Genomic DNA, 57,671 nt, shown 5'->3' with positions numbered 1-57,671 from the left:
ACATCGCAATGACTTACTAAGATTAACCAATAACTAGCTAAAATTAATTGGCATTTAATTCACTAACTTTCTTCGCTGCTAATTTTGCTTCTGATTTCGCTTTCATCCTAAGGGCGATATTAACGAGTGCAATTAATACAGGCACTTCGATTAATGGTCCAATAACACCGGCAAACGCTTGGTCAGAATGGATCCCAAACACAGCGATAGAGACTGCAATGGCGAGTTCAAAGTTGTTACCGGTTGCAGTGAAAGCAATCGAGGCGTTTTTGTCATAAGGTATCCCCATTCTGTCGCCAATAAAGAAACTGATAAAGAACATCAAAATGAAGTAAATACCCAGAGGTAAAGCGACTCTTAGCACATCCATTGGCAGCTCAAGGATCATGTCTCCTTTTAAACTGAACATCAATACAATGGTACCCAATAACGCAATTAAGGTAATTGGCGATATCTTTGGAATAAACACTTCGTTGTACCATTGCTCACCGTTACGGGCGACCAGTATTTTACGGCTTAAAAAGCCAGCTAGAAAAGGAATACCTAGATAAATCAGTACGCTTTGAGCTATGTCTGCCATTGAGATATCAACCACAAAACCTTCATAGCCAAATATTGGTGGTAATACCGTAATAAATAACCATGCCATTACGCTATAAGTTAAGATTTGAAACACGCTATTGATTGCAACAAGTGCTGCGCCTAACTCTTTATTGCCACCGCCAATATCATTCCAAACCAATACCATGGCGATACAACGTGCTATTCCAATTAAAATAATTCCGACCATATAGCCAGGGTAATCACTTAGAAAAGTTATCGCTAAGATAAACATTAAGATTGGTCCGACAATCCAATTCATGATTAATGACAAGGTAATGGCTTGTTTATCTTTAGTGACTTTACCTAGCAAGCGATAATCAACTTTAGCCAGCGGTGGATACATCATTAAAATAAGGCCAATTGCCAGCGGTATATTTGTACTTCCCACACTCATCGAGTTGGTGATTTGTTCAACCTGTGGAAATAGGGCACCAATAGACACACCAACTGCCATGGCAACGAATATCCATAGGGTTAAGTAGCGATCAAGAAAACTCATTTTCTTGGTGGCAGAGTCAGTAATCATTTCACTCATGGTTTTTTCTCTTTGTTTGTATATTCGAATAAGCTGTTTCGTTTATCGTCGAAAGACGATTTAATAGCTTGAAATCTTCTATAAAATTAAAAGATTTTTCGAATACCTTGTTTATCTAGTTAGTTAAAATAATCGATCAAATTGCTGTTGATAATTATTAAGTGCTTGTCGGTTGATGCGATAACAAATTTTAGGTGGATTAGGTTCGGCATTTATAAAACCTGCTTGTTTTAAAATACGAATATGTTCTGACACTGTGGATTGCGCCAAACCCACTTCAGCTACTAAATCGCTACTTAAACAACCGCCGAGTTCATCCAAGTTAAACAGTATTTTAAGAATCCTTATACGGGCAGGGTGGGCCATCGCTTTAGCTTGAGCGGCAAATGACTTCTCATTATTTAATTGCTGCTCTGTGACTTTAAAAGCGGCAGCTGATCTTTGGCTGCAATCTTGTGTCATAGCGTACATTCCTATTAATTTAGATGAGCTAGAAACTAACCATCGATCCAACGCATATCGGTAAAGAACTTGTTTTGGTTTAGACTTGATTCTACATCTGTTTTATTCAACATTTTTAAGCTTAAATAATTTACTCACTAATAGTATGAGTGGCTTACTTGAACTTAGTCATTAGTTGATCTTTATAGTTAATCGTCGATTAACGATAAATGTATACCCATCAATTAATGTTTGCAATGATTAATTACAAACTAGGGAATATTCATTCAATTAAAAGATCAAAAGATAACTTGGCTCGCAAATTTACATTAATTAACTAGTAATAATGCAGTGACGATGATAATCTAAATGGTAATTGTTCTCGTTTAGATTAAGACCGTTATGAAAAAGATTCTCTTGATTGATCAACAGCTCACAAATAGCTTGCACCTATGCCAACAAATGGAATCGATGGGATATGAAATTCACATCGTCGATAATGGCTTTAATGCGCTGGTGGAATTAGAGAGACACGAATTTGAAGTTATTCTTTTAGATTACAATGTCCCGAAGATGGATTCATTTTGGTTACTCATGGCTAAGCACTGTCAGACTCCAGTCATCGTGTTGGCTAACAACAATGTAGATCAAGAACGCATTAATGCATTTGAACAAGGTGCAGATGATTACATATCTGCACCTTTCAACGTCAAAGAGTTGTTATTGAGAGTCAATGTACTTCGACGTCGCAGTGAAAAGGTTGTTCATCAATCAGATTTTGATGATATTTTATTTGAAGACGTAAACAATACAGTCATGCTCAATACTCAGCATTTAAAATTGACTCAAACTGAATACCGTTTGTTTAAGTACTTGTTCCAACGTAAAGGCGAGGTGGTTACTAAAGCAGAGTTGCAAATGCGAGTATTGCACAAAGAATTAGGTGAGTTTGATCGTAACCTTGATATGCACATCAGCAATACACGCCGGAAGATGGCTAAAAAGTCTTTACCTCGCGAGTTAATCAACACTGTGCGAGGTAAAGGTTATTGTTTTAGTCCTATTTTGATTTAAAGCTTTTATTACAATGCTGTAAGTCGCAGTATTTAAGTTTTTGCCGACAGCCAAACTTACTATGAAAACTACGGACAAAGTTTAAAATCATTTCGTTGTAAAGAATCTCATAATGCCGAATACCTGCATATTCGGCATTTCTGTATTTGAATCCACTACATTCATTATTTTTAGATAGCTTATACTGTGATGCTTTGTTTGTATTACTGCCATATTATGACTAAAACCTGACATAATTTGAGCAGATGTTTAGCAGTTGTTCACCATTTGATTTTATTGAGTAACGGCATTTGATAAGATGCTGGCATAAAAATCGATAATAACCTTACATAAGGAAGTCCTATGCGTATTAGCGCGAATTTTGATGGTGGCAACATTGAGACTATCAATCTAGACAAGCACGATGACATTCAATTGGCTATCAGACCTGATGAAGGCGGTGAGTTCTATCAATGGTTCAACTTCCGTATGGAAGGTGAAATCGGTCAAACTTATAATTTAAACATCATGAATGCTGGTACAGCGTCTTATCCTAAAGGTTGGGAAGACTATCAAGCTGTAGCGAGCTACGATCGCCAACACTGGTTTCGTCTACCAACTAGCTACCAAGATGGTAAGTTAACGATTCAAGTTGATTTAGACTGTGAAGCGATACAAATTGCATACTTTGCGCCATACAGCTATGAGCGCCATTTAGATTTAATTAGCTCAGTGCAATTACACCCATCTGTAAGCCTTGAAAATTTAGGTTTAACACTTGATGGCCGTGACATGAGCTTGCTTAAAATCGGTGATAACGACCCAGCTAAAAAGAACATTTGGATTACTGCAAGACAGCATCCCGGTGAGACAATGGCAGAGTGGTTAATTGAAGGTTTATTAAACCAGCTGTTAGACAGTGATTGCCCAACAGCGAAACTGTTATTGGATAAAGCTAACTTTTACATTGTGCCAAACATGAATCCTGATGGCAGTGTAAGAGGCCATTTACGTACTAATGCGGTTGGTACTAACTTAAACCGTGAGTGGCAGTCGCCGAGTCTAGAGCGAAGCCCTGAAGTGTATTACGTTACCAACAAGATGAAAGAGACTGGTGTAGATTTATTCTATGATGTCCACGGTGATGAAGGCTTACCTTACGTGTTTGTTGCAGGTTGTGAAGGCGCACCGAATTACACTCCGCATATGGCTAAGTTACAAGAGCAGTTCCTAGCTGCATTAGGCATGGCAAGTGCCGATTTCCAAACTAAATACGGATATGACAAAGATGAGCCTGGACAAGCGAACTTAACGGTTGGTTCTAACTGGGTAGGTAATACATTTAAATGTCTTGCAAACACGTTAGAAATGCCATTTAAAGATAATGACAATTTACCAGATCCTGTTGTAGGTTGGTCTCCAGCACGTTGTGAATACCTAGGTGAAGCATCGCTAGTAGCTATGCTTGCTGTTGTTGATAATTTAACAGAGTAATCCAGTTATGGCGTTAATTGAATGTCCTTCATGTCAAAAGCGTATTTCTAGTAAAGCGAAAGAATGCTCTCATTGCCGTTCTAAAACTGACGGTGATAACGAATCTGTTCGTATTATTAGTCATATTCAGCAATCAAATAAGTTAATGACCCACAGTTTTGTGTTTTTAACTTTATTTATTGCAGGTGTGGTGATTTGGTTTTGGGGCGGTGAAACTGCAACTGGTATTCAGTCTTATATAGCAACAGGCTGTTTTGTTTTTGGTTTTGTTGGCTATAGTGTTACTCGTGCCAGAATTGTATTACATAAACGGAAAAGCGTATGAATGATATCAATAAAGTCATCGATGACATGCCTGAAGAAGTTTATCATCGTCTTCGTTCAGCCGCTGAAACAGGAAAGTGGGACGACGGTACAGTGTTATCGGATGAGCAAAAAGAATCCACTTTGCAGGTCGTTATGCTCTATCAAGCTCGTAAATTATCCCAGACTGATCATTTTACGATTGGCGCTGGTGGTAAAATTAATGAGTTATCTAAGTCTGAACTCAAAAAAGAATTTCGCGGTGAATCAATTGCAGAGTTTAAAGAGTCGGATATTTAGTACATAATTCACAGCTTGCAATGAATATTTTGCTAAACAAAAATAAAAGCCGCATTGATAAATGCGGCTTTTTTATAACATATTTACAATAGTTTAAATCTATTTGTACAGGTTACTCGGTAAGTTCGCCTAATAAGTTTCTCTTCATTGCCGACTTTACTTCACTTGCTGTTAAATCTTTTGATAGTAAATAGTGAAGCTTAGCTAATGCCGCTTCGATGGTCATGTCAGAGCCGCTAATCACTCCAGCTTGTTCCAGAGCATTACCTGTCGCATAACCGCCCATATTGACCTTACCTTGGAAACATTGCGTTAGGTTCACAATGACAATTCCACGTTCATCAGCTTGTTTTAGCGTATCTAACAGCGCCTTATCTTGTGGTGCATTTCCGACGCCAAAAGTAAGAAGGATTAATGCTTTAACAGGTTGCATTAAAATATTGGCAAAAATTTCGGTAGATATTCCCGGATAAAGTGTAATCACTCCCACAGGTTGCGGGCTGATATTTATCACTTCAAGAGGCATCAATGGTGCTTCATTGGGTTCAGTGACTTTACCGGCTCGTAGATTTATCTTTATACCTGCTTCCAGTAACAGCGGGAAGTTAGGTGATGCAAATGCATCAAAACCGTCAGCATGGGCTTTGGTTGAACGGTTACCGCGGAACAGTTTGTTATTAAAAAATAAGCAGACTTCAGCAACAGGGTAATTAGCTGCGATATACAGTGAGTTCAGTAAGTTTGTTTGGCCATCTGAGCGAAGTTGAGCTAACGGTATTTGCGAACCTGTCACAATCACTGGCTTTGATAGGCCTTGTAGCATAAATGATAATGCAGAGGCGGTATACGCCATGGTGTCGGTGCCATGCAAGATGACAAAGCCATCATACTTTTCGTAATTATCTTTAATGTCATTAGCAATCAATTGCCAGTCTGTCGGAGCCATATTAGATGAGTCAATTAACGGCGAGTACTCATTAATAACAAAGCTTGGCATCTCTTCATGATAAAACTCAGGCATAGATTTTACGCAGTCAGTTAAAAAGCCTGCCACGGGTGCAAAGCCGTGGTCAGTTTTGCGCATACCTATGGTACCGCCAGTGTAGGCGACATATATAGAACGTTTTGTCATTGAAGTCGGTTCTCAGAACTGGAAATTATTAGATCTGCAAATTATACGTCTTAGATTAACTAAAACCCAATAAAAATGCCCGCAATGCGGGCATTTTTGAATATTATTCAATTTGAGCAGTTTAGCCTAACAAACCTTAAGGTTTGTGCTGGTCAAATTTAAGCTTATTATTTAGTTAATTCTTTCAACTAATCGCTGTCCATAATTGTTGTAACTGCATTACTAGTAATTGCAGTGTTCGCAATATAAGTACATGCCATTAGGATCATCAAACATGGTGAACTCTTCAATGACAGATGACCATTCGCTGAATAGCTGTTCAAGCATCGGTGATTGAGTTGAAGCTGCTGGCAGGTATGGCGATGCTGTGGCTAACATTTTCTGAACAAATACTTCTTCTGTTGAGAGTTCTCGTTCAATTATTTTGGTATCAAATTTTTCGATTTCAGCAAGTGCAGCCGCTTTTGCTACAGCGCTATCAATATCACCTAGTTCGTCTACTAAACCCAGTTCAACAGCGCGAGTACCTGACCAGACACGGCCTTGAGCGATACGGTCAACTTGTTCTAAGCTCATGTTACGTTCTTCAGCAACCAATGAGATAAATTCATGATAGCCATGTTCGATGTGACGTTGTACAACGGCTGATACGTTTGGATCTAAAGCGCGTGTTGCTGAAATACCAGCCCATTCTGAGGTCGAAACACCATCAGAATTAATGCCCCAATTTGAAAGAACTTTCTCAAAGGTGGCAAACATACCAAAAATACCAATTGAACCGGTTAATGTCGTTGGCGTAGCGTAAATATAATCAGCACTGGCTGAAATCCAATAACCCCCCGATGCTGCAAGGCTACCCATACTCACTACAACAGGCTTGCCTGCATCTTTTAATGCTATGACTTCTTGGCGGATTTTCTCTGAAGCAAACGCGCTGCCACCAGGGCTGTCGACTCGTAAAACCACGGCTTTGACTTTGTCATCAAAGCGGGCTTTTTTAAGTAATGCCGAAGTGCTTTCGCCACCAATTTGACCAGCTTGTTGCTTGCCATTAAGAATATTGCCTTTAGCCACAATTATGCCAACAGAATCTTGCTCAATTAGACTAGGTATTGGTTTTACAGCTGCATAATAATCTGAGAATGAAATCTGTTTAAATGATTCGCCATCTTTGTTTGTACCGACTTTGTCTACCATGGCTAAACGGAATGCTTCATCAGATACCAGTTCATCAACCCATTTCATATTTAAGGCTAATTGCGCAGAGTCACCTGATACATTATCAAGTTCGGTTAAGTAGCGCTGCGGGTTTAATACTATGTCGTTTTCGTTAATGTCACGGTTTGATGCCACGATAGATTCATAGTTTTGCCAAATATCATTCAGTAATGCACTGCTTGCTTCTTTAGCTGGGGCAGACATGTCATCACGAATGAAAGGTTCTACTGCAGACTTGAAGGTACCAACACGGAACACGTGAGTGCTGACATTTAATTTGTCTAGCGCAGATTTATAAAATAAACGGTAACTACTTAAGCCTTCCAAAGAAACAGCACCTTTATTATTGAGATAAATGCTATTGGCGTAACTGGCAAGGAAGTATTGGTTTTGCTCATAAGAGTTACCAAATGCCACAACTGTTTTACCAGATTCTTTAAAGTTATTAAGTGCCTCACCTATGGCTGTCATTTTACTGATCCCGCCAGCACGTAAATTACTCATTTGAAGGACTATTGTATTGATGCGTGGGTCTTGGGTGGCACTGTCTATGACATAAATGATGTCAGAAAGCAGAACTTCGCCTTCAGGATCATTACCCTTTCCTTGTTTGAATAGGGCCTCTATAGGATCAACATGACGTTTTTGATCAACAATGCTGCCAGCAAGGTTTAACACTAAAGCTGATTGATCTTCAACAACGATTTCATCATCTGCGCTCAGTGCTACAACAATAATGGCAATGAAACCGAAGAAAATTAAATTAAGGATGATTTTGCGAATACCGTTAATGGTTTTCCAAATCAGGGTGAAGATTCGTTTTATAATTGATGGTTTGGCGGACATTAGCCACTCCTATAACATTCTAATAGTGTAATGCTAACTGATTATGAGCGGCTTTGGTAAATTGAATTGTAACGGTTTTTAACAATAGCCTTGTTAAAGCATTGAGCTTATTAATTACACGTTGTATGCTAGTTTAAATCACTTGTTTAAAAAGGATGTTTGAATGTCGTTCCCACATTTATTAGAACCCTTAGATTTAGGCTTCACTCAGTTAAAGAACAGAGTGCTGATGGGCTCAATGCACACAGGTCTAGAAGAAGAAAAGGGCGGATTTGAGAAACTGGCCGCATTTTATAAAGAACGAGCAGCGGGTGGCTGTGGTTTGATTGTCACTGGTGGTATTGCACCGAATTTTCGTGGCCGCTTAGCGCCACATGCTTGTCAGTTAAGTTTTCCGTGGCAAGTGCGTAAACATCGCATTGTAACTGATGCTGTTCATGAAGCAGACGGCAAAATCTGTATGCAAATATTGCATGCAGGTCGTTATGGTTATCATCCTTTCACTCAAGCTCCGAGTAAAATTAAGTCACCAATCACTCCCTTTACGCCATCTAAAATGTCTGCAAGACAGGTAAGAGGGACGATAGACGATTACGCCACCAGCGCCAAACTAGCTAAAAAAGCAGGATATGACGGTGTTGAAGTCATGGGCTCTGAAGGTTATTTGATTAACCAATTTATTAGTTCACGTACTAATACACGTACCGATGAGTGGGGTGGTGGCTTTATTCAGCGCGCTCGCTTTCCACTTGAAATAATTAAAGCGATACGTGAAAAAGTTGGTAATGATTTTATTATTATTTTCCGTCTTTCAATGCTGGATTTAGTTGATAACGGTTCGACTTGGGATGAAGTCGTCAAACTGGCTAAATGGCTTGAAAAAGCGGGTGTTAGCATCATCAACACGGGCATTGGCTGGCATGAAGCGCGCGTTCCAACGATTTCTACTAGCGTTCCTCGTGGAGCATTTTCTTGGGTTACTGAAAAACTGAAATCTGAGGTATCTGTACCTTTGATTGCTACAAACCGTATCAATACGCCTGAAATCGGTGAATCTATTATTGCTTCTGGTCAAGCAGATATGGTGTCAATGGCGCGTCCATTCCTTGCTGATGCAGAGTTTGTAAACAAAGCGGCGGCTGGAACCAGTGAGTTAATTAACACTTGTATTGGCTGTAACCAAGCTTGTTTAGATCATACATTCTCGTTAAAGCGTGCTACATGTTTAGTTAACCCTCGTGCTTGTTATGAGACCGAAATTAATTTCACCCCAACACTAAATAAAAAACGTTTAGCTGTTATGGGCGCTGGCCCTGCAGGTATGGCGTTTTCTGTTTATGCGGCATCCCGCGGTCATGAAGTAGTTGTTTTTGAAGCTAAACCAGAAGTTGGCGGTCAGTTTAATTTAGCCCGTAAAATTCCTGGTAAAGAAGAGTTTGATGAAACAATCCGCTATTTCACTAATCAAATGAAACTGAATAATGTTGAATTACGCCTTAACACACGTTTAGATGCGGAAGTGTTTACTCAAGAAAAATTTGATGAAGTGATTATTGCATCAGGTGTAGTACCTCGTGCACTAGATTTACCTGGTTTTGATAATCCAAGAGTGGTTGATTATCAGCAGGTACTAAAAGGCGAAGTGTATATTGGTGAAAAGGTCGCCTTAATTGGTGCTGGCGGGATTGGTTTTGATATAGCCCATTTCTTGTGCGAACAAGAGTCAACCACATTACAGCCTGATAAATGGCTTAAACAATGGGGTATTGATAAGGACTACGAACATGCAGGTGGGTTAATGGATGTTCAGCAACATAAGCCATTACGTGAAGTGCACTTACTGCAACGTAAAACCACTAAAATGGGTAAAGGTTTAGGGAAAACTACAGGTTGGATCCATCGTAGTGTATTGAAACAACACCAAGTTAAAATGAAAACCGGTGTGAGCTACGAAAAGTTTGATGAACAAGGTTTACATATTAAAGTCGGTGAACAGTCTGAAATTCTCGCTGTTGATAATGTCGTCTTGTGTGCAGGCCAAGAATCAAACCGCACATTAGTTGATGATATGAAAGCCACTGGGCTTCCAGTTCACTTAATTGGTGGGGTTGACGTTGCTGCTGAACTTGATGCAAAACGTGCAATTCGCCAGGGTGCTGAGCTGGCCATGACGATTTAACCCTGTATTAAATCACTTAGTTGTCGATAAAAACCTAGCCTTTTGCTAGGTTTTTTGTTTTGTTAGTTCATCAGTTATATTAGTTATCGAGCATCTTAGTGGAAGCGATATATGAACCAGCAAACAATACAAAACCTGTTCGATGGCTCAATAAAAAACACACATCAGGATCAAAACTTAAATTTCAGTGTCAGCAGTCCAAGCGTAAGCCAATTTAATGAGCTACGAAAAGATGCTGGATGGGGTGAAGTGGACGTTACCTTAGCGCAGTTTAGTCTGGTTAATTCTTTATTTCATATCGGTATTTACCGTGATGGAGTGTTGTTAGCCTATGGAAGAGTGATTGGTGATGGGGCGTTATTTTTTTATATTCAAGATGTGGTGGTGATTCAAGCGGAACAGGGCAAGGGTTTCGGTGACTTTATTATGCAAGGTATTGAATCTTACCTCTCAAATACAGTAAATAAAGGCGCAACGGTCGGGTTATTATCTGTAAAAGGTAAAGAGTCGTTCTATCAAGGTTATGGTTATACAACTAGAGATGGCATTAATTTAGGCCTTGGTATGTGCAAATTTTATTGATACTTTTTGTATTAAATTTTTACTTACTCGTTTTTATGATTGATTTAACTTATTTTTATAGGATATAGAAATGTCTAACGTTGTGATTACAGGTGCCAATAGGGGCATTGGTTTAGCATTAGCAAGTTTGTTTAAACAACAAGGATGCAAGGTATTTGGGTTATGTCGCCACACTTCTGACGAACTAGAAGCATTAGATATTAATGTGATTACTCAAATTGATGTCGCTACCGATGAAGGTATCCATAACATGGATACTTCGTTAGCAGGCGTTGCTATCGATGTGTTGATATGTAACGCGGGTATTTTAAGGGATGAGCAATTATCTCACCTTAATATAGATACCATCAGACAACAGTTTGAAGTCAATGCTGTTGCGCCGTTAAGGGTCGTTGCTAGTTTACAGAATCAACTTAATGCGGGTGGTAAGATTGCTATGATCACCTCGCGTATGGGATCAATTGAAGATAATACTTCTGGTGGTCGCTATGGATACCGGATGTCGAAAGCGGCGTTAAATGCTGCGTCTATGTCGTTAAGTCATGACTTAGCCGATAAGAATATTGCTGTGGGAATTTATCATCCAGGTTACGTGCAAACGGATATGGTGAACCATGGTGGTGATATTTCAGCCATAGAATCTGCAGGCCGAATTGTGGGTCTCATTAATGATTTAGATATGGACTCGTCAGGTGTATTTAAGCATTCAAACGGTCAAACTTTACCTTGGTAGGGTAATGTTGTCTGAATTATCAAAGAGGGCGTTTGCTCTCTTTTTATTAATTTTCATTTTTGGTATTTATCAACAGTAAATTCTTGCAAGTGTCTTAGGGCCTGTTGATCTTTCAAGGTTGTTTTTGCAGCGAATTGTTGGCCATTTATACAAGGTAGAGACTTTGCGGTGTAGTTATTCTACATAAAAAGTCGATAACGCAGTAAAAGTGGCCAACAAACGCTGCCCAAAGGGTTCGACTAAAAGCGTTTAACTCTTTGTTGGATGAGTCTATATGAATGAAGAGGTGCTTAGATGACTAGGCATCAATCCATCCGCCTCAATTAAAACGCTTTTATTTAGAACAAAACTTAACCAGCAAAGATCAACAGGCCCTAGTTCTCACTTTCAAAAATCCAGTTTTATTTTGTCCATTAAGTGACTGTTTTATGTACTACTTAGGTTTGAATTTAAGTTTGATTACAGACTCTTTGTTTATTCTTTAGGGCTAAAAATTATATTAAACAGATTTTCGGTGATTGTTTGTGCAATAATTTTTATTTAATTTGCACAGCAACTTGCCAAATACTGACAAGGTAGGAAGTGATGACGATGAAAAGTGACTCTGCGGAGAAAACTCCGGGATTACTAGGTAGAGCGTTGGATAGCATCGAAAGAGTGGGAAATAAACTCCCAGATCCGGCTATGTTATTTTTAATTTTAATGTTTGCAGTTTGGGTTATCTCAGCATTACTTTCGGGCGTTAACTTTGAAGCAATCGATCCAAGAACCAATAACCCTATTGAAGTCAATAATTTATTAAGTGCAGATGCGTTAACGCACTTTTTGACTTCGATGGTAACGACTTTCACTGCATTTGCTCCTTTAGGTGTTGTTTTAGTTGCGATGTTAGGTGTGGGGATTGCTGAGCAGTCAGGCTTTATTAATACTGCGCTGAAGCAAATGCTGAAAGTAACTCCTGCAAAGTTTTTAACACCAGCAGTTGTGCTTGTAGGTATTATTTCACATACCGCAACTGATGCAGGCTACGTAGTGGTTATACCGTTAGCCGGCGTTATTTTCTTTACAGTAGGTCGTCATCCTTTAGCAGGTATTGCAGCGGCGTTTGCCGGCGTTTCTGGCGGTTTTTGTGCTAACTTTATTCCTTCTGGAATCGATCCTTTACTGCAGAGTTTTACCCAAGCGGCAGCGCAAATTGTTGACCCAGAGATCCAAGTAAACCCTTTAAATAACTGGTTCTTTGCAGCATCTTCATGTATTCCAATTACGCTAGTTATTTGGTATTTAACGGATAAAATTCTAGAGCCTAGACTGAATAAGTCTCATAAAGTTAACCGTGATGAAGTTGACTTACCGGCGATGGATGAAGCTAGCGATAAAGAAATGAAAGCTTTCAGAATCGCTTCGGCTGTGATGTTAGCTGCAATAGTGGGTTTCTTTTCATTAACGATCCCTGAAACGTCTACGCTGCGTGATGCAAACGGTTCGCTAACTAGCTTTAGTGCCCCATTAATGCAATCAATTGTGCCGTTAATTTTCATCTTCTTTATGTTACCTGGTTTAGTGTATGGCTACATGACAGGTAGTTTTAAAACGTCTTCAGATGTTGTGCAGGCGATGTCGAAGTCAATGAGTGGCATGTCTCACTATATTGTGATGGCATTTTTCTGTGCTCAGTTTGTAGCGGCTTTTTCTGCCTCAAACTTAGGAGCTTTGATTGCTGTGGAAGGTGCTGGGGGGCTTAAAGCATTAAACTTACCAGCTGAAGTGACCGTTGTAGGGATGATTATCTTAGTTGGTTTTGTAAATCTGTTTGTTGGTTCTTCATCTGCGAAATGGGCGCTAATTGGCCCTGTGTTAGTACCAATGTTAATGCAGTTAAATATCAGCCCAGACTTATCGCAAGCGGCTTATCGTATTGGTGATTCAAGCTCAAATATCATTACGCCACTTATGCCTTATTTCCCTCTGGTTGTTGTTTACTGTCAGCGTTATGTAAAGGGAATTGGGATAGGAACCTTGATTTCGATGATGTTGCCATTTAGCTTGGCGCTATTATCTATTTGGAGTGCTTGGCTATTAATTTATTGGTCAATTGGTTTTCCTTTAGGTTTAGGTGCGAGTTACACCTACGGATAATGGATCAAATCATCACAGATAAAAGCAGCGTATTCACGCTGCTTTTTTGTTTGCATTACGATAACTAATAAAGACAGTCATTAGGACAATCAAATAATATCAACTGGTTGAATTTATCTATTAACGACTATAATTGACATTAATTAAACTTATAAAGAGTGTTTTACATATAATTTATATGCCACAAATCAATATTGAATCAAGTTATGGTGTCATCATTATTCAAGACATGAACGCTGTTCATGTTGACGAGGTTTATGCCAAAATTTATGGATATGAATCACCAGAATCGCTGTTGAGTCATATCGATTCGTTTCTTGATTTACTTCCCGTTGATATACATAAGTTAGCAACTCAAAATTATCATAATATTGTCGCTGGTAAGATGTATCCACGAGGTCATACATTTACCAATATTGATAGAAACGGTCGAGAATTTACTGTGTTTTCTGTTGACCATTTAATTCAATGGCATGGAAAACCCGCTTTGCAAGTCACAGTGATAGACTTATCGGTTTTAATCGAGGCGAATAAACGGATAAGAGAGCAAGACTTAATGTTTAAAAGGTTAATCACCGATTCGGGCCAAGGAATTATGGTACACCGAAACTTTAAACCTTTAATGATTAATGATGCATGTGTGAAACTATTGAGAGCAAATTCCAAAGAACAAGTCATGAGTATTGATTCGGTTCTAATATTAATCCCGCAGCAATATCAAGATCTAGCTAAACAACATTATCAAGAAATTATTTCCGGAAATACCGTTGGAAGTACCAGTGTGGTAGAAAATAATTGTTTTGATGGTTCCAGTCGTTTTTTCAATGTTTACGATAACTTAATCGAATGGGATGGTGAGCCTGCTGTTCAAGTTGTGATAGAAGATGTGACTGATAAAGTGCAGCTCGAGAGAGAACTGGCATATAAAGCGACTCATGATGAATTAACGGATATTTTTAATCGAAGTGCTATTTATGATTGGTTGAATGAGTATTTGGGTGACTCTGTTGATTTAACTTGTCTGTTGTTAGACATTGATGATTTTAAACTGGTTAATGATACCTACGGCCATCATAGTGGTGACAAAGTCATAAAAGCGTTAGCTGTTATAATCAAAGGTGTTTTTGAAGATAATCAAGGTGCCGTTGGCCGATGGGGAGGCGAGGAGTTTATTGGTTTTATTCCTAGACTGGATATTACTCATGTGTCTGAACTAGCTGAAACCATTAGAACTAGGTTTGAGCAATTAGAGTTCAAAGTAGATGAGAGTGTGTTTGCTGTGACTGTCAGTATTGGGATCAGTGAAGCAAAACAGTGTCATACGATGAAACGAGTAGAAAAACTCATTAAAACTGCTGATAAATGTTTGTATCTGGCGAAAAGCAATGGCAAAAACACTGTTAATATTTCAGATTTAGGGGCTATTTAAACAAGCTTATCTTAAAATAGGTTATCTACAACTGAGATGTTATTTGAATAATATTATTGCTTAATAACAATAGGTTGTAGTGTTAATCTATTTAAATCTTATAGATGATATTTTCTACTTGTTATTCCCTTATCCTTATCCTTATCCTTGGCATTCACACTAGACTTGTCAAAATCACAATGTGAATGCCTGATACTACTCCTTAAATACCAAAAGCTCAGCTGCTATGTAGCCTTCATCAAGACATAAAGTTAAATGATAGCGTTTACCTGTTTAGCTGTACTAGCATCAACATTGATAGCGTTACCAGCTTTTAAATTGTTTACTCTTTTAATTTCATTAAATATTAATGGTGACAAAAGAATACATAAAGCAACGTTCGATAAAGGAACAGATAGCCAGATTCCGTTAACTCCTAATATTGATGGCAACATTAATAGGAAAGGAATTTGGATCAGCATGTTGCCTAAGGAAATAGTCAAAGAGCGACCACCTTGGTTTACCGCCATGAAGTACATGGTAGCGATAAATATGAGCCCATCTAATACCAGTGCAAATAAATGCAGGCGCATACCCACTAACGTTTCTGCCATTAATACTTTATCTTCACTGCTAAAAAAGCCGATTACAAATTCAGGAAATATATTAATAATGGTCAGCGTAGATAACGCCAATATAACAATAACCTTTACAGCCAGTTTTACAGTGGCTTTGATGTTGCCTATCTGTTTAGCGCCATAGTAATAACTTACAGGTGGTTGCATACCGCCAGCAATACCTTCAGCAAGTAAAAAGAAAGTCGTTGCTACATAACCAACAATAGCAAATGCAGCGACATGTACTGCAGAGCCGAACTTCATGAACAGATAATTATGCAGTGCAATGATAAAACTGAAATACAAGAACATGAATAAGCTAGAACTACCTAAAACAATAATGTGCTTCATTTGCTTTGGGCTTAATAAACGGAGTTCAAATTTAATTCGTGTATTGGCATGTGATGAGAGAAAATAACTAAACCCAAGCACAACCACGGTTGCTTGTGATAAAAGCGTTGCAATAGCAGCGCCTTTTAATCCTAACGGGTATACAGCTATCAGTAGATAATCCAAAACAATGTTTAGTGTTGCACCAATAATCAGTAATTTGGTTGCAATACTAGGGTTTTCATCATTACGCACTAGCAAAGGGAATGCTGTAGCGGCGGCGGTAAAAAATGCCCCGTAGGCAAACACCTCGATATAGTTCATCGCCATATCAAAGTTCGCCCCATTTGCAGACTGCAGTAGCAGTAATGATTCACCTAAATAATGTATAAACACAGCAGCAAGGACACTAAGGATAACAATCAATGCGACTGCGTTATTTAATACACGTTGACCATCTTTAGGTTTGTTTTCGCCGCGACTGATGGATAGCAAACTACCACCACCCATGCCGAGCATCATCCCCACACCAGCAATACAGCAGATAACAGGCCAAGCCATATTAATGCCTGCTAAACCTTCAAAACCAATATAATGACCGACGAAAATACCGTCGATGATTTGATAAAGACCGCTGACTAACATGGCTGCGATTGATGGAATGGCATATTTCCAAAAATGCTGGCTGACGGTTAAGGTCGATAGCTTAGGTTTAACGTTAGACATGATCCACACTCAAAATTATTCTACATACTAATGTTGCGTATTATTGCTATTTATAAGATAGAATAAAGTTGGAATCTATCCGATATTCGGATAGGTAATTTCTTTGAATCTTATGGAGTTAAAATGAATTGGTCAATAGAGCAATTACAAGCCTTTGTTGCAGCTGTTAATACGGGCTCGTTTTCTGCGGCGGCGCGGACTTTAGGTAAAGCCCAGTCACGTGTGAGTACCGCGGTTGCCAATTTAGAAATTGATTTAGGATTCAAGTTGTTTGATAGAGCAGGTCGCACGCCTATTTTAACAGAGCAAGGCCAGCAGATGTTTATTGAAGCAAACGCTGTGCTAGCACAGTGTGAGCGATTAAATTCAAGAGCGATGACGGTACAGACTGAAGATGAGTTAGCCCTAACCATTGCAATTGATGAGGCTGTGCCAATTTCTATTTTTGAAGAGTTTTATATTAAAACTGCAATGACATTTCCTTTGTTAAAGTTGACCATTCTTAATGGATCAAGAGATGATATTGCTCAGTGGGTAGACGATGGTAAAGCTGATCTCGGTGTATTATTTAGAGGAGAGCAATTATGCGAACGGTTAGAGTTTTTTAGTATCGACAGTTTTCATCATTCATTGATCGTGTCAGTAGATCATCCATTAGCTGAAATCCCAGTGCCTAATATCGCAGAGTTGAATCAGTATAGACAGTTAGTCATTTGTGACTTACAAACAGCTAGCAAGGCCATATCGGCAAACTGCTGGCACGTTGATAGCTATTATCATATAACCTCTTTAGTTGTTAGAGGCTTAGGCTGGGCGCTTGTGCCTGAGCATATTGCTGATTCGTCTTGGTATTCAGGTGAGATAAAAGAGTTGAGTTGTTACCACATACCTGATTCGATATTGATTGAAATGGGATTAGTTAAACGTCGAGATAAAGGTGCAGGTAATATCATGAACTGGATGTTTGGCGAAGTCGATAAGATGTTTATTGAAGCTAAAAAAGCAAAACGTGCTCGTTAGTACTGCTGGATCATTAAGCAGGTCTATAGTTATAATTTATGAACAAAAAATTATGGATAAAGGTTTATTATAGCTGGGTTTGAATGATATTGCTTTGGAGTAATACTGATACCAAACTAACTATATTAAGCTAATTTTATCAATCTACTCTATCAATCTAGAATGACCACTGACTTGTTGTGTTGAACATAAAGGTTGCTTGGTTCATCAGTGGTTAAATCAAGATCTAAGTTAGAATCTGGCACACAACAACAAGGTAAACATTCATTGTCTTTCAGTTCAACCAAAGGCTTAGTGAGATAACGCACACTGCCTTTGTTAACTGTTGTTTTGCAGGCACCACAAAAGCCATTTCTGCATTCAGAGAATACATTCACTTTTTTTATTTCTAGTACTTCAAGCAGAGTGTGTTGCTGCTGATTGAACAGCAACACAGGCTCGCCATTTAAACTAACAATGGGTGCTTTTTTAAAGTTGGGCTTATAGGTCAAAGTCAGAAAACTCATCACTGTCTACAGCCGAGTCAATCTGACCGACTAAATAAGATGAAACTTCAACTTCCTGCGGTGCAACTTGTACAGCATCACTTTCTAGCCAGTTTTTCATCCATGGAAGCGGGTTAGATTGCTCTGGGTATGGTTGTGGCAGGTTTACGGCTTTCATACGTTGGTTAGTAATGTATTCAACATACTGACATAAAATTTGCTCATTAAGGCCAATCATTGAACCATCTTTAAACAGGTATTGTGCCCATTCTTTTTCTTGCTCTGCCGCTTTGTAAAAGATGTCATAAGCTTGGTCATGACATTCTTTAGCGATTTCACCCATTTCTGGGTCATCTTTGCCGCCTTGCATAATATTAACAATGTGCTGAGTACTATTAAGGTGTAACGCTTCATCACGGGCAATTAAGCGGATAATTTTAGCGTTACCTTCCATCAACTTACGTTCTGCAAAAGCAAACGAACAAGCAAAGCTCACATAGAAACGAATCGCTTCTAATGCATTAACTGACATCATACAAAGGTAAAGTGATTTTTTAAGAATACGCGAACTAACCGCGATTTCTTTACCATTGATATTATGAGTGCCTTCACCGTGTAAGTTGAATATTTGAGTCAACTCAATAAGGTCATCATAATATTGTGCAATATCACCGGCGCGCTTCAGAATTTCTTCATTTACCACGATATCGTCAAATACCACAGATGGGTCGTTAACAATATTACGGATAATATGAGTGTAAGAACGCGAGTGAATGGTCTCTGAAAACGACCAGGTTTCAATCCATGTTTCTAATTCTGGCAGTGATACTAATGGCAGTAGGGCAACGTTAGGCGAACGACCTTGAATAGAATCCAATAATGTTTGGTATTTAAGGTTTGAGATGAAAATGTGTTTCTCATGCTCAGGTAAGCTTTGGTAATCAATTTTATCTTTACTTACATCTACTTCTTCTGGGCGCCAGAAAAAAGATAATTGCTTTTCAATTAACTTTTCAAAAACTTCATATTTTTGTTGATCGTAACGCGCAACATTAACCGATTGGCCCATGAACATTGGTTCATTCACTGCGTTATTCGGTGTTTGACAAAAAGTAGAGTAAGCCATTTATATATCCTAAAAAAGCGGGGAAACTCCCCGCAATTGTATGCAAATTATTGATTAAATCTTACAAGCGCCGCCAGCACAATCATCATCTTCTTTTTCGACTACAGTGATGTCGTCTAAGTTGTCTGATGCACCATCACGAGTGTTGTGATAGTAAAGGGTCTTAACCCCTAATTTGTAGGCTGTTAGCAAATCTTTAAGCAAAGTTTGCATCGGAACTTTCTGACCGTCAAAACGTGTCGGATCGTAGTTAGTGTTTGCCGAAATCGCTTGGTCAATAAACTTTTGCATAATGCCGACTAACTCTAAGTAACCATTGTTGTTTGGCATATTCCAAAGCAGTTCATATTGATGTTTTAGTTCATCAAAGTCTGGTACTACTTGCTTTAACTGACCGTCTTTACTCGCTTTAACACTAATCAACCCACGTGGAGGTTCAATACCGTTGGTCGCATTAGAAATCTGTGAAGACGTTTCAGAAGGCATTAACGCTGACAAAGTTGAGTTACGTAGGCCATGTTGCTGGATATCGCTGCGTAAACCTTCCCAATCCATATGAAGCGGTTCACTACAAATTTTATCAAGGTCACGTTTGTAAGTATCAATTGGCAAGATACCTTCAGCGTATGTTGTCTCGTTAAATAACGGACAAGCACCTTGTTCTTTCGCTAAATTCATAGAAGCTTTTAATAAGTAAAACTGAATTGCTTCAAATGTTTTATGGGTCAAGTTATTGCCTGAGCCATCAGAATATTTCATTCCATTTTTTGCTAGGTAATTTGCAAAGTTAATTACACCGATACCTAGAGTTCGACGATTCATTGAACCAAGCTGAGCCGAAATAATCGGGTAGTCTTGGTAATCTAATAAGTTATCAAGTGCACGAACTGCTAAATCAGCTAGCGGTTCTAATTCTGATAAGTCATTGATAGCACCAAGATTTAGTGCTGAAAGAGTACAAAGGGCGATTTCACCATTTGGATCTTCAATGTTTTTCATTGGCTTAGTTGGCAAAGCAATTTCTAAACAAAGGTTAGATTGCTTAATTGGCGCGACTTTAGGGTCGAATGGGCTGTGGGTATTACAGTGATCGACGTTTTGAATATAAATACGACCAGTTGACGCACGTTCTTGCATCATCAGTGAAAATAGTTCAACGGCTTTTATCTCTTTACGACGAATGCTAGTGTCAGCTTCATACTGTAAATACAGACGTTCGAATTCAGTTTGATCAGCAAAGAACGCATCGTATAAACCTGGTACGTCAGATGGGCTGAATAAGCTGATGTTTTGAGATTTAATTAAACGCTGATACATCAGTTTGTTTAATTGAACGCCGTAATCGAGATGACGAACACGGTTGTCGTCAACACCACGGTTATTCTTAAGGACAAGTAGCGATTCAACTTCTAAATGCCAAATAGGGTAGAACAAGGTTGCTGCGCCGCCACGAACGCCGCCTTGTGAGCATGACTTAACCGCAGTTTGGAAATACTTGTAAAAAGGTAAACAACCTGTGTGGAATGCTTCACCGCCTCTAATAGGACTGCCTAAAGCACGAATACGACCAGCGTTAATACCGATACCTGCACGTTGGCTGACATACTTAACAATAGAAGATGCCGTCGCGTTAATTGAATCTAGGCTATCGTCACACTCAATCAATACACATGAGCTGAACTGACGTGTTGGAGTACGTACGCCTGCCATAATTGGAGTTGGCAGTGAAATCTTAAAGGTAGATACCGCATCATAAAAACGTTTGATGTAATCAAGACGAGTTTCTTTAGGATATTTAGCAAATAAACATGCCGCAACCAAGATATATAAGAACTGAGCACTTTCGTATATTTCGTTAGTGACACGGTTTTGAACTAGGTACTTGCCTTCTAATTGCTTTACTGCAGCATAAGAGAAGTCCATGTCACGCCAATGATCCATATAGCCATCAAGAATCGTTAATTCTTCAGCTGTATAGTCTTCAATAATATGTTTGTCGTATTTACCAAGCTCTACCAAACGGTTTACTTGATCAATTAGTTTAGGTGGTTCAAATTGGCCAAAAGCTTTTTTACGTAAATGAAATACAGCTAAGCGAGCAGCCAGAAATTGGTAATCAGGTGATTCTGGTGAAATTAAATCAGCTGCTGCTTTGATAATTGTCTCGTGAATAGCTTCAGTTGGAATACCTTCAAAAAACTGCAGGTGAGAGCGTAATTCAACTTCTGAAACTGAAACGTTATTCAGTCCTTTTGCTGCCCATTCGATAACGCGATGAATTTTATCTAAATCAATTTTTTCGCGTTCGCCACTGCGTTTAGTGACTGTCATATTGCTGTTCATTAAAAAGCCTTGGTTCTATATTTATTGGTGTAATTTATCATTGGATCTTTTTCTATCGTGTTACTTACGATCGCCAATAAATCACATTACGTTCCCTTGTAAGCTGATCATCCAAAAGCATTCACAACATAATATTAACAAAAATACTAGTGTTACAGCGAGATACGTAGGTTTTAAGCTAGTGTCTCTTAGTGATGTCACACACAAGATATGGTGTTTTTAAATTTTATACATACAAGATAGTGAGGTTACTCACTATTTGCAAGCAAGATTTTATTGAATAACTTGTGGATATCTTATGTATATTGAAACAAGTTAGTAAAAGCTAACCTGCTAACGTAAAATACGCTTTAACTTTTCGGTTTAGACGTTTTTTTGTTCGAATATTCACACTGGTTCGATCGCTAAAATAATCAGCGATCGATTGTTTCGGTATAAAAATAGTTTGATTTTTTGATCTAAGGTTTGCTATGCAGATTTAAGCCTTAATAGGAGGTATAACTGATTTAGTTTCTTCAAATGAAATAGGGCTTGAGTTGCTAGTTTAACTAACGATTTTATAAGCTGAGTAAGGCCATTTAATGGCCGCCACTTTGCAATGACTTTGATTACACATGACTTTGATTACACATTAGTATGGTTACGAAATCACTTTTGTTATAAAAAGATCGTGCAGATCAGCAACGGTATTAAATTCAATTTTACTTGGCCATTGCTCTGGAGTATCTGATTCAGATAAATACCCCCACAAGGCTGTTCCGCCTATCATCCCTGCATTGTCAGCTGCAACTAAGTCACGTTCTGCGTCGCCTAAATATAATATCTCATGAGGTTTACAATTAATTTGCTGTGCAGCTAAAAACATTGGAGCGGTATGGGGTTTAGGGTGCTGAGTTGAATCTCCACTTATAATAGATTTTGCACGATGAGTTAAACCTAAAGCATCAATAAGCGGTCGAGTAAACTTTGCTTGCTTGTTAGTGACAATGCCAAATGGAATTTCATTACTGTCCAATAAATCAAGAAAGACATCAAATCCTTCAAATAACCGTGCTTTTTCACCATTTACCATTTTGTAGTAACCCAACAATGATTGCTGAATTTCAAGTTGAGTGGTTTCATCAAGATGCGGCACACCGGCTTTAACTAATGCAAGACTGCCATGTGAAGCCGAATAACGCAGGGCTGCGACACTTTGAGGTGCTATTTTACGATCTAGTAGGCTTAGATTTAACGCATGGATTAAATCTGGTGCAGTATCAGCTAAGGTGCCGTCTAAATCAAAGAGCACAGCTTTAATAGAATTCATAAATGCCTCGTGGTATTAACAAGTTTATCGAGCTATTACATTATTAAGTTTAATTTGGAGCTAAGAAGGGGGTAACGCCGGAATTGACGTTACCTTTTGATATGGCATCTTAATCTTGCTTTGGTTAGTCAGCGACCTTTTGAGTGGCGATCATGTAATTAACATCGACTTTGTTAGTGTACTTATATACACCTGAAAGAGGATTATAAGTGATACCTAATGCGTCACGACAAATTAAGTCGGTATTATCAACTAAGTTTATTAGCTCGGATGGTCTGATGAACTTACTGTGATCGTGTGTGCCGACAGGAAGCATTTTTAACACATATTCAGCGCCGACAATCGCCTGAATATATGACATCATGCTTCGGTTGATGGTTGAAAAGAAAACATGACCACCAGGCTTAACCATGTCACAACATGCTTGAATAACTGATAATGGATCTGGCACGTGTTCAAGCATTTCCATGCAAGTGACGACATCATAATGATTTGCGTGAGTGGCAGCGTGCTCTTCAGCAGTCATGGTATCGTAATTGATGGTCACCCCAGTTTCTAAGGCATGAAGCTTTGCGACTTCAATTTGAGCCTCGCCCATATCTAAACCCGTCACATTAGCACCAATTTTTGCCATGCTTTCTGACAAAATACCGCCTCCACAACCAATATCGATAACTTGTTTTTCAAATAAGCCACCGCTAGTTTGATCAATATAATTTAATCGTAAAGGGTTTAATTGATGTAATGGCTTAAAGTCGCCATTTGGATCCCACCAAGATTCTGCCATTTTGGCAAATTTTTCGATTTCTTGATGATCAACATTCTGTTGAGTGGTGTGTTCTTGGTTCGACATAGCAAGGACCCATAATATATTTATGATTATTGCATGCATTATAACCATCCATTACAAGAAACATAGTGAGATGAAACAAGATTCATTTCTAGTTGCCTATATATTCGGCAGTAATTGCTGATAAAAAAGTCATCGAGGTTTTATTAGCGGCTTTTGGGCATTTCAATAGTAGTGAAACCTAAACAATATTGACTAATTCTTGCTGTTTTTATTCAGTTTTTCACTTGCTTTAACTTTTCGTTGTTCTAGGGTCTAGCCACTTTATTTATCTGTGTTAGAATGCCAAATCACGTTTTTGAGCTACACAATAAAATGGAATAATTATTGTGCGCTAATTTTAGGGGAACGAGCAGTTTATGACTGATCTGGCATCATCAATTTCGCCAATTAACATCGAAGACGAACTAAAAAATTCTTATTTAGATTATGCAATGAGTGTAATCGTAGGTCGTGCATTACCCGACGTTCGTGACGGTTTAAAACCTGTTCACCGTCGTGTGCTTTTTGCAATGAACGAATTAAAGAACGACTTTAATAAGCCTTATAAAAAATCAGCTCGTGTTGTTGGTGACGTAATTGGTAAGTATCACCCACATGGTGACTCTGCTGTTTACGATACAATCGTACGTATGGCACAACCATTCTCAATGCGTTACACCTTAGTAGACGGCCAAGGTAACTTCGGTTCTGTCGATGGTGATTCAGCAGCGGCAATGCGTTATACCGAAATCCGTATGGAGAAGTTAGCTCATTCATTGCTAGCTGATTTAGAAAAAGAAACCGTGGATTATGTACCTAACTATGATGGTACAGAACATATCCCTGCGGTTTTGCCGACTCGTGTACCGACATTATTAATTAATGGTTCATCTGGTATTGCGGTTGGTATGGCGACGAATATCCCGCCGCACAATATCAATGAAGTTGTTCAAGGCTGTTTAGCGTTAATAGAAGAGCCTAGTCTCTCAATTGAACAGCTAATGGAATACATTCCTGGACCTGACTTCCCTACAGCTGCGTCAATCAATGGCCGTAAAGGTATCATTGATGCATACAAAACTGGCCGCGGCCGTGCTGTTATGCGCTCAAAAGCAGAAATTGAAGAAGAAAACAATCGCGAACGTATCATCGTTACAGAAATCCCTTATCAAGTGAACAAAGCACGTCTGATTGAAAAAATCGCTGAGCTTGTTAAAGATAAGAAGATTGAAGGTATCAGTGGTTTACGTGATGAGTCTGATAAAGACGGCATGCGCATTGTTATTGAAATCAAACGTGGTGAAGTCGGCGAAGTTGTACTAAACAACTTATACGCTCAAACACAAATGCAGTGTTCTTTTGGTATTAACATGGTTGCGTTGACAAATGGTCAACCGAAACTGTTTAACCTAAAAGAAATGCTTGAGTGTTTTATTCTTCACCGTCGTGAAGTTGTGACTCGCAGAACAGTATTCGAATTACGTAAAGCTCGCGAACGTGCACATATCCTTGAAGCACTAGCGATTGCACTTGCTAACATTGATCCAATTATTGCGTTAATTAAAGCATCACCAACTCCAGCTGAAGCAAAAGTTAAATTAGTTGCTCAAGGCTGGCAGTTAGGTAATGTGCAAGGCATGCTTGAAAAAGCAGGTGATGATGCAGCGCGTCCAGAATGGTTAGAGCCTGAGTATGGTATTCGTGATGGCGAATACTTCTTAACTGAACAACAGGCACAAGCGATCCTTGAATTACGTTTACATCGCTTAACTGGTCTTGAACATGAAAAAATTCTTGCTGAATATGAAGAGTTATTAGAGTTCATTGCTGGTCTATTGTTTATTCTTCGCAGCCCTGAACGTTTGATGGAAGTCATCAAAGAAGAGCTAGAAGAAGTATTAGAACAATACGGTGATGCTCGACGTACTGTAATTAATCAAAACGAAGTTGATATGAGTCTTGAAGACTTAATTAACGAAGAAGATGTCGTCGTGACATTATCACATATGGGTTATGCCAAGTATCAGCCACTGACTGACTACCAAGCACAACGCCGTGGTGGTAAAGGTAAAGCAGCAACTAAAGTTAAAGACGAAGATTTCGTTGAGAAGTTACTCGTTGCTAACACTCATGACACCATCCTTTGTTTCTCTGACTTCGGTAAAATGTACTGGCTTAAAGTTTACCAATTACCATTGGCAAGCCGAACAGCACGTGGTCGCCCAATCATTAACTTACTACCATTATCTGATGGTGAGCGTATTACTGCTATTTTACCAGTACGTGAATATGCTGATGATAAGTTTATTGTTATGGCAACAGCGCACGGTACAGTTAAGAAAACCGCATTAACGGCTTATAGTAATCCTCGTGCAAACGGCATTATTGCTGTTAACCTGAAAGATGATGATCAATTAATTGGTGTTGATATTACTAATGGTAGTGATGACATCATGTTGTTCTCGAATGAAGGTAAAGTCGTTCGTTTCAACGAGAAAGTACGTGATTCAGAAACAGGTGAAGTGAAGAAAGATCCGGAAACAGGTGAAGACTTAATTGCTATCCGTCCAATGGGCCGTACAGCAACAGGTGTTCGCGGTATCAAACTTGAAGATGGTCAAAAAGTCGTTTCGATGATCATTCCTAAAGAAGAAGGTTCTATCTTAACTGTGACTGAAAATGGTTACGGTAAGCGTACTGACCTTTCTGAATACCCAGCTAAGAGCCGTGGTACTAAAGGTGTAGTTTCTATTAAGGTGAGTGAACGTAATGGCGCAGTTGTTGGCGCTGTACAAGTCACTGAGTCTGAAGAAATCATGTTGATTAGTAACAAGGGCACGTTAGTTCGTACTCCTTCAAGTGGTGTGTCACTGATTGGTCGTAACACGCAAGGTGTGACTATCATCCGTACTGCTGAAGACGAGAAAGTCGTTGGTTTGCAAAGACTAGACGAAATCGAAGTAACTGAAGAAGAGTTAACAGAAGGCGTTGAAGGTGAACAACCTGAAACACAAGCTGTAGAGAATACAGCAGATGATGCAACAGATACTCCAGAAGCTGATGCTTAAGTAAAACGATAAGCGATTACAAAAAAGGATGCCAATGGCATCCTTTTTTTATGTCTGACTTTTGTCATTAAATACGTTGTTACTACACATAAATATTAACTTGAGTCGTTAAAACTTAAATAACCTGAACTCGGGATAAGAAGTTAGTTAACTTGTTAATTTATTTGATGTTTTCTTTCAGTATTATTCTAGAGAGATATTTTTGCTTAGAACAAGGCAAATTTGTGCGTCAATAGCTGGCCTATTGCAAACAAATTTAACGCCGTTATCAGTAAAAATAGCCTCTAGAAAGCAAGTTGTTATCCCGGGCTCAGGTTAAATACTTAAAGCTAATGAGCATTAGTTATTTACTCACTGTTAATCACAGTTCAAAAACTATTACTACACTGAACAAAAATTAGTGCTTAATGACTATTCTTCGTAAGTGTATCGGCTCTTTTAAAAGTATCTCGCCAGAAATTTGAGCTTAGCTTAGCGATAACCCGTGACTCACCATTGAGCAGCATTGCCATACCGATATTAAGCTCTGGAGAATAAGACACTTCAGCCACATAGCCCGCAACCCAACCAGCATGATAAATTAATGGTCTACCTTCAAATTCATACACTCGCCAGCCTTTTCCATAATGAGCGTTATCTAGGTAGGTACGCCAATCACGTCGTCTTAGCTCTTTCGTAGTTCTGACACCAGCGGTTGTGACATCCTTGATAACACTATTTGACAACACACCAGGGTTTTCGCCAAGGTTTGCAATGAGCCATTTTGACATATCAGTAATACTGGCATTAACTCCAGCTGCCGGCGCAACAGCATAATAGTTCGGTTTTACGGTCACTTTTCTGAAACCAGACTTTGTCTTAACGTGAGGTTCAGCGCGATTACTTTGCTGATCAAATGCATCATAACCAATAGATGCAGTTTTCATATTGAGGGGTGAAAATATTTTCTGTTGTAGTAAGTCTTCGTAAGATTGACCAGATTGTTGTTCAATCGCATTTTCTATAAATGAAAACGCGACATTTTGATAGCTGTAACAAACACCTGGTTGGCACATAGGCGTCAACTCAGAGAACTTATTGATGATCCTTTCCATGTCGACATTAGCATTGATTAAATTATCGTAGCTATTTGGCATCAACCCGGTACTTTGGCCAATGATATGACCAAGATTAATGTCTTTAGCTTGTTGTTTATCTGCAAGGGTAAATTCAGGTAGGTAGCTTACGATAGGTTGTTGCCAGCTTAATTTTTTCTCGTTTACCAGCATGCTAGCCAATGTTCCAGCAAATGTTTTAGACACGGACGCTAGTCTAAAAACAGTATCAGCGTTTACATTTAAACTGCCACCTCTTGTACGCTTACCATAAGTACTCAGTTTTAATACTTGATCGCCTTCAACAATAACAAAAGCGCCACCGGGAACTTTGCTTTTTCTTAGTTGACTGTGAAAATTTTGTTTGAAGTTATTTGTTATTTGAATATATTCAGATTGCGTCGCGGCTAAAGAAGAAATAGAGCTAAGTGCCCCGATAGATAACGTGCCTAAAAGCAAAATAGGTTTTAAAAGCATTTACAGTTCCAATGACCGTTTAAACGGCTTATTTTTTATTGTATTTGTGACGCTATTAGAAAACAAAACGACGTTTGTTACTAACTTGTATACAAGTATTGTTGTGCATAACAGGCTAACTTACTAGTCATTAATGATGAAACTTTACTAATAAACAAGCAAAGTAACCGATTTTAAAAGTAACTTAGTTTATTTAAACAGCAGCTTTTAAAATCTAAAGCTTTTAACTGTCAAATAAGCAGTGAATTCTATCAAATAATACCTCTAAGATAATATTTAAACGTGTTGTAAATTGAATAATTTCAATCCTTAATCGCTTTATGATTATTTTTCATTTTAGCCACCAAACAGTTGAGATATACTGCTTATCAAAATGCTATCAATTTAATGTTTTAACCCAAAACGATAAAGGACAATGCTGTGAGCGCTATTTATAATTTTTGTGCTGGACCTGCCATGTTACCACAAGCTGTAATGCAAAAAGCACAGCAAGAGTTAATCGATTGGAATGGTTTGGGTGTCTCCGTCATGGAAATTAGTCACCGTAGTAAAGAGTTTATTGCATTGACCCAACATGCTGAAAAAACATTACGCGAGCTAATGGATATTCCAAATAACTACCATGTGCTATTTATGCATGGTGGCGGACGTGGCCAATTCACCAATGTGGTTAACAACTTTTTAGGTGATAATGGTAAAGCGCTTTATTTAGTTAATGGCCAATGGTCAACTGCCGCAGTTAAAGAAGCAGTAAAGTTAGTTGGTGAAGACAATATTGATCAACTTAATATCGTTGAAAATAAGTCTGGTTTAAACCAAGTCGTGTTACCTGATTTACACAGCATCGACAAAGATTATCGTTACGTGCATTTTTGTGCCAATGAGACTGTAGATGGTATCGAGATTTTTGACAATTTAGATAGCCCTTGGCCTGTGGTTGTTGATTTATCATCAACTATTATGTCACGTAAAATTGATGTGAGTCAGTACGGTCTAATCTATGCAGGAGCACAAAAAAACATCGGTCCTTCAGGTTTATCAATTGTCATTGTTCGTGATGATATGCTTAAACTACCTAGCTTACCTCAATCTTCTATTATGGATTACAGTGTAGCTCAAGCAAATGATTCTATGTTTAACACGCCACCGACTTTTGCTTGGTATCTTGCAGCTGAAGTATTTGACTGGTTAACAGCGCAGGGCGGAGTCAGTGCCATTGAAGCCGTTAATAAACAAAAAGCCGATCTGTTATATCAGTGCATCGATGATAATCCATTTTATAAAAATGGCGTGGTATCAGCGAACCGCTCAAGAATGAATGTCACCTTTCAGCTTACTGATAACAACTTAGATAGTGAGTTTTTAAAGCAGGCAGAATTAGCAGGGCTAGTTGCGCTGAAGGGACATCGTATTGTTGGTGGTATGCGTGCAAGTATTTACAACGCAATGCCGTTATCAGGCGTACAAGCTTTAGTCAGCTTTATGGAAGCATTTGCCAAAAGCATTGTTAGTCTATGTAAATAGCGAAACTTAAAAGATAAGAGAAAAAGCGAATGACATTTAGGTCATTCGCTTTTTGGTTTAATTAAAGAATTGAGCTGATAGATTTTGCTAGATAATCTACATTTGCTTCGCTTATACCTGCAATACTCATCCGGCTAGAACCGACCATATAAATACTATGTTGCTGCTTTAATGTTTCCACTTGCTCAGCATTAATGCCTAAAAATGAAAACATGCCTTTTTGGTTGGCAATAAAGTTGAAGTCTTGTTTAACGCCATTTTCAATTAGTTTGTTCACTAACATTTGTCGATTGCCGTTAATGCGGTTTCGCATTACTGTTAGTTCATCTAACCATTGTTGCTTAAGTTCTGGTGTGCCAAGAATGGTTTCTACAATTGCTGCACCGTGTGCTGGCGGCATTGAGTAAATACAGCGGACGACATAAAGCAGCACTGAAAAGGCAACATTGGCAGTATTACTGTCTTTGGCGACTAGGGTACACGCACCAATACGTTCACGATATAAACCGAAGTTTTTAGAGCAAGAGCTACACAAAATCATTTCTTCGACGGCTGCAGCCATCTGACGAACGCCGTAGGCATCTTCATCAACACCATCCCCGAAACCTTGGTAAGCCATATCGATTAAAGGCGTAAAACCTTGCTTAGCCGTAATTGCAATGACTTCATTCCATTGCTCAACAGATAAGTCCATCCCACTTGGGTTGTGGCAACAAGCATGCAGCAAAACAACATCATCTTGGCTTATTAGGCTAAGCGCTGCTTTCATTTCTTCAAATTTTAGTGTTTTGGTATCGTAGTCATAATAAGGATACGTTTTAACAGTTAAACCAGCCGCTTCAAATAAACCTGTATGGTTAGCCCAAGTCGGATCGCTCACCCAAATTACCGTATTAGGATTACAGCTTTTGATAAATTCCGCAGCGACTCTTAGTGCCCCAGTTCCACCAGGCGTTGACACTGTTCGAATACGATCGGCGAGTAATGCAGCGTGTGATTGACCAAAAGCGAGTTCTGTCATTAAACGATTAAACTGCTCTGAACCCGTTGGGCCAATATACACTTTGGTGGTTTCAGTATCAGTTCTGAGTTGCTCTGCTTTTTTTACACAATCTAAGATAGGCGTGTGACCAACTGGATCTTTATATACGCCGACACCTAAATCAATTTTTTGAGGGTGATTGTCTTGGCGGTACTGGGTCAGTAATCCCAGGATTGGATCTGCAGGCATTGCAGTTAAAGTATTGAACATGGCCGTTGACCTTATAATGTAATCAGCTAATAAATCAGCGTTAGTAGGATTTACTTAAGGGTAACGTAGATTAATTGCTGATTGAAATGCCTTTTTTTCAATATCTGTGAAAACCTCTTTTTTTCAACACTCAAGTTTACAGTTTGAACCTAAAACTGATGTTGTATTAGCTAAGAAGACGTTTGATCGAGTGTTTTTCATTCATTTTATTCAAGTTGGCTGAAAAACAGTAAATAAAAGTCATATTTCCCTTGAATCATAGGCTGCAATGAGTAAATTTGTAGGCACGAATAATTAATCAAACTAATAGTGCACAAATCGTATAGATAAATTGACAAACAAGTCGTTATCTATTGTCTACAGACATTCTCGCGTTTAGCTAGAAATTATTTAAGAAGAATTACTAATGAAACAATTGCGTCTAGAACCAGTAAAAAAAGTAAGCGGTGTGGTTAATATTCCTGGCTCAAAGAGTATTTCAAATCGAGCATTACTCCTTGCAACGCTTGCTAAAGGGAAAACGACGTTAACTAACTTACTAGACTCTGATGACATTCGTTATATGTTGGCATCGCTAAAGCAGCTTGGTGTGAACTATCAGTTATCTGAAAATAATACAGTATGTGAACTCGAAGGCTTAGGTAAGCCTTTAAGCGCCGAACAAGCACAGACGTTGTTTTTAGGCAATGCAGGCACGGCAATGCGACCTCTTTGTGCCGCACTAACACTCGGCTCAGGCGAGTTTACCTTAACTGGTGAGCCGCGTATGGAAGAAAGACCCATTGGCGATTTGGTTGATTCTTTACGTCAACTTGGCGCGAATGTTACCTATTTAAAAAATGATGGTTTTCCACCTCTCACAATTAACGCTGATGGCCTAAGTGGCGGTGAAGTTGAAATTGCAGGTGATTTATCAAGTCAGTTTTTGACGGCTTTGTTAATGGTTGCTCCTTTAACTAAAGATACCGTGAATATTAATATTAAGGGCGAGTTAGTTTCTAAGCCTTACATCGATATTACTATAGCGTTAATGGCGCAGTTTGGTGTGAAAGTGATTAATCATGACTATCGCAGATTCGAAATTCAAACCGGTCAACAATATGTATCACCTGGTAAAGTGTTAGTTGAAGGTGATGCATCTTCAGCATCATACTTTCTCGCTGCTGGTGCAATCCAAGGTGGTGAAGTTAAAGTCACTGGTGTAGGTAAGCTAAGTATTCAAGGCGATGTAAAATTTGCTGATGTGCTTGAAAAAATGGGCGCAGATATAGAGTGGGGCGATGATTACATTATTGCCAGACAAGCAAAGCTTAGTGCTGTTGATTTAGATATGAATCATATTCCTGATGCGGCAATGACAATTGCTACTGCGGCGCTATTTGCTGAAGGAACAACCAAAATCACAAATATTTACAATTGGCGTATTAAAGAAACCGATCGTTTATCAGCCATGGCAACTGAGTTACGTAAGGTTGGTGCAACAGTTGAAGAAGGTCATGATTTCATCGCTGTTACACCACCAGCAGTGTTAAATACTGCTGCAATTGATACCTATAATGACCATCGTATGGCGATGTGCTTTTCAATGATGGCCTTTGCTGAATGCGGGATTACCATTAATGACCCAGATTGTACTTCTAAAACTTTCCCAACCTATTTTGCTGAGTTTGCTCGCCTAGCTCAGTAATTCGCTCGATTTCATTCTTCATAAAAATGACGGCAGTCAATATACTGCCGTTGTTTTGATCTGGTTAGTGAACTTACAAAATACTCCAGTTTTTTGAGCAAAATTATTATACAATGCTGCGCGCTCATTTTGATGAACCTTTTTTACTTTCATGGAAGATTGTTTTTTTTCGGAGGAATTTATGTCTGAACGTGCTCCAGTAGTCACAATCGACGGACCAAGCGGTGCAGGGAAAGGGACCATATGTCAACTAGTTGCGCAAAAACTAGAATGGCACTTATTAGATAGCGGAGCTATCTATCGTGTATTAGCCCTAGCTGCAATTCATCATAATGTTGAATTAGAAAATGAAGAAGCTATTACATTATTAGCCGCTCATTTAGATGTGCAGTTTTTAACAGGTACTGATCTCGTAAAAGTGATTCTTGAAGGCGAAGATGTTTCAACAAGCATCCGTACCCAAGAGTGTGGTAATGCAGCTTCAAAAATCGCAGCATTTCCACGCGTTCGTGAAGCATTACTTCGACGCCAGAGAGCTTTTAGTAGTGAACCTGGTTTAGTTGCTGATGGACGTGACATGGGAACTGTCGTTTTTCCTAAAGCACCAGCCAAAATTTTCTTGACCGCATCGGCTGAGGAAAGGGCGCAGAGACGCTATAAACAGTTGCAGGACAAGGGCTTCGATGTTAATATCGATCGCCTTTTATCTGAAATCATTGAACGTGATGACCGCGATATTAATCGTTCTGTCTCACCTTTAGTGCCTGCAGATGACGCGCTAGTTATTGATACTAGTGGCATAGGTATTAATGAAGTGCTTGAGCTTGTGCTTGAACACATCAATAAAAACTTAACGTAATTTCTTAATTCTGAGAAATTATGAAACAACATTTATATCACGGATGATGTAAATAAATTAATTGACTCCACATCTAGGATGGATGGTGGTTTATAAAAGAAAGTAATCATAAAATGACTGAATCTTTTGCTGATCTATTTGAACAATCTCTAAATGAACTTGAGTTCCGTCCTGGTTCTATCGTACGCGGCGTAGTTGTACGCATCGAAAACGGTACTGTACTAGTTGACGCTGGTCTTAAGTCTGAAAGCCCAATTTCTGCTGACGAATTCAAAAACGCTCAAGGTGTTTTAGAAATCGCTGTTGGCGACGAAGTTGATGTTGCACTTGACTCTGTTGAAGACGGTTTCGGTGAAACTCAATTATCTCGTGAAAAAGCGAAACGTCACGAAGCTTGGATTGTTCTAGAAAAAGCTTACGAAGATGCTGAAACTGTAATCGGTATCATCAATGGTAAAGTTAAAGGTGGTTTCACTGTTGAATTAAACGGTATCCGTGCCTTCTTACCAGGTTCTCTAGTAGACGTTCGCCCAGTTCGCGATACTGCTCACCTAGAGTACAAAGAATTAGAATTCAAAGTTATCAAACTTGACCAGAAGCGTAACAACGTTGTTGTTTCTCGTCGTGCTGTTATCGAATCAGAAAGCAGTGCAGAGCGTGATGCTCTTCTTGAGAACCTTCAAGAAGGTCAAGCAGTTAAAGGTATCGTTAAGAACCTTACTGACTACGGTGCATTCGTAGACTTAGGTGGCGTTGACGGTCTTCTACATATCACTGATATGGCTTGGAAGCGTGTTAAGCACCCATCTGAAATCGTTAATGTTGGTGACGAAATCAACGTTAAAGTTCTTAAGTATGACCGTGAGCGTACTCGCGTTTCACTAGGTCTTAAGCAACTTGGCGAAGATCCATGGTTAGAAATCAGCAAGCGTTACCCAGAAAGCACACGTCTTACTGGTCGCGTAACTAACCTAACTGACTACGGTTGTTTCGTTGAAATCGAAGAAGGCGTTGAAGGTCTTGTTCACGTTTCTGAAATGGATTGGACTAACAAGAACATCCACCCATCTAAAGTTGTTAACTTAGGTGATGAAGTTGAAGTTCTAGTTCTAGACATCGATGAAGAACGTCGTCGTATTTCTCTAGGTCTTAAGCAATGTAAGACTAATCCATGGGATGATTTCGCTACTCGTTTCAACAAGGGCGATAAAGTTTCTGGTAAGATCAAGTCTATCACTGACTTCGGTATCTTCATTGGTCTTGACGGCGGCATCGACGGTCTTGTTCACTTATCTGACATTTCTTGGAACGGTACTGGCGAAGACGCTGTATCTGAGTACAAGAAAGGTGACGAAATCCATGCAGTAGTTCTTTCAGTTGACCCTGAGCGTGAGCGTATCAGCTTAGGCGTTAAGCAAACTGAAGACGATCCTTTCAATGCCTACTTGGCAGACAAGAAGAAAGGTACTATTGTAAATGGTGTAGTTACTGCTGTTGACGCTAAAGGCGTTACAATTGAACTAGCTGAAACTGTTGAAGGTTACCTTCGCGTTGCAGATATCTCTCGCGAGCGTATCGAAGACGCATCTACAGTATTCGCTGTAGGTGACAAAGTTGAATCTAAGTTCATGGGCGTAGATCGCAAGAACCGTTCTATCAGCTTATCTATCAAAGCGAAAGATGAAGCAGATGAGAAAGAAGCAATGGCAACTATTAACAAGCAAGATGATGCTGTTATTAGTAATGCAATGGCTGAAGCGTTCAAAGCAGCTCGTAAGTAATAAATCGCCTGTTGTGTGGGAAACGCACTTTGTTTCCCATTAGGCGACTGTGTTTGGCTTGATAATAGAGGGTATAGGATGACAAAATCCGAACTGATCGAAAAACTCGCCACTAGGCAGTCGCAGCTGTCGGCGAAAGAAGTGGAAAGTGCTATTAAAGAAATGTTAGAGCAAATGGCGACAACATTGGAAGGCGGTGATCGTATTGAGATCCGTGGTTTTGGTAGTTTTTCACTTCATTTCCGTGCACCACGTGTAGGCCGTAACCCAAAAACTGGAACCTCAGTTGACTTGGAAGGCAAATACGTACCGCACTTTAAGCCTGGCAAAGAACTGCGTGAACGTGTCGATGCGGTTAATCATTGATTAACGCTTGATTAAAAAGCCTCCTTTTGGAGGCTTTTTTGTATCTAATGCTCACCAAAGCTGGTTAGTTGACTAAAATTCTTGGATAATCATTATATTGGTAAATTTCGGTCCTATCTTTCACAGATAAAATGGAGCTGCACGTGAAATCTTTTATTGCCATTGTTATTGTCGGATTATTCTTTGTTCTTGCTCTTCTTTTCGGTGCCAAGAACGAGCAAATTGTTACAGTCAGTTATTTTGTAGCTGAAGGTCAGTATCGATTACCTGTGGTACTTGCAGTTGTCTTTTTAGCTGGCTTTATCATTAGCTGGTTATTTGCCGCTTACTACATTGTTAAATTAAAAATGGTGCTAAGAAAAAGAAATAAGACCATTGCACAGTTAACGGACAAGGTAGCAGAACCAGTAGCAGTAACAGCACAGGATACCGCCGCGTAATATGCTAGAGATCCTCTTTCTGTTGTTACCTATAGCCGCCGGATATGGCTGGTATATGGGACGAAGAAGCATACGACAGAATCAAAAACAGCAAAGTAAAAAACTCAGTAGAGACTATTTTACTGGGCTTAACTTCTTACTTTCAAACGAATCTGATAAAGCAGTCGATTTGTTTATCACCATGCTAGATGTCGACGACGAAACGATTGATACACATTTATCGTTAGGCTCACTGTTTAGAAAGCGCGGTGAAGTAGACCGCTCTATACGCATTCACCAAAACCTCATTGCAAGACCGAGCCTTACTACTGAGCAACGTGATATTGCTATGATGGAGTTAGGCAAAGATTATTTAGCCGCTGGCTTTTACGATAGAGCGGAAGAAATATTTTTGAATCTAGTGAGTCAAGATGACCACAGTGAAGAAGCCGAAACTCAATTAATTTCAATCTATCAAGTCACCAAAGAATGGCAAAATGCCATTAACATCACCAAAGGCTTAAGCCGAAAACGTCAACAAGCACTAAAATCAATTACAGCGCACTTTTATTGCCAACTTGCTGATGAAGCAATTGATACGGCAGAAAAAATCAAATTATTACAGCAAGGTATTAAACTTGATGATAAATGTGGCCGCTCGTGGTTAACACTCGCGAAAATCTATCTTGATAGTGAACAAGTGAGTTTATGTAAAAAGTCGCTGCTTGAGTTAAAGCTTGCTGACATTGAATTATTCTCGGACGCTATTGGCGTTGCTCGACAAGTTTATCGTGACAGTAATGATCTAGATGGTTATCAATCATTACTTCAACAAGCATTAGAGTCTGGTGCAGGAGCGAGTGTTATCATCGCACTTGCTCAACATAAGATTGAGCAAGGACAAACAAAAAGTGCTGAAAAAATGGTGTTAGATCATCTATATCGACATCCCACGATGAAAGGCTTTCAGCATTTAATGCAGCTTCATATCAAACAAGCCGAAGATGGTCAAGCAAAACAAAGTCTAGCTATGCTCGAAAAATTAGTTGAACAACAAATTAAATTCAGACCGAGTTATCGTTGTTGTTCATGTGGATTTCCTGCTCATAGCCTTTATTGGCATTGTCCTTCATGTAAAGAATGGGGCAGCATTAAAAGAGTCAAAGGTCTCGATGGAGAATAACAACTGAACACTTATAATTGATTTAGTTAAATTTTTATTAGAGTTCACTTGCTCATACCTTTACGCGATAAGATTTTATAAGAAACAAGCAAATCAAACACACTGCAATCAGTCATTAAATTGTAGTGTGTAAATTAACACCTTACGGAGTAAACATGGCAGATAAACCGATTGTAGTAGCCTTAGATTATGACAATAAAAGTGAGGCACTATCACTGATTGATAAGCTTGATCCGACTATGTGTCGCTTAAAGGTAGGCAAAGAAATGTTTACTTTATTTGGCCCTCAATTGGTAAAAGATATTCACGACCGTGATTTCGATTTATTTCTAGATTTAAAATTCCACGATATTCCTAATACTGTCGCTAAAGCGGTATCAGCGGCAGCTGATTTAGGTGTTTGGATGACTAACGTACATGCAAGTGGTGGTTTGGCCATGATGCAAGCCGCTAAAAATGCTTTAACTAATTATGGTGATGATGCGCCATTACTCATTGCTGTGACCGTACTGACGTCAATGAGTGATGAAGACCTAGCATTACTGGGCATTAACGTACCAGCATCAGAACATGTTAAACGTTTGGCATCTCTTACACAGCAAGCAGGACTTGACGGCGTTGTGTGTTCAGCCCAAGAAGCCACAATGCTTAAAACAACATTCGGTAAAGATTTCAACTTAATCACCCCTGGTATTCGACCTGTTGGCGCAGATGTTGGCGATCAACACCGCGTGATGACACCACCAAAAGCAATTGCAGCGGGCTCTGATTATTTAGTGATTGGTAGACCAATCACCAAAGCTGCTGACCCACTTGCGTCATTACATCAGATAGTTAACTCGCTGAAGTAATTTTATTTACTCAGTGCAATTATTATCACGTTATGAGTGGCGTGTTCATCGAATGCTGTATTTATCGTTACTGTTTATATAGCTGCTGTTTATCAACAAATTATGCAGGAGTGCAATATGTTTGATTATCAAGGAAAGAACGTTGTTGTAATTGGTGGAACCAGTGGGATTAACTTAGGCATTGCTTGTGCCTTTGCTAATCAAGGTGCCAATGTAGCAGTAGCCAGTCGTAGTATTGAGAAAGTTAATGCTGCAGTTAATACATTAAAGCTTTCTGGAAAATCAGGAAAGCATATTGGTGTCAGTTTTGATGTCAGAGATGTTGAAGCGGTGGCCTCGGGTTTTGCTACGATTGAGTCTGAATTTGGTTTTATTGATGTACTAGTCAGCGGCGCAGCTGGAAACTTCCCTGCAAGGGCTAAAGATTTATCTGTTAATGGTTTTAAATCAGTTATGGATATTGATTTACTTGGTAGCTTTCAAGTTATTAAACAAGCCTATCCTTTGCTCATAAAGGGTATTAAAGAAAGAGGTGAAGGTGCCAGTGCAAGTGTGATTCAGATTTCGGCGCCGCAAGCTTATGTCCCTATGGCATTACAAGTCCATGTTTGTGCTGCAAAGGCGGGAGTTGATATGCTAACCCGTACTTTAGCCATAGAGTGGGGCGTTGATGGTATTAGAGTTAACTCTATTGTGCCGGGTCCCATCGCAGAAACAGAAGGTTTTGATCGCTTAGCGCCGAGTGAAGGATTAAAATCAATGATAGCAGGCAGTGTGCCTCTCAAACGTAATGGTCACAAACAAGACATTGCCAATGCAGCTTTATTTTTAGCATCAGACATGGCTTCATATATAACCGGTACCATATTACCAGTTGATGGTGGTTGGTCATTAGGCGGAGCGGGTGCTGCAATGGATGCACTGGCTAAACATTTGCCTGAATAGTATTAGTAATTTTTAAAGGTGATTTAAATGGCAAACGCATTGCAAGAGCAATTGCTTAAAGCAGGACTTGCGAGTAAGCAAAAAGCGCGAGATGTAAAAACCCAAAAGCGTAAACAAAAGAAATCAAAAGTTGATGACGGTAGCGCTGATTTAAAAAAGCAAATTGCAGATCAAAAGTTAGCGCAGGCAGAAAAAGATCGTGCATTAAACGAAAAACGTTTTGCTGAGGCTAGTGAAAAAGGTCAAGTGCGCGGGCTTATCACTGAATTCACTAAATTTGCTATCAAGATCCCAAAAGTAGCTGAAATCAAATTTAACTACACAATGGACAACAAAATCTTATCCATTTATGTGGATGAAAAACTTCAAGGCCAGCTGTTAACTGGTGCTGTAGGCATCGTACGCCATGAAGAGAAGAGTTATCTTGTGCCACATAAATTAGCTGAGCGAGTAAATTTACTTGTTCCGCAATGGTGTGGTTACTTATGGGAAGAAACAAGTAATAACCCAGCTGATCAAGTGGAACAAGCTGATGATCCTTATGCTGATTATGCAATTCCAGACGATTTAATGTGGTAAACATTGATTTACTACTAGCAAATGAACACAATAAAAAAGCCTCTTAAAGAGGCTTTTTTATTGTGTCGTTATTAGTCATTAGTTTGTGTTTGTTTTACTTCTAATTAACGACTCTCACCCATATAAACGTACTTAGGTCGCAAATTGCTCAAACATTCAAGCTATTATCGAAATGGTTCTGATTACCGACAAGGCCAACAAGCAAACTTTATTGATATAAAGCACACCTTTGGTTTACGGCATATCAGTGTGGGAAAGTGGGTAAGCCGAGAAGAGTCCGATATAGCAGCTAACCTGGTTTTTGATTCATTAGCGGATTTATCGCAAATCTTACAAGTGCCTACCGAGCTAATAGGATTACGTAAAACGCTCAATTTATTATTTGGACGAGGTGGTCAAAAAGGTGTGCAAGCCCATTATTCACCAACAACACGTGAGCTCGCATTAGCTAAAAATGCAGGAGCTGGTGCCTTGGCACACGAATTTTGGCACGCTTTTGACCATTATATTGTCGATAAAGCGTTTGATATCGGAAGCCAACAAACAAGAGCTAATCAAGCGTCAGCATTTAATTTAAAGTTCAGCTGCGCTGCGGATTTATGGCTTAAAGATGTCTTACTTAAACCTCATGCTCTGAATGATAAGTTATCAGCTTTATTTAAATTAGTTTTGTTAAGTAGCGATGGTGAAAGGCCGAGTCAATACGTTACTAATGCAATTGCAGTTGATAAACAGCAAGGTAGTTATTATTTTTCGAAACCCACAGAACTTATGGCTAGAGCATTTGAGGCTGCAATAGAGTCTGACGGTCATCTTCAAAATCAATATTTAGTTTCAGGCACGATGAAACGAGATACGGCTTCAGAAATGATATATCCCACGTTAGAACATCGAAAATTGATAATGACAAGCATAGTAGATTACTTTGCTTTATTAGGTGTCGCTTTCGAGCAACAAAAGAACGTTATTTCTTAAATGAAAAGCATAGTGAAACCTATGCATTTAAAGGCTTGTAAGCTAATTTTAAATAAAAGCAGCACTTCAATATCTAGTTTGAAATTTTATACTTTTTATCTATTTTAAATGCAGAATCAACTTGTGTTTAACATGACTTTTGTATAAATTGAAACAACTGTTTTAATTATCTGTTTAAGAGTCTTATATGAACCCTTACCAAGCTCCTTTGAAAGACATGCAGTTTCTATTAGAAAATGTTTTTGATGCCACTAACACTTGGCAGAGCATGCCTAATATGGCTGAAATGGTCGATATGGACACAGCAGTCGCTATTTTAGATGAAGCGAGCAAGATTAGCCGTGACCTAATTCAACCTATTAACCGAAATGGTGATGAACAAGAAGTTAGGCATCTGGATGGTAAGGTCATTACGCCTGATGGCTTTAAAGAGACTTACCAGCAATTTTCAGAAGGTGGTTGGGTTGGTTTATGTGGTGAGCCTGATTTTGGTGGCATGGGAATGCCAAAAATGTTGGGTGTATTAGTTGATGAAATGAATTACAGCGCATGTAACTCATTCACTTTATACAGCTCATTAACCGCAGGTGCAGCGTTATGTATTAATGCCCACGCAACAGATGAATTAAAAGAAAAATATTTACCTAATTTATATTCAGGCCAATGGTCTGGTGCAATGGACATGACTGAACCTCAAGCGGGTTCTGATTTACGTAATATCCGCACTAAAGCAGAACCACAAGATGACGGCAGTTATCTCATTTCTGGTAGTAAAATATTTATTACTGGTGGCGATCATGATTTGACAGAAAATGTTATTCATCTTGTATTAGCCAAACTCCCAAATTCTAGCGGTATTTCATTATTTTTAGTGCCAAAAATTAGCGTGAATGATGATGGTACATTGGGCGAAGCTAATGGCGTAACCGTGGGTTCAATAGAACACAAAATGGGTCTTAAAGCGTCAGCGACATGTGTAATGAACTACGATAATGCTAAAGGCTTCTTAGTTGGCCGCGTTGATCGCGGTTTAGTATGTATGTTTACTATGATGAACTACGAACGTTTAGCGATTGGTATTCAAGGTCTAGGAAGTGCACAAGGTGCTTACCAAATGGCCGCTGATTACGCTAAAGAACGTGTACAAGGTGTTGCAGCAGGTGGCTCGCCAACAGGCGCCAGTGCAGATCCTATTATCGTGCATGGTGATGTGCGCCGTATGTTACTAACTATTAAATCGATTACTGATGCTGGACGTGCTTTATCTGTGTTTACGGGCAAACAGCTGGATTTAGCAAAACATGGCGAAGGCGATGTAAAAGCTAAAGCGGCTAAGTATGTTGGTTTACTTACACCAGTATCAAAAGCCTTTTTAACTGATCGCGGCTTAGATTCAACGATTATGGCCCAGCAAGTCTTTGGTGGTCATGGTTATATTCGCGAAACAGGTATTGAGCAATTTGTCCGTGATACACGTATCGCGCAAATTTATGAAGGGACCAATGGTATTCAGGCAATCGACTTTTTAGGTCGTAAAGTTACAGGTGATAATGTTGCAACCCTGACAAACTTTGTCGCTGAAATTAATGCTGAGCTTTCGAGTCTTGAGCATGTTTCAGAAGCGGATAAAAAAGCGATCAGTTTGCGTTTTGATAATTTACTGACGATTGCTAATCACATTAATGAGCACAAGTTGTCTCAACCTGCATTGATCAACTCTAGTGCTGTCGATTTCTTAGATGCCTTTGGTTATATCCTTTATGGGTATTATTCATTATTAATGGCCGAGCGTGCTCACGGTCATGAAGACCAAGACTTTGCAAAGCAAAAACAATATGTTGCCAAGTTTTACATGGATAAAGTATTGCCTAAGGCAGACTTCCATATTGCTCAAGTTAGCCAGGGCGATGACTCTATCATGGCTATGCCAGCAGATTTGTTTTAATTAAATACTACTCAAATAAAGCAAAAAGCACTTTGTGAAAACAAAGTGCTTTTTTATTAATAGTGCTTTTATGATTATTTAAAAGGTCAATTATGGTAAGTCGTTTAAAGTTTGCAGGAGTAATGCACTAAAGGGCGCTAATCTGGCTTTTTTAGCTTTAGGGCTTAATCCGTTCTCGATGATAACAAAGGCATATTGCTTACCATTAGCTGCATTTAGATAGCCAGCAAGGTTTTCGACTCCCATCATGGTGCCCGTTTTAGCGGCTACTTCATTTTTTAATGGCGCTTGGTTAAAGTACTTTTTGTAGCGCAGTGTACCTGATTGCCCTGACACAGGGAGTAGCTTTTCAATATATTGCAGGTTTTCATCGCTTTTAATTAACTGTAATAAGCTCATCATTTGATGCGCTGTCATCAAATTATAGCGAGATAACCCTGAACCATCGACAATATTTGCCTCTATAAATGGTAAGTCTAAAGCTAACATAATGTGTTCAATAGCTTTAGCTCCTACAGTAAATCCATCTTGCTGCTGGGGATTAATTGCTTGCTTAGATTGGTAAAAATAATTTTTGCCTATTTGTTTTAATAAACTATCGGCGATTAAGTTATCTGACTTTTGTAACATGGTTTTAAGTAGTGCTGGTAAGTGTTCCGATTCATGTGAAGCTATAACTGTGTGTCCATTAGGTTTTGTGTCGCCAGCATGAAGGTGGAGCGTTTGGTCCGAGCTTATAGCAATGTTCTGATAGCTGATTTCGTTTTCAGTTAATAAGTCAGCGACAACGTTTTTGCTGTATAAACTAGGATCGTTAACTGCAATAGCCAATCGAATCGATTTATTACCAGGGTAACAACCATCAATTTCATAGTGATTATTATCAAAACGCTGCATATGTAGTTCACAAAAATGTTTTTGTGCATCTTTTACATCAATACTTGAATCAAATTTAGCCGTAGAAGTCATGGTAATTGGATATATTGACTTAATTGAGACTGATGAGTCATCTTTAGTGGGCTTCAATGTCGTTTTAACGCAGTTTCTATCAATGATGTAATTTGATACTGGCGCAGCGTAACAAATGCCTAAATCGTCCCATGCCCAGCCAGGAGCACGTATTTGTTTAGACTCTTCTGAAACTAAGAATACTGAACCCGTTATTTGATTAATCCCTTTTTGCTTTAACTTACTGATGAGCGCACTAAGGTGTATTCGTTTAAGGGTCGGATCACCCTGAAAATGGATATAAAGATTACCTTCTAAGATGTTTTTGCTGATTACGCCGTCATAACTGAGCTGAGTTTGATAATGAAAGTCCTTACCCAGTTGATGACTTGCTGCCACGGCTGTAATGACTTTTTGGATACTCGCAGGCAGCATCAAAGTATTGTCGTTTAGACTGTAGATAGTCTGCTTAGCTTCCACATCCCAAATGCTCACTGAGATCTGAGATTGTGACGGGCTAATAATATTCATCATATTTGCTAGATAGTCATCAGCGATTGCTGGAAAACTTAATGTCAGTAATATAAGTGGTATAGATAAGGCGCGACAGAGAAAAGGCATAATAAAAAAGTACAAAAAGATTGGTAAAGTTAAAATACGCCATTTATCTTTCGTTTACATTAAACATCTTCGTTTGTAGTCGATTAAACGCACTTTTTTCTGTAAATATCTGGTCTTCTTCGTGAGTAATTCGTTAGAGTTTGATCCCAAATATATTAATTGTTTCTCATAAACTAACCAAACGAGTGTTTAAGTTAAGAAAAACCTTGCTCGAAAGCAGTTAAGTCGGTAATTTCTATTTCCAAATATTTTTGTTAATCAGTTATTGCGACGTCTCAAAACAGCCTTTTGATAGATTTAGTTTTTTTAAACTTTGTTTGCCTATAAAAATTAGGCTTATTAATTAAATCTTAAAAGTGACATCAATCAGCTAGAGCGTCGAACTCAATGGAATGCATTGAGAAACATTTAAGGAGGTTGCCTTGCTGGACAAGCTAGGTGGTATCGCATTACAAGCCGAATCATTAAAATGGTTATTAGATCCGATTCAGTTCAAAACTGAATTGCTTTCACGCATTGCCAATGCAAAAACTGCGATCTATATTGCTGCATTGTATTTAGAAGATGATGAAGCAGGGAACGAAGTTTTAAATGCGTTATTAGCCGCTAAGGCTGCCAACCCGGAATTAGATATTGTCGTATTAGTTGATTATCATCGTGCGCGACGCGGGCTGATTGGTCATAAAGGTGATAGCGGTAACTACATTATGTACCGCAAAGCAATGGCTGATGCAGAGGTCTCGTTTGAAATATTGGGCGTTCCGGTTAAGTCTCGTGAGTTTATGGGGGTGTTACACCTTAAAGGTTTTATTATTGATGATGCTGTCATTTTCAGTGGCGCCAGCATTAACAATATTTACTTCCAACAATTCGAGAAATATCGTTTTGATCGCTATCACTTGATTGAATCTGCTGAACTTGCAAGAAGTATGATTGCATATATTCATCAGTTCCTCGTGAGCGATCCTGCAGTGTGTTCTTTAACTCAAGATAGCAAAACAGAACAATGTCCTGAAAAGAATGATATCCGTACTTTTAAAACTCGTTTAGGCCGTTCTAAATATGAGTTTGAAAGTACTCGTATTGGTAATCGCGTTACGCCGCTTGTAGGCTTAGGCCGTAAAAAGAACAAGCTGAATGAAGTTGTTGTTAAGCTGGTTGATGAATCAAAAGAATCATTATTCATTTGCACCCCTTACTTTAACCCACCTAATGCCTTAGTACGTGCACTGACTCGTCATCTACGTAATGGCAAAAGTATTGATATTGTCGTGGGTGATAAAACAGCAAATGACTTTTATATTCCACCTGAAAAAGAATTCTCAACGATCGGCGCACTGCCTTATATGTATGAGCAGTCTTTGCGTAAGTTTGTTAAGCGTCAGCAGTGGGCGGTAGAAAATGGTCAGTTACGTATCCACCTTTGGAAAAATGGTATCAATAGTTACCATTTAAAAGGGATTAGCGCAGACGGCCGTAAGCATCTTATTACCGGTTCAAACTTAAACCCGCGTGCTTGGGCATTAGATTTAGAAAATGGCTTATTGCTTCATGATGAAAGCGGTGCATGGAAAGAGGATTTTGAAGCTGAACAAGCGTTGATTTTAACTCATACCGAAAAGCTTTTTCATTACAGTCAAATAGAAACCTTACAGAAGTACCCAGTTCCTGTGAAAAAAATTATGACTAGAATTAAGCGCCTAAAAGCTGATTTTTTACTGCGTAGGATCCTATAGTTTAATCTACATTAGCTAAGGTAGTTTTTTTTGCGATGAATTATTTTGAAGGTTAATACATAATCTATGAGCTACAATTTGCTTATGTTTATGTGTTGGCCTAATAATTTTTAGTAAAACTTTGTAAGCGTTATATCATTCCTCCTTTTGTAAAGCATTGAGTTAGATAGAGAATCCATCATGTTGGCGTTACCTTCTGAGCAGCAGCACGCTGTTCATCGTCTTTATCAATATAGAAAGTCCATTTCGACTAAACCCTTTGCAGCAAGAGGAATGAAGCTGATCCGCTGTCCTTGGTGCTTGTTAGGCGAACTATTTTGTACCTGCGAGCATAGACAGTACCTTACTACTTCGGCCAATTTTATGCTGATAATGTATGATGATGAAGTGCTTAAACCGACTAACAGTGGTCGTTTAATTGCTGACACAGTGCCTAACACAAGTGCTTTTTTATGGTCTCGAAAAGAGCCTAACAAGCAAATGGTAGAGATGATTAATGACCCACAATATCAGCCATTATTAATCTTTCCTGCTCAATATGCTCAAGAAGGTCAGTTAGTGGTTGAGCACATTGATCAAGTCGCTTATACAGCACAATGCGACAAGTTAGTCACTGATAGCGACACTACAAAAGATAAAAAAGATCCCATTATTGATTCTTTTAGATGGCAGTTGGCGCCAAGCAATTAAAATGTTTCGCAAAAGTCCATACCTTCATGAATTGCCATTGTTATCTTTTAACCCTGAAACGTTAGCAACTTATGAGCTAAGAAAGGGTAGTCATGACTTTCAATTATCGACAGCGGAAGTAGCAGCTTTAGCTTTTAGCGCTATCGATGAACCTAAAAATGGTGAAGCATTATCTACTTGGTTTGATTTATTTGTAGAGTCTTCGTTACTCGGTCGAAATAGGCGTTTAAAAGAAGACATAGTGCCGATTGAAAACTATATTGATAAGTTCAAACAGGCTATGATAAAAGCTAATGAAGCTTAATTCTGCTTCATAAGGTTCACCTCTTTAGGAAAGTTTGTAAATTAGCTCAACTGTTTACGCATAGGATGCGCGCTTAGTATGTTTGATAATAAATTAATTGTTCTTTACCGACTTGAACCTGGTTGTTTAGGGCCTGATGGTATGGATCACATTGAAACTTTCTGTAACCTTGCCCAGCAAGCTTTAGCTGCATTTGATACAGATAGCTGCCAATGGTTTCTTGAGCCAAGGTTTAACAAACAGTTAGATGAAATGGCTTATTGTCTAGCCAACAAGATGTTAACTCGTGAGCAAGCTGCCAAGTATCTAGCCCGTTTAGGTGATGATCTTGAGCAAGTACAAGAAAGCTTCGAAGACAAACTTACTCTCCTGATCAATCAATATATTGCTCGTAAGTCGTAACGTTCGGCTGCTTTCAATCAATAAAGGCATCGGCATGTTAACACCTACAGAGCATTCACCATTTAATACATCTGAGCTATCGGCTTCTTTACAACAAAGGTTAAAGCAACAGTTTGGCTTTGATCAATTTCGAGAAGGCCAACAAGCTGTCATTGAACACATCTTATCTGGGCATTCCTCTTTAGCGATTTTCCCAACCGGTTCAGGTAAATCTTTATGCTATCAATTTAGTGCATTACAACTAGATAATGTCACTTTGGTGGTGTCTCCTTTGCTGGCATTGATGAAAGATCAAATTTCATTTCTTAATAGTAAAGGGATTAATGCTGCCAGTATTGACTCAAGCTTATCTTATGAGCAAAGTCAGCAAGTAATGCGCGATGTGCGAAGCGGTCAGACTAAAATACTTATGGTTTCTGTGGAGCGTTTTAAGAATGAGCGCTTTAGACAGTTTCTATCTTCAATCAGTATTTCTTTGTTAGTGGTTGATGAAGCGCACTGTATTTCAGAGTGGGGTCATAACTTTAGACCTGACTATTTAAAAATCCCAGTTTATTGTCAAGAGTTTGCCATATCTCAAGTGTTACTGCTTACAGCCACGGCTACAGCAAAAGTGAAGCATGATATGGCTGAACGCTTCAATATATTGCCTCAGCAAGTAGTTCAAACAGGTTTTTACCGTTCTAACCTAGATATTAGTGTGTTACCGGTTTTAGAAACCGAGAAAAATGCTGCCTTGCTAGAAAAAGTTCACCAACATAATGTTGTAGAGAATGGCGCAGGGATTATCTATGTCACATTGCAAAAAACGGCAGAAGAAGTAGCTCAATTTTTAAATTCCCAAGGGATCAGAAGTACGGCTTATCACGCTGGTCTTGAGTCTGATATACGTAATGGGATTCAAAATCGCTTTATGGCTGGTGAGATTAATGTGATTGTCGCTACTATCGCCTTTGGTATGGGGATTGATAAAAGTAATATTCGTTTTGTAATCCATCATGATTTACCCAAGTCGATTGAAAATTACAGCCAAGAGATCGGCCGTGCAGGGCGCGACAATCAATTATCCCATTGTGTAACCTTAGCCAATAAAGATGGCCTCAGTACCATCGAGAATTTTGTTTATGGCGATACTCCAGAACCGAGCGCCATTGCCAAATTAATTCAGCATATCAGCGTCGAAGTAGATAATGGCCGCTGGGAGATGCAAGAATCAGCCATATCAAGTAGTTGTAATATCAAATTACTGCCGCTAAAAACTTTATTAGTCCAACTTGAATTAGCCAAGGTCGTGAAACCAAGTTTTGCCTATTTCGCTGAATTTAAATATCAATTTCTGGTTGATAAACAGCAAGTTCTGGCGAGTTTTGATGAGCAAAGACAGGCATTTTTAAATCAAATTTTTGAACATACGCAATTTAAGAAAATTTGGGGACAATTGGATTTTGATAGTTTGTTTCAGCAGTATGGTGCCCAGAGGCAGCGAGTAGTTGCTGCACTTGAGTACCTTGCAGATAAACAAATGATTTTATTGGAAACAAAAAAAATCACTCAAGTATTTGATGTTAATCCGGCGTTGTTAGTTCAACAAGGGCTAGTTGAACAGTTATCAGAGTACTTTCACAGTAATGAAGTTAAAGAAATTGCTCGTTTAAATCAGCTATTAGCATTTTTCGAGTCACCCACTTGTATTACAGCAAGACTAGCAAGATATTTTGATGATAACGCTGCGCCAGAGCAATGTGGCCATTGCAGTGTATGCCGTGGTTATCCAGCTATTTTGCCGCAAAAATCTATCGCGCCTATTGAGTCTCAAATCAATATTAAACAATATTTAGATGGTTTCATTCAGCATATGCAGTCTAAAGGGTTCGAAGCTGTGTCGGTTTTAGTGCAAGCAAAGTTTCTTGCTGGCATGACGGTTCCCATCTTCGCTCGTATTCGTGTTAAGCAGCTAGCTGGTTTTGGTTATTGTAGTGAATATCGATACCAAGATATTATTAATTATATTGATAATGGGGCAGGTTCTAATGAAAAATAAAGCGGTTGAAGGCTTACTCAATAAGCATGAAAAGCTTAATCATTTGGAAGGTATTAAAGTCATCTCTCACACCCAAAGAGAAAAAGATGAGTGGGTACTTCATACATTAATGATCGACGGCTATGATGTGCCGTTTAAATTTAAGCGACCTAAAAAATATAAGTCGCTTAAAGATCAGTTAGTCAGTCTTATCTATTATGCAGATGAAGAAACTGTTGCAGGCTTTGCCATTGAAGTAATGCAAGTGGTTCGAGTCAAACGCTATTAAGCCATACTCTTTATTTATCTTGACCAGTGCAGTATTTATTGGCCAGAGTATTCAAAAGCACCTTTTACTTGCCATACACGATAACGCAGCTCAGCGCCTTCTGGTAGATAAAACACTTTAGGTAAACGGCTATCGTAATCGATAGTGATACTGTCACCTAAAGTAACAAACTTTATCGTTTTAGGATCGCGGCACATCATCATTGTACTTGGGCCATCTGTCATTTTATCTACCGAGTAATAGCTGTATCCCCAGCCTTGTAGACTTTGTTTTTCTACAGTTCCCATTAGTCTGTGCTGGTTACAATCTACCATCTTATTTTGACCAATTTGAATTTCGACTTTGTAATTTACTTCATCGTCTCGTTTAGTCAGCGATAGAATATGTTGTACTTGATTTTCTGCTGGCTTTGGAAACATCTTTGCTTGCTCAATTTCTTGATAGCTCTCTTGCGTAAATGAATGACTTGTAATCATGCTAGGACGCTCAAATTGATTTGGCACAGGGCTTGTGGCCGTTGATGAAAATGACAGAGTGGCAAACAATCCAATTGCTGACATGTTGAATAGATTTTTTAATGTGCTGTTTAGGCTTTTTTTCATATGGATTCTCGCTTCTAAAATGCTAATGTAGTACTTGTGTTTGATTGCGTTGTTGTAGTTATAAACGGCTCTAATGTGAAAAAGGGTTTTATTTTTATAATTAATTTTTATATTTAGAATGTAAACTCTATTTTATATTTGCTAATTTAATAAAATTTCTTTTGTTTTCAATGTTTTTTGTTAGTATTTTCAAACACCATTGCTTAAATTAATATTTTAAATAGACTAATAAAGTATACTTTTTATGTGTTAGCGCTGGATAAATCTACAGCAATTTGGCCTTATTTATGATTTAACTGGCAGATTGAATTTATTCAACAACATATTTTTTGATGACATAGGATGTTCAATTGAATACTAACCTGGAAAATTCTGCTCATATTTTACGCATGGCTGTTCCGCAAATGTCAGCGTTAAACATTCCTGTTACTCCCGAAAATTATGCTATTTGGTATCAGTATTATTCTGAAACCAATTTAGGTCTAAAGCGCGCCATAGACGGTTTACTAGCGAATGAAGTTGAGTTTACAGCTTCTGTTAATCAAGGTTTATATAATAATTTTATTCAAGAACAATCGCCCGAGGTGATTGAGAATGTTCAAATTGAAACCCAAATTTTAATTAATAGCTTAGTGAATAAAATCAGTCAGTTTTCAACAGGTACTGATGACTTTTCTAATAACTTATCTCACTTTGCTGACGAGTTGCAATCTGGAGCTAATCCTCAAACTTTGAACGAACTTGTGGTCAATATAAGTGCTGAAGTCGAAAAGGTTATCGCCAACAACCAATCAATGAAAAAAGATATCGAAACCTTAGGTGATGAGCTAACCCAATTAAAAGGGGAAATGGATAATCTCAGTAAAGTGGCCATGACAGATGAACTTACATCTTTGAATAATCGCCGAGCTTATGAAATTTTCTCAACTGAACAAGTCAGCTTATTTACCCAAAATCAAATACCTTGTTGCTTGTTGATGATAGATATCGATCATTTTAAAGCTTTCAATGACACCCATGGTCACCTAGTGGGTGATAAGGTTTTAGCATTTGTTGGATTTGCTTTAAAGCAGTCGGTTAAAGGCAATGACTTTGTTGCTCGATATGGTGGTGAAGAATTTGTTGTTTTATTGCCAAATACTGAATTTAAAGATGCTTTCACTGTGGCAGAAAATATTCGAGAACGCATTGCTGCAAGGCAACTAACAATAGGCAAAGAAAAGAAACAGCAATTAGGTAATATTACCGTTTCTATTGGGCTTGCGAATATCCAACCTGGCGATGACTCAGAGACGTTATTAAAGCGTGCTGATGACATGTTATACCAAGCTAAGTCTTCTGGAAGAAACTGCGTTAAAGGCTAACAATCAATAGTGTTAATTACTCAGTAGTGTCATTTCTACAGATTACAGCCTTTATCTTTTCCAAATGTCTTCAAAATATTCATATAAAAAGCTAAGGATGATGTCCTTAGCTTTTTGTTTGTTTTATACGCTATAAGTTTTTGGTTCTGACAATTACTTCGTAATCTATATGTTCAAAGCTTTAGCTATCATAGCCTCACTCTTCAGTGTTCAATTTTGAGGTTGGTAAGTCCATGTGCATTTTGATCAAATGCTCTTCCATATCAAATGATACTGCAAAGCCTAAATTTTTCGCTAAGTTTGCCATGCTGCGGTTTTCGAACATAGTAAAACCAGCCAGTACCGGTGTATCAGTTGTTTTATAATAATTAACCAGTTTTTCTAATAAGAGTTTACCTAAACCAATGCCTTGGTAATCACCACGAACAGCCATAGCAAATTCGGCTTCTGTGTTATCAGGATCGGTTGATGCTCTGACAGCCCCAAGGGTAATGGATTCGCCATTATCATCAACTGCAGTGGCAATAAATGCCATTTCGCGGGCAAAATCGATTTGCGTTAGTACCGCCATTTCTTCGTGGGTCATACGCGAGCGAACCCCAAAATAACGCTTATATCTATCTTCGTCACTGAGTGAATTATCGAATGCTAAATGTTTAGGCTCATCTTCAGGCAAAATAGGTCTTAACATGACCTCAATGCCATTTTTCAAAGTGGCTGTTTGTTCTAATTCTTTAGGATAAGGCATGATAGCTAAACGCGTTTTTGGATCGATATCTTGCTGATTAAGCTTCATGTTGACATCTAACAAGGTAATTGTTTCGCCTGCAGCCAATACAGGGTTTAAATCAAGTGAAGCAATTTCAGGGCAATCGATTATCAAATGAGATATCTGGGTTAACATGATACATAAAGCATTCATGTCTAAACCAAGAGGTAAATGTCTGTCTCGTAGCTTATTCGCTTTTAAGGCTTGAATGACCATGTATCTTGCTAGGGTCATATTTAAAGGCGGTAGGGCAACTGCAGCATCCCGAGTTGGATCCCATTCTGAACCTCCTTCTCCTAAGCAAATTGCTGGTCCAAATACTGGGTCATTAATGACTGAAACACGTACTTCTTGGGCGCCAGCAGTGAGTGCCATTTTTTGCACAATCATGCCGTCAATTTTGGCATCTGGATTAATTTCTTTGACTCGGCTTGTGATGGAATGGGCAGCTTGCTGAACTTCATCATCATTGGTGAGGTTAAGCATGACCCCATGAGCATCGGATTTATACATTAAGTCTGGCGATTGAACCTTTAGCGCCACAGGGTAACCGACCTTATTAGCAAGCTTTATTGCTTCGTCGGCAGTTTTAGCAAAACAGGTTTGAATAGTATTCAAGCCATAGGCTTTTAAAATATCTCGAGTTTCATGGGTTTCTAAAATAAAACGTTGTTCATTCTGAGCTTTTTGTAATAAAGCCCGTGCGCTTATTGTGTCTGTAGGGATATTATCTGGTATTGATTGAGGTACTTCTTGAAGTAGTCTCTGGTTGCGACGGTATTCCACCATATGCATAAAGGCTTTTACTGCGCCTTCTGGGGTGCGATACGTTGGTATAACGGCTTTGTTAAATAACTTCCTTGCTGCGTAAGCAGAATTTTCACCGCTCCAATTGGTTAAGATATTTAACCGATTTCGATTAGGGTGAGCTTTAATTGCTTTTACTAAACTTTGGGCTATTTCATCACTTTCTTCTAATGCCGAAGGTGAGTGAAGCACTAAAATGGCATCCATTTCTTGGCTGTCCATCAAAATATTCAAAGCTTTGGTATAGCGCTCACTATTGGCATCACCGACAATATCAATTGGGTTTTGGCCTGACCAAGTGCTTGGTAAAACTTGATTGAGTTTATTTATAGTCTCTTCTGATAATTGAGCTAACTTACCGCCTTTTATAATTAACTCATCTGCGGCAAGTACTGCTGGACCGCCGCCATTACTGATAATTGCTACGCGTTCGCCTTTTAAAGGCGTCGAGTGAGCTAAACTTTCAACAGCTGCAAACAATTCAATTAAATCATTTACTCGTAGCATACCTGCACGTTTAAACGCTGCTTCATAAACTGCGTCATTACCACCAATCCCACCTGTATGGAGCATGGCAGCTTTTACGCCTTCTTGACTACGGCCTGATTTAATCACAAATATGGGTTTATTGCGGGCTGCAGCTCTTGCCGCTGACAGGAAATGGCGTTTTTCATTAATGGAGTCGATGTAAAGCATGATGGCGCTAGTACTGCTATCGCGGCCGAGGTAATCAAGTAGTTCATCAAAATCAATATCAGATGCATCACCGAGTGAAATAAACGATGAAAACCCAATATCTTTATTGTTTGCCCAATCTAATACCGTGGTGCAAATTGCAGCGGATTGTGAAACAAATGCAATTTTACCTTTTTTAGCACTACTATGGGCCAAACTGGCATTCAGCCCTATGGGAGGGATGATCATCCCCAAGCTGTTTGAGCCTAAAATGCGCATGCCAAAGCGTTTAGCATGCTGCTGAGTAAGACTTAATAAACTAACCCCATTATCATCAAATTCGTTAGCCATACCTGATGCCATGATGATGACAACTTTACAACCAAACTGGGCTAAGGTTTCTACAATATTTGGTACTCGACTGGCTCGAGTACAGATAATGGCTAAATCAGGTTTGATAGGTAAAGATTCAATATTGGGGTAGGCAAGTACGCCCATGACTGAGTCATATTTAGGTGTGACTGGCATAATGGGGCCAGAAAAGCCGCTACCTAATAAATTCTTCATCAATACTCGACCTGCGCGCTTTTCGGTATTTGATGCGCCAATAACAGCGATAGACTTAGGCTTAAATAAAGCGTGAATACTTCTCTGACTCATAATGCCTCACTTGCGAGTGTGTTAGCTATTAGCGATCGATTGTAATGTGACTCTTTGACAAAGCTCAGACAACCATGAAATTTTAGCTTCATGACGGCGTGCTGCGCTACATATGATGGCGAGATCCACAGCGATATCTTTATGACTGTCATCTGATTCTAGTTTGAAACGATAGGAATAGTTATCAGCAAATAATTGTTGCTGTACTGTATAATTATCGACAAGTATGGTTGGGGTTAATTTTTCATCTACTGCACGGAACAATTCCACATACTCATTGAGATCATCAACGATAAGTTTTACAAACTCACCATTTTTATTACCTGTTAATGAGCCATATCCTGAAGCAACTTTTTTCTGATATAGCTGTTGCGGTCTGTCTCTTAATGTTTGAATGCCAATATCAATTGAGCCATCAATCAAGCCTTCATTACTGGTTTTACGCCATTGTCTTAATTCTATGACGGCATCAGTTTCTGCTCTAATTGCGTTGATCAGATCTTTACCCATCATTACCATTAATGGTTCACCTAAATGGACCGTAATATACTGTAAATTTTTAGGATCAAAATATTCAGGTTCAAGTGCAAGGTTTATTTGTTCGATTGAACATTGAATTTTAGGCGCAATTTTATCTGCGTAACTTGTAGGGTGAAGACCGTTTGCGGTGCGAATGAATAATGGATCGCTTAATTCTTCACGTAGTTGAGCCAATATTTTTGACACAAATGATTGTGAACGGCCCAGCTGTTTTGCAGCTCTTTGGGTTGAGCCCGCTCTATAAAGAGTGATAAACACATTAAGTGCATTCAGATCCATGATATACCGATAATTTAGAACACTTTAACTTCATATTACACCATATATTCCGCAAACACATTAGCCTCCAAAGTAAATAGCTCGTTTGGAATATCCCTTATTCCATTTTTACATTTAGTTATTGATAGTATTGCATTAGCTAATTTTTTATTCCTTGGAGAGTACATGACAGAACAGCTAGAAACTGCACCTATAGCAACAACTAAACCTAACATTGTGGTTAGGATTTTTAAAAAGAGTCTCACTGTTATCGCTGCATTTTCAGCTTTAGGTCTTTTGAGCTATTTATTTTCATTATTAACCCAGATCCATGGTAAATCATTACCTGAAAGTTACTTTGTTAATGGTTACCCGAGTATTTTAGCTTTACTCGATTCAGAGCTATTTATGGGCTTTGTCTTTGTGGTCACTATTGCCATTATTTGTTACACACTCTTGTTGTTTTGGCGCTTACATGAAGTGGCTGTTCATAAAGCTGAAGCTATGTCGAGTGCCCATACTCAAATTGTATTTGCATTATCTTTATGTGGTTTATTCATCGACAAAGCATGGTGGGTACTGGCGATTATTATTGCATTTGGACGTTGGGATGTACTAGCCAATAGGCTTTCAAGCATCATCAGTAATGGCATAAAAGGAGATAAGTAGATGAAAGAGATTATGCTCCCGTATGTGTTAATTATTTGGTTACTTGTCAAACTCGGTGTTATTCAGTGGAACCTTGCAAACGCTGTACGCTCTGTTGGTTTAGGTATCTTTATCGCTTTCATGTTATTTACTGCACATCGCTTTTGGTCGCCAGCAGATTTAACTGACAGTTCAACTATAAAAGCGCCTCATGCGGTATTGAGTCCACTATTTGGTCAAGAAATTGAAGAGATATACGTTACTCATAACCAAAAGGTAAAAAAGGGCGATTTGATCTATAAGCTTGTGTCGATTGACAGTGAGCAAGAAATTGATTCACTTATCGCTCAGAAAGCGGCAGAACTAGCTAAAAAGGAAGCGTTAAAGCTTCGTATGCAAGCATTAGAAGTCACGCTAAACAATGATAAACGCAATTTGGTACGTGTCACTGAATTACGTGATTATGCCAGTGAAATGACCCGTGATGATTTACAGGCAAAAATACATTCAACAGAAGCTGAAATAGCTTCTGTTGTTGCCGAGTTAGAAACTCATCGTTCGCAGCTTCGTTCATTTGATGCACAAATTAGTTCTGCAAAGTGGAACGATCAGCGCCGTGAGATCAGAGCGCAGTTTGATGGCCAGCTTTCTATCACCAATGTGGCAGTAGGAAGTCGAATTGGTAATATGCATCTTTACGATACTTCTAAGAAGTTCTTGGAAATGCGGATTGCAAATCAATCTTATCGTTACATTAAACCTGGGCAATTTGCTGAATTTTATGTTGATGCTTTTCCAGGTGAAATTTTTCGCGGACGAGTGCATAGTGTCACTTCAGGAACTGGTGAGTCACTTATTAGTCCTATGGCAGGAACACAGCATGTAAGACAGCATGTAGGTAATAATTCTGGTAGTCATGGACGTACTGTTATCATTGAGTTTGAAGAGCCTGAAGGTTACTCAATACCTATTGGTGCTACGGGTTCAGGTTGGATTTCGGCTGACAAGCCGGCTAACTTCTTAGGCTTTATGGATATCATTGGTGGCGCAACCATCAGGCTTAAGGCATTAAAAGCCTACCTTAATGCTTTGTAAGTTACGTGTATAAGTACTATTTATAAATATTTGTATTTACTCAATGCGTAAGGTCAGCCTATTAGCTGTCTGCAACATGTTATTCTTAAAAGGAGCTTCGGCTCCTTTTTGTTATTTAGTTCTGTAATAGTTCTTGCTCAAATATTGTGTTCTCAAGCTTTTAATCATGTTCTGCCTAGGCCACCGGTCCTTACTTTGTATACCTATTGATACAAACGCGACAGAAATATTAATGAATAGTATTGACTAGTAAGCGTTTTAAAAACGATTGTTAGCGCTTTCATTTATGTATGAGTAATATTTTTGAGCAAATTAAATTCATTCGGTAGCATTTAATTCTTCTTAAGTTAGTTTATCCATACCATTTCAGTAAATTTCACTGGCTAATCATGTTAAAACAAGATTAATTTAGCGTATGACTAATATTAAATGAGCCTTCATCGCTTGATATAGCCCTGTAGATAGTCAATTTTGAATACCGATG

The 57,671-nt window shown here is 38.8% G+C and carries 46 protein-coding genes and 1 pseudogene; 31 read left to right on the top strand and 16 right to left on the bottom strand.

The window, feature by feature from the left end; translation table 11 throughout:
* Positions 1-43 precede the first annotated feature (43 nt).
* Both arsB and AC0L4E_RS09155 read right to left on the bottom strand, forming a co-directional pair.
* Positions 44-1,138, bottom strand: coding sequence for an ACR3 family arsenite efflux transporter (gene arsB, locus AC0L4E_RS09160; protein ID WP_473678946.1), 1,095 nt, complete (start codon positions 1,136-1,138; stop codon positions 44-46).
* Between the two features lie 123 nt (positions 1,139-1,261).
* Positions 1,262-1,600: an ArsR/SmtB family transcription factor gene (locus tag AC0L4E_RS09155; RefSeq protein WP_473678945.1), complete on the bottom strand. Its 339-nt coding sequence runs from the start codon at positions 1,598-1,600 to the stop codon at positions 1,262-1,264.
* Positions 1,601-1,981: 381 nt separating this feature from the next.
* On the opposite strand from AC0L4E_RS09155, the gene AC0L4E_RS09150 reads away from it, so the two are divergent.
* The 4 genes from AC0L4E_RS09150 (at position 1,982) to AC0L4E_RS09135 (ending at position 4,729) form a co-directional block, all read left to right on the top strand.
* A complete protein-coding gene (locus AC0L4E_RS09150) occupies positions 1,982-2,653 on the top strand; it encodes a response regulator transcription factor (RefSeq protein ID WP_473678944.1) in 672 nt (223 codons plus the stop codon).
* Between the two features lie 342 nt (positions 2,654-2,995).
* Entirely contained in the window at positions 2,996-4,126 is a 1,131-nt protein-coding gene (locus AC0L4E_RS09145; protein ID WP_473678943.1) for a M14 family metallopeptidase, read from the top strand.
* A gap of 7 nt (positions 4,127-4,133) precedes the next feature.
* Positions 4,134-4,451: a zinc ribbon domain-containing protein gene (locus AC0L4E_RS09140; RefSeq protein ID WP_473678942.1), complete on the top strand. Its 318-nt coding sequence runs from the start codon at positions 4,134-4,136 to the stop codon at positions 4,449-4,451.
* The gene (locus AC0L4E_RS09135; RefSeq protein WP_473678941.1) at positions 4,448-4,729 is read left to right on the top strand and encodes a YeaC family protein; all 282 of its coding nucleotides are present in this window, start codon (positions 4,448-4,450) and stop codon (positions 4,727-4,729) included. The genes AC0L4E_RS09140 and AC0L4E_RS09135 overlap by 4 nt, the downstream gene beginning before the upstream one ends.
* A gap of 112 nt (positions 4,730-4,841) precedes the next feature.
* Here AC0L4E_RS09135 and ansA read toward each other — a convergent pair whose 3' ends face one another.
* Together ansA and sppA are read right to left on the bottom strand one after the other, a co-directional pair.
* Entirely contained in the window at positions 4,842-5,861 is a 1,020-nt protein-coding gene (ansA, locus tag AC0L4E_RS09130) for an asparaginase (protein ID WP_473678940.1), read from the bottom strand.
* A 222-nt stretch (positions 5,862-6,083) separates the two neighbouring features.
* Positions 6,084-7,925, bottom strand: a complete 1,842-nt coding sequence (sppA, locus tag AC0L4E_RS09125) for a signal peptide peptidase SppA (protein WP_473678939.1) — start codon at positions 7,923-7,925, stop codon at positions 6,084-6,086.
* Positions 7,926-8,088: 163 nt separating this feature from the next.
* Between sppA and AC0L4E_RS09120 the strand changes: the two genes are divergently transcribed.
* The 5 genes from AC0L4E_RS09120 (at position 8,089) to AC0L4E_RS09100 (ending at position 14,987) form a co-directional block, all read left to right on the top strand.
* Positions 8,089-10,104 (top strand): oxidoreductase, encoded by a 2,016-nt coding sequence (locus AC0L4E_RS09120; RefSeq protein ID WP_473678938.1) that lies wholly within the window; start codon positions 8,089-8,091, stop codon positions 10,102-10,104.
* Positions 10,105-10,215: 111 nt separating this feature from the next.
* The gene (locus AC0L4E_RS09115; RefSeq protein WP_473678937.1) at positions 10,216-10,686 is read left to right on the top strand and encodes a GNAT family N-acetyltransferase; all 471 of its coding nucleotides are present in this window, start codon (positions 10,216-10,218) and stop codon (positions 10,684-10,686) included.
* A gap of 70 nt (positions 10,687-10,756) precedes the next feature.
* On the top strand, positions 10,757-11,419 hold the full coding sequence (locus AC0L4E_RS09110; RefSeq protein WP_473678936.1) for an SDR family oxidoreductase: 663 nt from the start codon (positions 10,757-10,759) through the stop codon (positions 11,417-11,419).
* 591 nt (positions 11,420-12,010) lie between these two features.
* Positions 12,011-13,558, top strand: a complete 1,548-nt coding sequence (locus AC0L4E_RS09105) for an AbgT family transporter (RefSeq protein WP_473681580.1) — start codon at positions 12,011-12,013, stop codon at positions 13,556-13,558.
* A gap of 133 nt (positions 13,559-13,691) precedes the next feature.
* Complete coding sequence (locus AC0L4E_RS09100) at positions 13,692-14,987, top strand: sensor domain-containing diguanylate cyclase (RefSeq protein ID WP_473678935.1); 1,296 nt, start codon at positions 13,692-13,694, stop codon at positions 14,985-14,987.
* Positions 14,988-15,238: 251 nt separating this feature from the next.
* Here AC0L4E_RS09100 and AC0L4E_RS09095 read toward each other — a convergent pair whose 3' ends face one another.
* A complete protein-coding gene (locus AC0L4E_RS09095) occupies positions 15,239-16,639 on the bottom strand; it encodes an MATE family efflux transporter (protein ID WP_473678934.1) in 1,401 nt (466 codons plus the stop codon).
* Positions 16,640-16,762: 123 nt separating this feature from the next.
* Between AC0L4E_RS09095 and AC0L4E_RS09090 the strand changes: the two genes are divergently transcribed.
* The gene (locus tag AC0L4E_RS09090) at positions 16,763-17,659 is read left to right on the top strand and encodes a LysR family transcriptional regulator (RefSeq protein WP_473678933.1); all 897 of its coding nucleotides are present in this window, start codon (positions 16,763-16,765) and stop codon (positions 17,657-17,659) included.
* A gap of 152 nt (positions 17,660-17,811) precedes the next feature.
* On the opposite strand, the gene yfaE is transcribed toward AC0L4E_RS09090, so the two are convergent.
* The 5 genes from yfaE to ubiG all read right to left on the bottom strand — a co-directional run bounded on the left by yfaE (position 17,812) and on the right by ubiG (position 23,775).
* Complete coding sequence (gene yfaE, locus AC0L4E_RS09085) at positions 17,812-18,165, bottom strand: class I ribonucleotide reductase maintenance protein YfaE (protein WP_473678932.1); 354 nt, start codon at positions 18,163-18,165, stop codon at positions 17,812-17,814.
* Positions 18,140-19,270 carry a class Ia ribonucleoside-diphosphate reductase subunit beta gene (gene nrdB, locus AC0L4E_RS09080; protein WP_473678931.1) on the bottom strand — a complete coding sequence of 377 codons (1,131 nt, stop codon included), beginning with the start codon at positions 19,268-19,270 and terminating at the stop codon, positions 18,140-18,142. Before nrdB ends, yfaE begins: the two co-directional genes overlap by 26 nt.
* A gap of 54 nt (positions 19,271-19,324) precedes the next feature.
* A complete protein-coding gene (gene nrdA / locus AC0L4E_RS09075) occupies positions 19,325-21,613 on the bottom strand; it encodes a class 1a ribonucleoside-diphosphate reductase subunit alpha (protein ID WP_473678930.1) in 2,289 nt (762 codons plus the stop codon).
* A 640-nt stretch (positions 21,614-22,253) separates the two neighbouring features.
* Positions 22,254-22,922 carry an HAD family hydrolase gene (locus tag AC0L4E_RS09070; RefSeq protein ID WP_473678929.1) on the bottom strand — a complete coding sequence of 223 codons (669 nt, stop codon included), beginning with the start codon at positions 22,920-22,922 and terminating at the stop codon, positions 22,254-22,256.
* Between the two features lie 124 nt (positions 22,923-23,046).
* Positions 23,047-23,775 carry a bifunctional 2-polyprenyl-6-hydroxyphenol methylase/3-demethylubiquinol 3-O-methyltransferase UbiG gene (ubiG, locus tag AC0L4E_RS09065; protein ID WP_473678928.1) on the bottom strand — a complete coding sequence of 243 codons (729 nt, stop codon included), beginning with the start codon at positions 23,773-23,775 and terminating at the stop codon, positions 23,047-23,049.
* A 356-nt stretch (positions 23,776-24,131) separates the two neighbouring features.
* Between ubiG and gyrA the strand changes: the two genes are divergently transcribed.
* A complete protein-coding gene (gyrA, locus tag AC0L4E_RS09060) occupies positions 24,132-26,822 on the top strand; it encodes a DNA gyrase subunit A (protein ID WP_473678927.1) in 2,691 nt (896 codons plus the stop codon).
* Positions 26,823-27,226: 404 nt separating this feature from the next.
* Here gyrA and AC0L4E_RS09055 read toward each other — a convergent pair whose 3' ends face one another.
* Positions 27,227-28,393: a serine hydrolase domain-containing protein gene (locus AC0L4E_RS09055; protein WP_473678926.1), complete on the bottom strand. Its 1,167-nt coding sequence runs from the start codon at positions 28,391-28,393 to the stop codon at positions 27,227-27,229.
* A gap of 420 nt (positions 28,394-28,813) precedes the next feature.
* On the opposite strand from AC0L4E_RS09055, the gene serC reads away from it, so the two are divergent.
* Positions 28,814-29,917 carry a 3-phosphoserine/phosphohydroxythreonine transaminase gene (gene serC / locus AC0L4E_RS09050; protein WP_473678925.1) on the top strand — a complete coding sequence of 368 codons (1,104 nt, stop codon included), beginning with the start codon at positions 28,814-28,816 and terminating at the stop codon, positions 29,915-29,917.
* 61 nt (positions 29,918-29,978) lie between these two features.
* On the opposite strand, the gene AC0L4E_RS09045 is transcribed toward serC, so the two are convergent.
* Positions 29,979-31,169, bottom strand: coding sequence for an amino acid aminotransferase (locus AC0L4E_RS09045; protein WP_473678924.1), 1,191 nt, complete (start codon positions 31,167-31,169; stop codon positions 29,979-29,981).
* A gap of 406 nt (positions 31,170-31,575) precedes the next feature.
* Between AC0L4E_RS09045 and aroA the strand changes: the two genes are divergently transcribed.
* From aroA to AC0L4E_RS08990, 11 genes are all read left to right on the top strand, one after another.
* Positions 31,576-32,856 carry a 3-phosphoshikimate 1-carboxyvinyltransferase gene (aroA, locus tag AC0L4E_RS09040; RefSeq protein WP_473678923.1) on the top strand — a complete coding sequence of 427 codons (1,281 nt, stop codon included), beginning with the start codon at positions 31,576-31,578 and terminating at the stop codon, positions 32,854-32,856.
* Positions 32,857-33,037: 181 nt separating this feature from the next.
* Positions 33,038-33,715 (top strand): (d)CMP kinase, encoded by a 678-nt coding sequence (cmk, locus tag AC0L4E_RS09035; RefSeq protein ID WP_220755417.1) that lies wholly within the window; start codon positions 33,038-33,040, stop codon positions 33,713-33,715.
* A 92-nt stretch (positions 33,716-33,807) separates the two neighbouring features.
* Entirely contained in the window at positions 33,808-35,496 is a 1,689-nt protein-coding gene (gene rpsA / locus AC0L4E_RS09030; RefSeq protein ID WP_259651398.1) for a 30S ribosomal protein S1, read from the top strand.
* 78 nt (positions 35,497-35,574) lie between these two features.
* Positions 35,575-35,862: an integration host factor subunit beta gene (gene ihfB / locus AC0L4E_RS09025; protein WP_153914705.1), complete on the top strand. Its 288-nt coding sequence runs from the start codon at positions 35,575-35,577 to the stop codon at positions 35,860-35,862.
* 143 nt (positions 35,863-36,005) lie between these two features.
* Complete coding sequence (locus AC0L4E_RS09020; protein WP_473678922.1) at positions 36,006-36,302, top strand: LapA family protein; 297 nt, start codon at positions 36,006-36,008, stop codon at positions 36,300-36,302.
* Position 36,303: 1 nt separating this feature from the next.
* The gene (gene lapB / locus AC0L4E_RS09015) at positions 36,304-37,464 is read left to right on the top strand and encodes a lipopolysaccharide assembly protein LapB (RefSeq protein WP_473678921.1); all 1,161 of its coding nucleotides are present in this window, start codon (positions 36,304-36,306) and stop codon (positions 37,462-37,464) included.
* Positions 37,465-37,619: 155 nt separating this feature from the next.
* Positions 37,620-38,315, top strand: a complete 696-nt coding sequence (gene pyrF / locus AC0L4E_RS09010) for an orotidine-5'-phosphate decarboxylase (RefSeq protein WP_473678920.1) — start codon at positions 37,620-37,622, stop codon at positions 38,313-38,315.
* A gap of 102 nt (positions 38,316-38,417) precedes the next feature.
* Positions 38,418-39,260: an SDR family oxidoreductase gene (locus tag AC0L4E_RS09005; protein ID WP_473681578.1), complete on the top strand. Its 843-nt coding sequence runs from the start codon at positions 38,418-38,420 to the stop codon at positions 39,258-39,260.
* A gap of 27 nt (positions 39,261-39,287) precedes the next feature.
* Entirely contained in the window at positions 39,288-39,839 is a 552-nt protein-coding gene (locus tag AC0L4E_RS09000; protein ID WP_473678919.1) for a DUF2058 domain-containing protein, read from the top strand.
* A gap of 144 nt (positions 39,840-39,983) precedes the next feature.
* Positions 39,984-40,814 (top strand): CLCA_X family protein, encoded by an 831-nt coding sequence (locus AC0L4E_RS08995; protein WP_473678918.1) that lies wholly within the window; start codon positions 39,984-39,986, stop codon positions 40,812-40,814.
* A gap of 187 nt (positions 40,815-41,001) precedes the next feature.
* A complete protein-coding gene (locus tag AC0L4E_RS08990) occupies positions 41,002-42,759 on the top strand; it encodes an acyl-CoA dehydrogenase C-terminal domain-containing protein (RefSeq protein WP_473678917.1) in 1,758 nt (585 codons plus the stop codon).
* Between the two features lie 90 nt (positions 42,760-42,849).
* On the opposite strand, the gene dacB is transcribed toward AC0L4E_RS08990, so the two are convergent.
* Positions 42,850-44,238: a D-alanyl-D-alanine carboxypeptidase/D-alanyl-D-alanine endopeptidase gene (gene dacB / locus AC0L4E_RS08985; protein ID WP_473678916.1), complete on the bottom strand. Its 1,389-nt coding sequence runs from the start codon at positions 44,236-44,238 to the stop codon at positions 42,850-42,852.
* 512 nt (positions 44,239-44,750) lie between these two features.
* On the opposite strand from dacB, the gene pssA reads away from it, so the two are divergent.
* The 5 genes and pseudogenes from pssA (at position 44,751) to AC0L4E_RS08960 (ending at position 49,769) form a co-directional block, all read left to right on the top strand.
* Complete coding sequence (gene pssA, locus AC0L4E_RS08980) at positions 44,751-46,064, top strand: CDP-diacylglycerol--serine O-phosphatidyltransferase (protein ID WP_473678915.1); 1,314 nt, start codon at positions 44,751-44,753, stop codon at positions 46,062-46,064.
* Positions 46,065-46,244: 180 nt separating this feature from the next.
* A pseudogene (locus AC0L4E_RS08975) lies at positions 46,245-47,058 on the top strand (tRNA-uridine aminocarboxypropyltransferase).
* 78 nt (positions 47,059-47,136) lie between these two features.
* Positions 47,137-47,460: a hypothetical protein gene (locus tag AC0L4E_RS08970; protein WP_473678914.1), complete on the top strand. Its 324-nt coding sequence runs from the start codon at positions 47,137-47,139 to the stop codon at positions 47,458-47,460.
* A 34-nt stretch (positions 47,461-47,494) separates the two neighbouring features.
* Positions 47,495-49,501, top strand: coding sequence for a RecQ family ATP-dependent DNA helicase (locus tag AC0L4E_RS08965; RefSeq protein ID WP_473678913.1), 2,007 nt, complete (start codon positions 47,495-47,497; stop codon positions 49,499-49,501).
* The gene (locus AC0L4E_RS08960) at positions 49,491-49,769 is read left to right on the top strand and encodes a hypothetical protein (protein ID WP_220755429.1); all 279 of its coding nucleotides are present in this window, start codon (positions 49,491-49,493) and stop codon (positions 49,767-49,769) included. Before AC0L4E_RS08965 ends, AC0L4E_RS08960 begins: the two co-directional genes overlap by 11 nt.
* A gap of 35 nt (positions 49,770-49,804) precedes the next feature.
* Here the strand turns inward: AC0L4E_RS08960 and eco are convergent, their stop codons facing one another.
* Positions 49,805-50,371 (bottom strand): serine protease inhibitor ecotin, encoded by a 567-nt coding sequence (eco, locus tag AC0L4E_RS08955; RefSeq protein ID WP_473678912.1) that lies wholly within the window; start codon positions 50,369-50,371, stop codon positions 49,805-49,807.
* Between the two features lie 389 nt (positions 50,372-50,760).
* Here eco and AC0L4E_RS08950 point away from each other — a divergent pair, with 389 nt between their 5' ends.
* Positions 50,761-51,735, top strand: coding sequence for a GGDEF domain-containing protein (locus AC0L4E_RS08950; protein ID WP_473681576.1), 975 nt, complete (start codon positions 50,761-50,763; stop codon positions 51,733-51,735).
* Between the two features lie 196 nt (positions 51,736-51,931).
* Here AC0L4E_RS08950 and AC0L4E_RS08945 read toward each other — a convergent pair whose 3' ends face one another.
* Both AC0L4E_RS08945 and AC0L4E_RS08940 read right to left on the bottom strand, forming a co-directional pair.
* A complete protein-coding gene (locus tag AC0L4E_RS08945) occupies positions 51,932-54,646 on the bottom strand; it encodes an acetate--CoA ligase family protein (RefSeq protein WP_473678911.1) in 2,715 nt (904 codons plus the stop codon).
* Between the two features lie 21 nt (positions 54,647-54,667).
* Positions 54,668-55,465 (bottom strand): LysR family transcriptional regulator, encoded by a 798-nt coding sequence (locus tag AC0L4E_RS08940; RefSeq protein WP_473678910.1) that lies wholly within the window; start codon positions 55,463-55,465, stop codon positions 54,668-54,670.
* Positions 55,466-55,630: 165 nt separating this feature from the next.
* Here AC0L4E_RS08940 and AC0L4E_RS08935 point away from each other — a divergent pair, with 165 nt between their 5' ends.
* Positions 55,631-56,113 (top strand): magnesium transporter, encoded by a 483-nt coding sequence (locus tag AC0L4E_RS08935; RefSeq protein WP_473678909.1) that lies wholly within the window; start codon positions 55,631-55,633, stop codon positions 56,111-56,113.
* Positions 56,114-57,187 (top strand): HlyD family secretion protein, encoded by a 1,074-nt coding sequence (locus AC0L4E_RS08930; RefSeq protein ID WP_473678908.1) that lies wholly within the window; start codon positions 56,114-56,116, stop codon positions 57,185-57,187. It begins immediately after the preceding gene.
* Positions 57,188-57,671 lie beyond the last annotated feature (484 nt).

This window comes from Shewanella sp. GJ50-10 (genome assembly GCF_055808815.1).
This window is presented reverse-complemented; position numbering and strand designations above follow the sequence as displayed.

Excerpts from the sequence above, each read along its gene's own strand:
- arsB (WP_473678946.1), bottom strand. The coding sequence starts at position 1,138 with ATGAGTGAAATGATTACTGACTCTGCCACCAAGAAAATGAGTTTTCTT.
- AC0L4E_RS09155 (WP_473678945.1), bottom strand. The coding sequence starts at position 1,600 with ATGACACAAGATTGCAGCCAAAGATCAGCTGCCGCTTTTAAAGTCACA.
- AC0L4E_RS09150 (WP_473678944.1), top strand. The coding sequence starts at position 1,982 with ATGAAAAAGATTCTCTTGATTGATCAACAGCTCACAAATAGCTTGCAC.
- AC0L4E_RS09145 (WP_473678943.1), top strand. The coding sequence starts at position 2,996 with ATGCGTATTAGCGCGAATTTTGATGGTGGCAACATTGAGACTATCAAT.
- AC0L4E_RS09140 (WP_473678942.1), top strand. The coding sequence starts at position 4,134 with ATGGCGTTAATTGAATGTCCTTCATGTCAAAAGCGTATTTCTAGTAAA.
- AC0L4E_RS09135 (WP_473678941.1), top strand. The coding sequence starts at position 4,448 with ATGAATGATATCAATAAAGTCATCGATGACATGCCTGAAGAAGTTTAT.
- ansA (WP_473678940.1), bottom strand. The coding sequence starts at position 5,861 with ATGACAAAACGTTCTATATATGTCGCCTACACTGGCGGTACCATAGGT.
- sppA (WP_473678939.1), bottom strand. The coding sequence starts at position 7,925 with ATGTCCGCCAAACCATCAATTATAAAACGAATCTTCACCCTGATTTGG.
- AC0L4E_RS09120 (WP_473678938.1), top strand. The coding sequence starts at position 8,089 with ATGTCGTTCCCACATTTATTAGAACCCTTAGATTTAGGCTTCACTCAG.
- AC0L4E_RS09115 (WP_473678937.1), top strand. The coding sequence starts at position 10,216 with ATGAACCAGCAAACAATACAAAACCTGTTCGATGGCTCAATAAAAAAC.
- AC0L4E_RS09110 (WP_473678936.1), top strand. The coding sequence starts at position 10,757 with ATGTCTAACGTTGTGATTACAGGTGCCAATAGGGGCATTGGTTTAGCA.
- AC0L4E_RS09105 (WP_473681580.1), top strand. The coding sequence starts at position 12,011 with ATGAAAAGTGACTCTGCGGAGAAAACTCCGGGATTACTAGGTAGAGCG.
- AC0L4E_RS09095 (WP_473678934.1), bottom strand. The coding sequence starts at position 16,639 with ATGTCTAACGTTAAACCTAAGCTATCGACCTTAACCGTCAGCCAGCAT.
- AC0L4E_RS09090 (WP_473678933.1), top strand. The coding sequence starts at position 16,763 with ATGAATTGGTCAATAGAGCAATTACAAGCCTTTGTTGCAGCTGTTAAT.
- yfaE (WP_473678932.1), bottom strand. The coding sequence starts at position 18,165 with ATGAGTTTTCTGACTTTGACCTATAAGCCCAACTTTAAAAAAGCACCC.
- nrdB (WP_473678931.1), bottom strand. The coding sequence starts at position 19,270 with ATGGCTTACTCTACTTTTTGTCAAACACCGAATAACGCAGTGAATGAA.
- nrdA (WP_473678930.1), bottom strand. The coding sequence starts at position 21,613 with ATGAACAGCAATATGACAGTCACTAAACGCAGTGGCGAACGCGAAAAA.
- AC0L4E_RS09070 (WP_473678929.1), bottom strand. The coding sequence starts at position 22,922 with ATGAATTCTATTAAAGCTGTGCTCTTTGATTTAGACGGCACCTTAGCT.
- ubiG (WP_473678928.1), bottom strand. The coding sequence starts at position 23,775 with ATGTCGAACCAAGAACACACCACTCAACAGAATGTTGATCATCAAGAA.
- gyrA (WP_473678927.1), top strand. The coding sequence starts at position 24,132 with ATGACTGATCTGGCATCATCAATTTCGCCAATTAACATCGAAGACGAA.
- AC0L4E_RS09055 (WP_473678926.1), bottom strand. The coding sequence starts at position 28,393 with ATGCTTTTAAAACCTATTTTGCTTTTAGGCACGTTATCTATCGGGGCA.
- AC0L4E_RS09045 (WP_473678924.1), bottom strand. The coding sequence starts at position 31,169 with ATGTTCAATACTTTAACTGCAATGCCTGCAGATCCAATCCTGGGATTA.
- aroA (WP_473678923.1), top strand. The coding sequence starts at position 31,576 with ATGAAACAATTGCGTCTAGAACCAGTAAAAAAAGTAAGCGGTGTGGTT.
- cmk (WP_220755417.1), top strand. The coding sequence starts at position 33,038 with ATGTCTGAACGTGCTCCAGTAGTCACAATCGACGGACCAAGCGGTGCA.
- ihfB (WP_153914705.1), top strand. The coding sequence starts at position 35,575 with ATGACAAAATCCGAACTGATCGAAAAACTCGCCACTAGGCAGTCGCAG.
- lapB (WP_473678921.1), top strand. The coding sequence starts at position 36,304 with ATGCTAGAGATCCTCTTTCTGTTGTTACCTATAGCCGCCGGATATGGC.
- pyrF (WP_473678920.1), top strand. The coding sequence starts at position 37,620 with ATGGCAGATAAACCGATTGTAGTAGCCTTAGATTATGACAATAAAAGT.
- AC0L4E_RS09005 (WP_473681578.1), top strand. The coding sequence starts at position 38,418 with ATGCAGGAGTGCAATATGTTTGATTATCAAGGAAAGAACGTTGTTGTA.
- AC0L4E_RS09000 (WP_473678919.1), top strand. The coding sequence starts at position 39,288 with ATGGCAAACGCATTGCAAGAGCAATTGCTTAAAGCAGGACTTGCGAGT.
- AC0L4E_RS08990 (WP_473678917.1), top strand. The coding sequence starts at position 41,002 with ATGAACCCTTACCAAGCTCCTTTGAAAGACATGCAGTTTCTATTAGAA.
- dacB (WP_473678916.1), bottom strand. The coding sequence starts at position 44,238 with ATGAATATTATTAGCCCGTCACAATCTCAGATCTCAGTGAGCATTTGG.
- AC0L4E_RS08970 (WP_473678914.1), top strand. The coding sequence starts at position 47,137 with ATGTTTGATAATAAATTAATTGTTCTTTACCGACTTGAACCTGGTTGT.
- AC0L4E_RS08965 (WP_473678913.1), top strand. The coding sequence starts at position 47,495 with ATGTTAACACCTACAGAGCATTCACCATTTAATACATCTGAGCTATCG.
- AC0L4E_RS08960 (WP_220755429.1), top strand. The coding sequence starts at position 49,491 with ATGAAAAATAAAGCGGTTGAAGGCTTACTCAATAAGCATGAAAAGCTT.
- eco (WP_473678912.1), bottom strand. The coding sequence starts at position 50,371 with ATGAAAAAAAGCCTAAACAGCACATTAAAAAATCTATTCAACATGTCA.
- AC0L4E_RS08950 (WP_473681576.1), top strand. The coding sequence starts at position 50,761 with ATGGCTGTTCCGCAAATGTCAGCGTTAAACATTCCTGTTACTCCCGAA.
- AC0L4E_RS08945 (WP_473678911.1), bottom strand. The coding sequence starts at position 54,646 with ATGAGTCAGAGAAGTATTCACGCTTTATTTAAGCCTAAGTCTATCGCT.
- AC0L4E_RS08940 (WP_473678910.1), bottom strand. The coding sequence starts at position 55,465 with ATGGATCTGAATGCACTTAATGTGTTTATCACTCTTTATAGAGCGGGC.
- AC0L4E_RS08935 (WP_473678909.1), top strand. The coding sequence starts at position 55,631 with ATGACAGAACAGCTAGAAACTGCACCTATAGCAACAACTAAACCTAAC.
- AC0L4E_RS08930 (WP_473678908.1), top strand. The coding sequence starts at position 56,114 with ATGAAAGAGATTATGCTCCCGTATGTGTTAATTATTTGGTTACTTGTC.